Origin of the sequence: Hyphomonas sp. (genome assembly GCF_041398465.1) — a bacterium.
Lineage (GTDB): Bacteria > Pseudomonadota > Alphaproteobacteria > Caulobacterales > Hyphomonadaceae > Hyphomonas.
In genome coordinates this window covers 111,166-167,573 of the sequence record NZ_JAWKUS010000004.1, presented here as the reverse complement: position 1 = coordinate 167,573, position 56,408 = coordinate 111,166, and the positions used below count along the sequence as shown (strand labels likewise).

General features: G+C 61.5%; 54 protein-coding genes (2 of these 54 only partly in view). 20 read left to right on the top strand and 34 right to left on the bottom strand.

Annotated elements, in window-relative coordinates:
* The 3 genes from R3C98_RS13730 to R3C98_RS13720 form a co-directional block, all read right to left on the bottom strand.
* Positions 1–1,093, bottom strand: partial view of an EAL domain-containing protein gene (locus tag R3C98_RS13730; RefSeq protein ID WP_371314635.1) — the 5' portion only. 137 nt of this gene lie to the left of the window's left edge; 1,093 of the gene's 1,230 nt are visible here — the first part of the coding sequence; the start codon lies at positions 1,091–1,093; the stop codon falls past the left edge of the window.
* Positions 1,094–1,425: 332 nt separating this feature from the next.
* Positions 1,426–2,160, bottom strand: coding sequence for a hypothetical protein (locus R3C98_RS13725; RefSeq protein WP_371314634.1), 735 nt, complete (start codon positions 2,158–2,160; stop codon positions 1,426–1,428).
* A 16-nt stretch (positions 2,161–2,176) separates the two neighbouring features.
* The gene (locus R3C98_RS13720) at positions 2,177–3,010 is read right to left on the bottom strand and encodes a fumarylacetoacetate hydrolase family protein (protein ID WP_371314633.1); all 834 of its coding nucleotides are present in this window, start codon (positions 3,008–3,010) and stop codon (positions 2,177–2,179) included.
* Between the two features lie 123 nt (positions 3,011–3,133).
* Here R3C98_RS13720 and R3C98_RS13715 point away from each other — a divergent pair, with 123 nt between their 5' ends.
* The 4 genes from R3C98_RS13715 to R3C98_RS13700 all read left to right on the top strand — a co-directional run bounded on the left by R3C98_RS13715 (position 3,134) and on the right by R3C98_RS13700 (position 6,528).
* Complete coding sequence (locus R3C98_RS13715) at positions 3,134–4,801, top strand: DUF262 domain-containing protein (protein WP_371314632.1); 1,668 nt, start codon at positions 3,134–3,136, stop codon at positions 4,799–4,801.
* 98 nt (positions 4,802–4,899) lie between these two features.
* On the top strand, positions 4,900–5,664 hold the full coding sequence (locus tag R3C98_RS13710; RefSeq protein ID WP_371314631.1) for an SDR family NAD(P)-dependent oxidoreductase: 765 nt from the start codon (positions 4,900–4,902) through the stop codon (positions 5,662–5,664).
* Positions 5,665–5,671: 7 nt separating this feature from the next.
* Entirely contained in the window at positions 5,672–6,043 is a 372-nt protein-coding gene (locus R3C98_RS13705) for a tRNA-binding protein (protein WP_371314630.1), read from the top strand.
* Positions 6,040–6,528: a PaaI family thioesterase gene (locus tag R3C98_RS13700; RefSeq protein WP_371314629.1), complete on the top strand. Its 489-nt coding sequence runs from the start codon at positions 6,040–6,042 to the stop codon at positions 6,526–6,528. Before R3C98_RS13705 ends, R3C98_RS13700 begins: the two co-directional genes overlap by 4 nt.
* Here R3C98_RS13700 and queA read toward each other — a convergent pair.
* The 6 genes from queA to ssb all read right to left on the bottom strand — a co-directional run bounded on the left by queA (position 6,517) and on the right by ssb (position 13,458).
* A complete protein-coding gene (gene queA, locus R3C98_RS13695) occupies positions 6,517–7,572 on the bottom strand; it encodes a tRNA preQ1(34) S-adenosylmethionine ribosyltransferase-isomerase QueA (RefSeq protein WP_371314628.1) in 1,056 nt (351 codons plus the stop codon). The genes R3C98_RS13700 and queA overlap by 12 nt on opposite strands.
* 45 nt (positions 7,573–7,617) lie before the next feature.
* Positions 7,618–8,535: a peptidylprolyl isomerase gene (locus R3C98_RS13690; protein ID WP_371314627.1), complete on the bottom strand. Its 918-nt coding sequence runs from the start codon at positions 8,533–8,535 to the stop codon at positions 7,618–7,620.
* A 110-nt stretch (positions 8,536–8,645) separates the two neighbouring features.
* Positions 8,646–9,143 carry a pantetheine-phosphate adenylyltransferase gene (gene coaD / locus R3C98_RS13685; RefSeq protein WP_371314626.1) on the bottom strand — a complete coding sequence of 166 codons (498 nt, stop codon included), beginning with the start codon at positions 9,141–9,143 and terminating at the stop codon, positions 8,646–8,648.
* A 41-nt stretch (positions 9,144–9,184) separates the two neighbouring features.
* A complete protein-coding gene (gene gyrA, locus R3C98_RS13680; protein WP_371314625.1) occupies positions 9,185–11,977 on the bottom strand; it encodes a DNA gyrase subunit A in 2,793 nt (930 codons plus the stop codon).
* 147 nt (positions 11,978–12,124) lie between these two features.
* Positions 12,125–12,931 (bottom strand): OXA-1090 family carbapenem-hydrolyzing class D beta-lactamase, encoded by an 807-nt coding sequence (blaOXA, locus tag R3C98_RS13675; protein WP_371314624.1) that lies wholly within the window; start codon positions 12,929–12,931, stop codon positions 12,125–12,127.
* A gap of 44 nt (positions 12,932–12,975) precedes the next feature.
* Positions 12,976–13,458, bottom strand: coding sequence for a single-stranded DNA-binding protein (gene ssb / locus R3C98_RS13670; RefSeq protein ID WP_371314623.1), 483 nt, complete (start codon positions 13,456–13,458; stop codon positions 12,976–12,978).
* 261 nt (positions 13,459–13,719) lie between these two features.
* Here ssb and uvrA point away from each other — a divergent pair, with 261 nt between their 5' ends.
* Positions 13,720–16,746, top strand: a complete 3,027-nt coding sequence (uvrA, locus tag R3C98_RS13665) for an excinuclease ABC subunit UvrA (RefSeq protein ID WP_371314622.1) — start codon at positions 13,720–13,722, stop codon at positions 16,744–16,746.
* A gap of 18 nt (positions 16,747–16,764) precedes the next feature.
* On the opposite strand, the gene R3C98_RS13660 is transcribed toward uvrA, so the two are convergent.
* Together R3C98_RS13660 and R3C98_RS13655 are read right to left on the bottom strand one after the other, a co-directional pair.
* Entirely contained in the window at positions 16,765–17,739 is a 975-nt protein-coding gene (locus R3C98_RS13660) for a hypothetical protein (protein ID WP_371314621.1), read from the bottom strand.
* Between the two features lie 54 nt (positions 17,740–17,793).
* Positions 17,794–18,612: a hypothetical protein gene (locus R3C98_RS13655; RefSeq protein ID WP_371314620.1), complete on the bottom strand. Its 819-nt coding sequence runs from the start codon at positions 18,610–18,612 to the stop codon at positions 17,794–17,796.
* A gap of 78 nt (positions 18,613–18,690) precedes the next feature.
* Between R3C98_RS13655 and trmFO the strand changes: the two genes are divergently transcribed.
* Complete coding sequence (gene trmFO / locus R3C98_RS13650; protein ID WP_371314619.1) at positions 18,691–20,091, top strand: methylenetetrahydrofolate--tRNA-(uracil(54)-C(5))-methyltransferase (FADH(2)-oxidizing) TrmFO; 1,401 nt, start codon at positions 18,691–18,693, stop codon at positions 20,089–20,091.
* Here trmFO and R3C98_RS13645 read toward each other — a convergent pair.
* Entirely contained in the window at positions 20,088–20,738 is a 651-nt protein-coding gene (locus tag R3C98_RS13645; protein ID WP_371314618.1) for a squalene/phytoene synthase family protein, read from the bottom strand. The two genes, trmFO and R3C98_RS13645, sit on opposite strands and share 4 nt — an antisense overlap.
* A 64-nt stretch (positions 20,739–20,802) precedes the next feature.
* Between R3C98_RS13645 and R3C98_RS13640 the strand changes: the two genes are divergently transcribed.
* The 3 genes from R3C98_RS13640 to R3C98_RS13630 all read left to right on the top strand — a co-directional run bounded on the left by R3C98_RS13640 (position 20,803) and on the right by R3C98_RS13630 (position 23,852).
* Positions 20,803–21,411 carry a superoxide dismutase gene (locus tag R3C98_RS13640; protein WP_371314617.1) on the top strand — a complete coding sequence of 203 codons (609 nt, stop codon included), beginning with the start codon at positions 20,803–20,805 and terminating at the stop codon, positions 21,409–21,411.
* 42 nt (positions 21,412–21,453) lie between these two features.
* Entirely contained in the window at positions 21,454–22,116 is a 663-nt protein-coding gene (locus R3C98_RS13635; protein WP_371314616.1) for a zinc ribbon domain-containing protein, read from the top strand.
* Between the two features lie 182 nt (positions 22,117–22,298).
* Positions 22,299–23,852 (top strand): DEAD/DEAH box helicase, encoded by a 1,554-nt coding sequence (locus tag R3C98_RS13630; protein ID WP_371314615.1) that lies wholly within the window; start codon positions 22,299–22,301, stop codon positions 23,850–23,852.
* A 74-nt stretch (positions 23,853–23,926) separates the two neighbouring features.
* Here the strand turns inward: R3C98_RS13630 and R3C98_RS13625 are convergent, their stop codons facing one another.
* Positions 23,927–25,363, bottom strand: coding sequence for a coniferyl aldehyde dehydrogenase (locus R3C98_RS13625; RefSeq protein WP_371314614.1), 1,437 nt, complete (start codon positions 25,361–25,363; stop codon positions 23,927–23,929).
* 160 nt (positions 25,364–25,523) lie between these two features.
* Between R3C98_RS13625 and R3C98_RS13620 the strand changes: the two genes are divergently transcribed.
* The 3 genes from R3C98_RS13620 to R3C98_RS13610 all read left to right on the top strand — a co-directional run bounded on the left by R3C98_RS13620 (position 25,524) and on the right by R3C98_RS13610 (position 27,392).
* Positions 25,524–26,318: an enoyl-CoA hydratase/isomerase gene (locus R3C98_RS13620; RefSeq protein WP_371314613.1), complete on the top strand. Its 795-nt coding sequence runs from the start codon at positions 25,524–25,526 to the stop codon at positions 26,316–26,318.
* An 85-nt stretch (positions 26,319–26,403) separates the two neighbouring features.
* Complete coding sequence (locus R3C98_RS13615; RefSeq protein ID WP_371314612.1) at positions 26,404–26,892, top strand: DUF3291 domain-containing protein; 489 nt, start codon at positions 26,404–26,406, stop codon at positions 26,890–26,892.
* Complete coding sequence (locus R3C98_RS13610) at positions 26,889–27,392, top strand: phosphoglycerate mutase family protein (protein ID WP_371314611.1); 504 nt, start codon at positions 26,889–26,891, stop codon at positions 27,390–27,392. Before R3C98_RS13615 ends, R3C98_RS13610 begins: the two co-directional genes overlap by 4 nt.
* 109 nt (positions 27,393–27,501) lie before the next feature.
* On the opposite strand, the gene R3C98_RS13605 is transcribed toward R3C98_RS13610, so the two are convergent.
* Genes R3C98_RS13605 through R3C98_RS13585 form a run of 5 tightly spaced genes read right to left on the bottom strand, consistent with a single transcriptional unit; the run spans position 27,502 to position 30,516 of the window.
* Positions 27,502–27,855, bottom strand: a complete 354-nt coding sequence (locus R3C98_RS13605) for a TfoX/Sxy family protein (RefSeq protein ID WP_371314610.1) — start codon at positions 27,853–27,855, stop codon at positions 27,502–27,504.
* Positions 27,855–28,118 (bottom strand): DUF3253 domain-containing protein, encoded by a 264-nt coding sequence (locus R3C98_RS13600; protein WP_371314609.1) that lies wholly within the window; start codon positions 28,116–28,118, stop codon positions 27,855–27,857. The genes R3C98_RS13605 and R3C98_RS13600 overlap by 1 nt, the downstream gene beginning before the upstream one ends.
* On the bottom strand, positions 28,115–28,579 hold the full coding sequence (locus tag R3C98_RS13595) for an NUDIX hydrolase (RefSeq protein ID WP_371314608.1): 465 nt from the start codon (positions 28,577–28,579) through the stop codon (positions 28,115–28,117). The genes R3C98_RS13600 and R3C98_RS13595 overlap by 4 nt, the downstream gene beginning before the upstream one ends.
* A gap of 9 nt (positions 28,580–28,588) precedes the next feature.
* Entirely contained in the window at positions 28,589–29,278 is a 690-nt protein-coding gene (locus R3C98_RS13590; RefSeq protein WP_371314607.1) for a hypothetical protein, read from the bottom strand.
* Positions 29,272–30,516, bottom strand: a complete 1,245-nt coding sequence (locus R3C98_RS13585) for a serine hydrolase domain-containing protein (protein ID WP_371314606.1) — start codon at positions 30,514–30,516, stop codon at positions 29,272–29,274. Before R3C98_RS13585 ends, R3C98_RS13590 begins: the two co-directional genes overlap by 7 nt.
* Positions 30,517–30,696: 180 nt before the next feature.
* Here R3C98_RS13585 and R3C98_RS13580 point away from each other — a divergent pair, with 180 nt between their 5' ends.
* Complete coding sequence (locus R3C98_RS13580; protein ID WP_371314605.1) at positions 30,697–31,794, top strand: acyltransferase family protein; 1,098 nt, start codon at positions 30,697–30,699, stop codon at positions 31,792–31,794.
* 13 nt (positions 31,795–31,807) lie between these two features.
* Here the strand turns inward: R3C98_RS13580 and R3C98_RS13575 are convergent, their stop codons facing one another.
* On the bottom strand, positions 31,808–32,968 hold the full coding sequence (locus R3C98_RS13575) for an acyl-CoA dehydrogenase family protein (protein WP_371314604.1): 1,161 nt from the start codon (positions 32,966–32,968) through the stop codon (positions 31,808–31,810).
* Between the two features lie 102 nt (positions 32,969–33,070).
* Here R3C98_RS13575 and R3C98_RS13570 point away from each other — a divergent pair, with 102 nt between their 5' ends.
* The 3 genes from R3C98_RS13570 to R3C98_RS13560 all read left to right on the top strand — a co-directional run bounded on the left by R3C98_RS13570 (position 33,071) and on the right by R3C98_RS13560 (position 35,349).
* Positions 33,071–33,523, top strand: coding sequence for a PaaI family thioesterase (locus tag R3C98_RS13570; protein WP_371314880.1), 453 nt, complete (start codon positions 33,071–33,073; stop codon positions 33,521–33,523).
* Positions 33,520–34,308, top strand: coding sequence for an SDR family NAD(P)-dependent oxidoreductase (locus tag R3C98_RS13565; RefSeq protein WP_371314603.1), 789 nt, complete (start codon positions 33,520–33,522; stop codon positions 34,306–34,308). The genes R3C98_RS13570 and R3C98_RS13565 overlap by 4 nt, the downstream gene beginning before the upstream one ends.
* An 84-nt stretch (positions 34,309–34,392) precedes the next feature.
* Positions 34,393–35,349, top strand: coding sequence for an IS481 family transposase (locus R3C98_RS13560; protein WP_371312574.1), 957 nt, complete (start codon positions 34,393–34,395; stop codon positions 35,347–35,349).
* 12 nt (positions 35,350–35,361) lie between these two features.
* Here the strand turns inward: R3C98_RS13560 and R3C98_RS13555 are convergent, their stop codons facing one another.
* Positions 35,362–38,034 carry a M1 family aminopeptidase gene (locus tag R3C98_RS13555; RefSeq protein ID WP_371314602.1) on the bottom strand — a complete coding sequence of 891 codons (2,673 nt, stop codon included), beginning with the start codon at positions 38,032–38,034 and terminating at the stop codon, positions 35,362–35,364.
* Positions 38,035–38,086: 52 nt separating this feature from the next.
* Between R3C98_RS13555 and R3C98_RS13550 the strand changes: the two genes are divergently transcribed.
* Positions 38,087–39,085 (top strand): MsnO8 family LLM class oxidoreductase, encoded by a 999-nt coding sequence (locus R3C98_RS13550; protein WP_371314601.1) that lies wholly within the window; start codon positions 38,087–38,089, stop codon positions 39,083–39,085.
* Here the strand turns inward: R3C98_RS13550 and R3C98_RS13545 are convergent.
* The 3 genes from R3C98_RS13545 to R3C98_RS13535 form a co-directional block, all read right to left on the bottom strand.
* Positions 39,082–39,696, bottom strand: coding sequence for a glutathione S-transferase family protein (locus R3C98_RS13545; protein ID WP_371314600.1), 615 nt, complete (start codon positions 39,694–39,696; stop codon positions 39,082–39,084). The genes R3C98_RS13550 and R3C98_RS13545 overlap by 4 nt on opposite strands.
* A 22-nt stretch (positions 39,697–39,718) precedes the next feature.
* Positions 39,719–41,725, bottom strand: a complete 2,007-nt coding sequence (locus tag R3C98_RS13540) for a TonB-dependent receptor (RefSeq protein WP_371314599.1) — start codon at positions 41,723–41,725, stop codon at positions 39,719–39,721.
* A 274-nt stretch (positions 41,726–41,999) separates the two neighbouring features.
* Positions 42,000–43,298 carry a NupC/NupG family nucleoside CNT transporter gene (locus R3C98_RS13535; protein ID WP_233348719.1) on the bottom strand — a complete coding sequence of 433 codons (1,299 nt, stop codon included), beginning with the start codon at positions 43,296–43,298 and terminating at the stop codon, positions 42,000–42,002.
* Positions 43,299–43,560: 262 nt separating this feature from the next.
* On the opposite strand from R3C98_RS13535, the gene R3C98_RS13530 reads away from it, so the two are divergent.
* Complete coding sequence (locus R3C98_RS13530; protein WP_371314598.1) at positions 43,561–45,072, top strand: serine hydrolase; 1,512 nt, start codon at positions 43,561–43,563, stop codon at positions 45,070–45,072.
* A gap of 33 nt (positions 45,073–45,105) precedes the next feature.
* Here R3C98_RS13530 and R3C98_RS13525 read toward each other — a convergent pair whose 3' ends face one another.
* Positions 45,106–45,474 (bottom strand): VOC family protein, encoded by a 369-nt coding sequence (locus R3C98_RS13525; RefSeq protein WP_371314597.1) that lies wholly within the window; start codon positions 45,472–45,474, stop codon positions 45,106–45,108.
* Positions 45,475–45,611: 137 nt separating this feature from the next.
* Here R3C98_RS13525 and R3C98_RS13520 point away from each other — a divergent pair, with 137 nt between their 5' ends.
* The gene (locus R3C98_RS13520) at positions 45,612–46,535 is read left to right on the top strand and encodes an SDR family NAD(P)-dependent oxidoreductase (RefSeq protein ID WP_371314596.1); all 924 of its coding nucleotides are present in this window, start codon (positions 45,612–45,614) and stop codon (positions 46,533–46,535) included.
* Between the two features lie 67 nt (positions 46,536–46,602).
* Positions 46,603–47,010, top strand: coding sequence for a Kazal-type serine protease inhibitor (locus R3C98_RS13515; protein ID WP_371314595.1), 408 nt, complete (start codon positions 46,603–46,605; stop codon positions 47,008–47,010).
* Positions 47,011–47,090: 80 nt separating this feature from the next.
* Here R3C98_RS13515 and R3C98_RS13510 read toward each other — a convergent pair whose 3' ends face one another.
* From R3C98_RS13510 to secY, 10 genes are all read right to left on the bottom strand, one after another.
* A complete protein-coding gene (locus R3C98_RS13510; protein ID WP_371314594.1) occupies positions 47,091–47,684 on the bottom strand; it encodes an HD domain-containing protein in 594 nt (197 codons plus the stop codon).
* A gap of 73 nt (positions 47,685–47,757) precedes the next feature.
* A complete protein-coding gene (locus R3C98_RS13505) occupies positions 47,758–49,338 on the bottom strand; it encodes an amino acid permease (RefSeq protein WP_371314593.1) in 1,581 nt (526 codons plus the stop codon).
* A 117-nt stretch (positions 49,339–49,455) separates the two neighbouring features.
* Positions 49,456–50,517 carry a hypothetical protein gene (locus R3C98_RS13500; RefSeq protein WP_371314592.1) on the bottom strand — a complete coding sequence of 354 codons (1,062 nt, stop codon included), beginning with the start codon at positions 50,515–50,517 and terminating at the stop codon, positions 49,456–49,458.
* Positions 50,518–50,800: 283 nt separating this feature from the next.
* The gene (locus tag R3C98_RS13495) at positions 50,801–52,012 is read right to left on the bottom strand and encodes an RtcB family protein (protein WP_371314591.1); all 1,212 of its coding nucleotides are present in this window, start codon (positions 52,010–52,012) and stop codon (positions 50,801–50,803) included.
* Positions 52,013–52,372: 360 nt separating this feature from the next.
* Positions 52,373–52,792, bottom strand: a complete 420-nt coding sequence (gene rplQ, locus R3C98_RS13490; protein ID WP_371314590.1) for a 50S ribosomal protein L17 — start codon at positions 52,790–52,792, stop codon at positions 52,373–52,375.
* A gap of 49 nt (positions 52,793–52,841) precedes the next feature.
* On the bottom strand, positions 52,842–53,879 hold the full coding sequence (locus tag R3C98_RS13485) for a DNA-directed RNA polymerase subunit alpha (protein ID WP_371314589.1): 1,038 nt from the start codon (positions 53,877–53,879) through the stop codon (positions 52,842–52,844).
* A gap of 63 nt (positions 53,880–53,942) precedes the next feature.
* Entirely contained in the window at positions 53,943–54,332 is a 390-nt protein-coding gene (gene rpsK, locus R3C98_RS13480; protein WP_321488746.1) for a 30S ribosomal protein S11, read from the bottom strand.
* A gap of 13 nt (positions 54,333–54,345) precedes the next feature.
* Complete coding sequence (gene rpsM / locus R3C98_RS13475; RefSeq protein ID WP_371314588.1) at positions 54,346–54,714, bottom strand: 30S ribosomal protein S13; 369 nt, start codon at positions 54,712–54,714, stop codon at positions 54,346–54,348.
* A gap of 148 nt (positions 54,715–54,862) precedes the next feature.
* Positions 54,863–55,432 (bottom strand): adenylate kinase, encoded by a 570-nt coding sequence (locus tag R3C98_RS13470; RefSeq protein WP_371314587.1) that lies wholly within the window; start codon positions 55,430–55,432, stop codon positions 54,863–54,865.
* On the bottom strand, positions 55,429–56,408 hold the 3' portion of the coding sequence (secY, locus tag R3C98_RS13465) for a preprotein translocase subunit SecY (protein ID WP_371314586.1). 379 nt of this gene lie beyond the right edge of the window; 980 of the gene's 1,359 nt are visible here — the last part of the coding sequence; its start codon lies beyond the right edge, outside the window — the gene reads right to left on this strand; it ends in the stop codon at positions 55,429–55,431. Before secY ends, R3C98_RS13470 begins: the two co-directional genes overlap by 4 nt.

Genomic DNA, 56,408 nt, shown 5'->3' with positions numbered 1-56,408 from the left:
CGCTCGCCTCGTCTTCCATCTTCTCGGCCACCATGGTGATGCCATAGCGGGAGAACACGGCGGAAACTTCCTCGCCATCGACCCGGCGATTGATCGAGGACACCGGACGCGGGCCTGCCGGATCGCGCAGCTGGTCGATCAGGGCAGCGCCATTCATTTTCACGAAGCGCACACCGGCGGACTGGAGCCGCGGCAGGTCGAGGCCGAGGTCAGGGGCGTGGTCAATCGAGAAGCGGAAGCCAAGCTCGGTCAGCTTGTCCATATTGTCCCGCATCTGGCGCGACCGGGTTTCGAACCGGTCGGCCCGGATCTCGAATATGACGGCGCCGGAGAGATCCCGGTTTTCCGTCATGAATTCAAGGAACATCGGGAAGAAGGTCGAATCTTCGAGTGAGCTTGCCGCGATGTTGCAGAAGACGCCGACGCGGCGATCACGCTCTGCCAGGCGGCGGACGATCTGCACGCAGCGGAACAGGGTGAAATTGTCGATCTGCCCCATCAGGTTCGCGCGTCGGCCAGCGTCCAGGAACTCCGCCGGCAGGATCAGCGAGCCATCCGGACGGCGCAGTCGCGTAAAGCCTTCATAGAAGGAGACGCGGCGCTGCGGCAGCGAGACGATGGGCTGCAGGTGCAGGTCGACCCGGCCATCCTTCAGCGCATCCCTCACATCGCGGAGAATCGCATCTTCCTGCGGGGCGACGATCTTGTTGGTGGAGGTTTCGGCGAGACGGGTCTCGAAACTGTGGGACAGCCGGTCGATCAGGCTTTCCAGCTGCTTCATTTCCGAGACGAGCGCATCGCGCCGCTCCGTCAGCTCATGCTTGACCGTTTCCTCGACCACGTCGGTGCGCGCCTCGATCACGTCCATCCGGCGTTCGGCGTCGCGATTCTCTTTCTCGATGGCCTGCATGCGTGCATCGATCTCACGTTTCGAGCTGCCATTGGAGGCAAGAACGTGGATCTGGCTGAGGACTGCCGTGGTCAGGACACCCGCGCCAATCGAGAGTGGCAGGCCGAGCTGCAGCAGGGTTGCGCTGGCATATCCAGCCGCGCCGCCAGCTGCGATGTACAGCAGGAACAAGAAAAACGTCATCAGCTCAGCACCCGAAACAATTCGTCAATCTTAACAGATATGACCCATAAGTTAACGAATTGCTTGGATGTGGCGCAATTTGGGAAGTCCCGCAATCCCACCTCACATTGTTGCGGAGAGGTCACATCGGTTGCGCGTGTCATAATCGGATACAATCCGTAACTGGACAGCCCGGCACACGACCGATAGCCAGAAGGTACAGACCCGGCGCACCGGTCCGCGGCCATCTTATTGGCCGGAGCGGGGGCAGTCTCGGGGGAGACACGGGTCGCGCAGAAATGCGCGACCCGGTCCTTTATCTGGGCTCCGCTTCATCAAGGCTCTGCCGCTGGCTACGGCTCAGCACTCGCCCCCTGTACAAGATACTGGACCTTCCCGAGTGGCCATTGAGGTCCGGCGTCTTCTCCGCACGCCAGCGTAAATGCTTCGATCTCATTGAATTTCACGGCGAGGTTCATGCCGCAGGGCTGCAGCACGGCGCGCTTGCCGCCATAATCGACCCAATACCCGGCCCGTCCGTCAGCGCCTTCAAGCTTGGTGACGACCAGGTCCCCGGTATTGAAAACCTCGGTCTTGGCATCGCCTTCACCGGGCAGAACGCCGAGCAGCGCGGCGCCGAACCCGCCCTTCGGAGAGGTTTCCACAAAAATCTGCGCGTCCGACATTTCATAGGCCTTGTTGAGCGCCGCCACGACATCCCGCAGCCCGGACGGGCCACCGACGGCAAGCGGCGTCTCCCGTCCCGCCGTCCATCCCGCATTGCGCGCCTCATCCAGCCCTTCGAGGTCTGCCGCCTGCAATGAGAACAGCAGCGCCGCGTCGAGGCTGGCCAGCGTTTTCCCGTCGAATGCCGCGCGAAGCCCGGCAGGCGTACCGAACAGCACCCGTTTGCCGCCCGCGACCACAAGCACGCAGGGCGCAGTTTCAGTCGCAGCCGCGCAAGGCAGAAGGGCAAAATCGGCGCTGCGGATATCGTCTGGCGAAACAGACCTGTCCGCGCCCTGCCCGCCGCCGCAAGCTGTCAGGATGACCGAAAAAAGGATCGCAAGAAGGCTGGCGCGCTGCACGGCAAAACCTCCCGGATCAGCCGATGATCGTGGCCCCCGGCTCTGTCACGATTTGCTGCTCGATGTAACCCAGTGCATCGATCTCGACCCGCACACGGTCTCCGGCCTTGAGCCATTTCGGCGGATCGAAGCCCGCGCCGACGCCGGCAGGGGTTCCGGTAAATATCAGGTCGCCCGGCTCCAGTGTGAAAGCGGCTGTCAGGTGCGCAATCTGTGCGGGAATGTCGTGAACCATGTCCCGGACGTGTCCCGACTGGCGCTGCTCGCCATTGACGAACGTGCGCACTTCAAGCGCAGAGAGGTCGTCGATCTCATCCAGTGTGACAATGGCCGGACCGACCGGGGCATGCGTATCGAACCCCTTGCCCATGATCATGGTCTGGCTGGCCCGCTGCCAGTCGCGCACCGAATAGTCACACCCAATGGTGACGCCCGCGACGATTTCGAACGCGCGTTCCCGTGGCACATGACGTCCGCGCTTGCCGATGACGACGACCAGTTCGCCTTCATAATCAAGCTGTTCCGAGACTTTCGGAAGATTTACATCTGCATACGGATCGTTGATGGCTGTCGCCTGTTTGTTGAACCATTTCTGGACTTCGGGCTTTTTCGTATCGACGAAACTGACGCTCTCTGCTGCATGGGCCGCATAGTTCACGCCGATGCCAAGAATTTTTCCGGGCCGGGCGACCGGTGACAGGATTTCGATCTCCGACAGGGGAATTGGGGCACCATCTGCCTCGCCTGACAGGGCTTCGGAAAGCGCCGTCCCCCGAATGGGGGTTACAGATTGCCCAGAAAGTATTCCATATCTGATGGAACTTTGATGGCGGAACCTGATCAGTTGCATATCGTTACCCTCTCGTCACACTTCAGCCAGAAACACACTTCACGCGGTTCATCTCGCGTTGTGGCGTGGGTTGGCAAGAGCTAGTCAGAAGACAGAGACAGGGGCTCCAGAATGGACAACGGCATGGATCAGAGTATCGACCTTGGCGTCAGGGCGCAGGAAAGCTCCGTCAGGATGATTTTTGCACCGGGCGAACAACTCCAGATGCCGCCCTACCAGCGCAGCTATTCCTGGGAAGCGCGCGAAGCAAACGAGCTGCTCGGCGACCTCATCGATTCGGTGGAAACCGGCACGCCGCACTTCGTCGGTGCAATCGTTTTGATCAATGGCGCCGAGAGTGGCGTGCTGGAGATTGTCGACGGCCAGCAGCGGCTGACGACGTTGACGATCCTGCTCGCTGTCCTGCGCGACCTCGAACCGGACAAAGCCCGTGCAGCCATGCTGCATGCCCTGATCGCCGACGATGCCCGCCCGATGCTGGGCGAAGGCGCCAATTGGCGGCTGACGCTGAACCATATGGACGGGCCCTTTTTCCGCGATGCCATCCAGACACCGGGCGCGACGCGGAACCTGGACAAGGAACCTGGCGAGAGCGAAAGCCAGCAGCGCATGGTGCGCAATGCTGCGGGCTTCATGAAACGCCTGAGCACCATGAGCGAAGAGGACCGGCGCGAACTGGCCGACATCGTGATGAACCGCTGCGCCCTGGTGAGAGTTGTCGTGGGCGAAAAGGAACAGGGATTCAAAGTGTTCCGCGTGCTCAACACGCGCGGCAAAGAACCCGATGCGCACGACATCATCAAGACCGAACTGTTCCAGCGCGCCCGTTTCACCGACAAGGAAGCCAGCACTTATGCAGAGCGCTGGTCGGAGCATGAGGCTGCCCTTGGCGGATCGGCTTTCGACGACCTGCTACGCCAGATCCGCGCCATCTATGACAAGTCGGGCCGGGGTGAACTGATCTCGGCCTTCCCGAAGGCCGTGCTGTCCAAGGTGGATCCGCGAACATTCCTGGACGATGTCCTGCCGCGCTATGTCGAGGCCTACCGCCTGATCACGACGGGTGAAGTGCAGGACGGGGCGAACGCGAAGATCATCAGCGACAAGCTGAACCAGATGCGCGCCCTCGACCAGAGCAGCTGGCGGGCACCAGCCCTCAAATTCCTCGTCGAACGCGGTGCGGAAGACCCGAAAGCGCCGGAATTCTTCACCCAGCTGGAGCGCCTCGCCTTCATCATCATGCTGGTGGTGACCGACCGTGACCAGCGCAACAAGCGTTTCAACAAGGTGATGGATGCGATCACCAATGACCGGGTGCTGTTCGCAAAGAACGGCCCATTGTCGGTCGACCGGTCCGACGCAAAAAAGGCCCGGGAGCGCATGCTGGGCCGGTTTGCGACATTCGCTCAAAGGCGGGCCATGGCACTGCGGCTGAACGCGGCGCTCGAACATGGCGTGACCATCCCGCCGGAATCCGACGCCACTGTGGAGCACGTGCTGCCACGCAATATCCATGAGGACAGCCACTGGCTGACCGTCTGGCCAGACCCCGCCAAGCGGCGCGAACAATGCGACACGCTCGGCAATTTCGTCCTGTTGACCCACAAGGTGAACCAGAAGGCCGACCGGCAAGACTATCGCGCCAAGAAGGAAGTCTACTTCAATGGCGGCGGCGGGATGGACTTCGCCCTCACCCGCGACCTGCAGGAACAGCATGCCTGGACAGCGGACGTGGTGCGCAAGCGGACCGAAATGCTGGTCGAGATCCTCTGTCAGGTCTGGGACATCTGAGCCGCACGCTCCAGATTGCTTTCCCTAAGGTCCCCCTAGCGGGCGCACGCCGGACGGCCTAGCCTGCGTTCAGACAAAAAAACGCAGGGAGCCCCGCCATGAGCTTGTTCGACCTTACCGGCAAAGTCGCCGTCATCACCGGATCTTCCCGCGGGATTGGCAAGGCCATCGCCGAAGCCATGGCAGATGCCGGCGCGAAAGTGACGATCTCATCCCGCAAGCCGGGCCCCTGCCAGGAAGTTGCCGCAGAGATCAATGAAAAACATGGCGAGGGCACAGCCATCGCGGTGCCGGCCAACATCTCGTCCAAGGAAGAGCTGCAGGCCATGGTGGACGCCACCAACAAGGCCTTCGGCAAGATCGACATTGTCTGCTGCAACGCAGCCGCCAACCCCTATTACGGGCCCATGGAAGGCATTTCGGACGAGCAGTTCGAGAAGGTGCTGCAGAACAACATCATCTCGAACCACTGGCTGATCCAGATGTGCATGCCGCAAATGCGCGAGCGCAAGGACGGCGCAATCATTCTCGTCTCGTCCATCGGCGGCCTGCGCGGATCACCGATCATCGGCGCCTACAACATCTCCAAGGCGGCGGACTTCCAGCTCGCCCGCAACCTCGCGGTCGAATACGGCAAGGACAATATCCGCGTAAACTGCATTGCGCCGGGCCTGATCCGCACCGATTTCGCCCGCGCCCTGTGGGAGAACCCGGATAATCTGAAACGCTCCCTCGGCGGCACGCCAATGGCGCGGATCGGCGAACCGGAAGAAATCGCCGGGGCAGCCGTCTACCTCGCCTCCAAGGCCGGCGCCTACATGACCGGCCAGATGATGGTGGTCGATGGCGGGGCAACCTGCTGAGCCCGAAATGCACCTGATCGATATGCCCGAGAACGCACCTGCGGACGAAATCACCTTTGACGATTTTCGCAAGGTGGACATCCGCATCGGCACCGTGCTGGAGGCCGCACCGCTTGAAGGTGCGCGCAAGCCAGCCATCCGTATGGTGATCGATTTCGGACCAGGCGTCGGTGTAAAGAAAAGCTCGGCGCAGGTCACCGTGCATTATTCGCCGGACCAACTGGTCGGCAAACAGGTCGCCGGGGTCGTCAATTTCCCGCCGCGCCAGATCGGCAAGTTCATGTCCGAAGTGCTGACGCTCGGATTTGCCGACACTGAAGGCGCCATCGTCATGTTCTCACCCGACAAACCCGTCCCCAATGGAGCACGACTCGCATGAGCCGGACCGAACTTTCCGAACAGCAGAAAGCCTTTTTCAAGCGGCTGAGAAGCGGCGAATGGGAGTTGCCGCCGGGCATCCGAAACATGGGCATCCGGCCGGACCTCTGGCTGAAGGAAGTCAGCTATGGCCGCACGCTGTATGAGTGGCCGAACGAAGGCGACCGCGACATCAATGATGGCCGCGTCTTCGGTGGCTGGGTGGCTGGGTTTTCCGATCACATCGTGTCGATGACCATGGCCAGCGCGCTGGAAGACGGCGAATGGTTCACCACGATGGAACTGCAGACGCGCATCCTGCGCCCGGTGCCGCATGGCCTGATCACGATCGAAGGCCGCCTCGTCAGCCGCGGGCGGACCACTGGCCTTGTCGAAGCCGACTGGCGTGACGAGAAAGGCCGACACCTCGCCCGCATCACGGCGGCCAAAGCCATCCGTGAAATGACGGAACTCCGCCCGGATGTCGCTTCGCAATTAGGGAAGTAACAGACAGGCATCGCCATAGGAATAGAAGCGGTAGTCGTTCGCGATGGCGTGGGCATAGGCCGCGCGCATCACGTCGGTGCCCATCAGGGCCGAGACCAGCATGAACAGGCTGGAGCCCGGCAGGTGGAAGTTGGTCACCAGCGCATCGGTGCCCCGCACCGCATCGCCCGGCTTCAGGAAGATGTCCGTCGGGCCGGTGGCCGGGTGTAGCACACCCTCCGTATCCACACAGCTTTCCAGTGTACGCATGGCCGTGGTACCCACCGGCACGACGCGATGGCCTGAGGCGCGCGCCGCATTCAGGCGCGCCGCCGTTTCCGGCGTCAGGCGGCGCCATTCCTGGTGCAGGCGGTTCTCTTCCAGCTGCTTTTCTTCCAGCGGCTTGAACGTGCCGAGGCCGACATGCAGGCGCACTTTCTCACGGATCAATCCGGCGGCGGCGCACTCCGCCAGAAGACGCGGCGTGAAGTGCAGGCCCGCCGTCGGCGCAGCGACGGAGGCGGCATCCTCGCCCGCAAATTCGGTCTGGTAGGTTTCCCGGTCTTTCGCATCGGCCGGGCGGCGGCGCGCGATATAAGGCGGCAAGGGCATGGCGCCGTGCAGGTCCAGCGCTTCGGTCAGCGCGTCGCCCTCAAGGGAGAAGCGGAGCCCGATTTCGCCGCCCTCATGATGGCCTGTGATCTCTGCCGTGAAGCCTTCGGCGAAGACAATCGTGTCGCCGTCCTTCAGCCGCCTGCCCGGCCGCGCCAGCGCCCGCCAGTTACGGCCATCCACCCGCTCGGTGAGGTTCACGTCGCAGGCAACGTCCTGCCCCGTCTCGTCCCGCGCCGGGCGCACGCCTTTCAGCGCGGCAGGGAGCACACGCGTGTCGTTGAAGACCAGCACGTCCCCGGCATTCAGGTATCGCGGCAGATCCCGCACGCCCGCATCTTCCAGCCGGCCATCGCCATGCACGACCAGCAGGCGCGCAGAATCCTGCGGCTCCGCCGGGCGAAGTGCGATCAGCCTTTCGGGCAGGTCAAACTGGAATTGTGTCAGGTCCATGGGGCGCCCCATGTCGCAGAAACAGGCCGGGCGCGCAACAAGCCCTTACTTGTCGACGACAGCCGGAACCGACGGCAAGGAGCAGACATCGATATCGTCCTTGTCGGCCATCTCCGCGAGGAAGATCGGACCGTCCGTGCGTTCGACCCAGACTTCCGGGCGTTCTGCTTCCGGCAGGTCTGCGGCGACCTTGGCCGACGTCAGGATGTCCGGATTGTCGACATAGCCATCGCGGGCTTCCAGACCGTGCTTGATGGCCTTCACCACATCTTCGCCGGCAACCACGCGGCCCCATGCCGTGTATTTCCGGTCAAGGTGCTCGGCCTGGCCCCGCATCAGGAAGAATTGGGCATTGGCGGAATTCGGATCGTCAGTGCGGGCCGTCGAGGTGATACCCTTGCAATGCGGGATGTAGCTTTCAACCATGCCGTCGACAGACATCTCCGCGAAGAAGCTCGCCTGTGTGCCAATCGGAAAGCCCTTGATGTAGCCGAACTTCGCGGTGTCTTCCGGGCCGATCGTCGCTTCAAGAGGCATCGCGGCCGGATCGCGGCGGAATGTGAACTCGCCCTCAATGTCAGGCAAACCGGAATCCCGGCCCTTCAAGGCAAAGATATCACCGCCCTGCGCCATGAAATCGTCGATCACGCGATGAAAGCCGGTGCCATCATAGTCTCCGGACCGGATGATGGCTGCGAACTGCTGATAGTGATGAGGCGCGACTTCGGGGAATGCCTCGATCAGGATCCGGCCCTTGGTCGTCTGGAAGATGAAGAGGTTCTCCGGATCCACCTGCCGCCAGTTTGCCGGGTCCGCTTTCGCATCGGCCACGGTGATTTCGGCCGGGGCTGCCGGTTCGTCCGCATCCTCGGCAAATGCCGTGAACGAAAGGGCGAGGGCCGAAGCCGCAAGGGCCATGGGCGCGAATTTCAGGTGGGCGAAATTGGGGGGGGCCAGCTTCATGGTACGCAACGTCTCCATCCGGGCGCACGGGTGGCGCCATGTGTTCCCCAATGTCAGGCATCACATGTCAGGATTCAACGGTCTGAGGCAGTAGATCCGTCGCGGGGGGATTACTTCCCGTACTTTTCCATCAGGGCGCGCTTCACGTCCGGTGTCAGGAACGGGGTGATATCGCCGCCGAGGCTGGCAATTTCTTTCACCAGACGGGAGGCCACAGCCTGGTGGCGCACATCCGCCATGAGGAAGACCGTCTCGATATCGGGATTGAGCTGTTCGTTCATCGCCGTCATCTGGAATTCGTATTCGAAGTCCTGCACGGCCCTGAGGCCCCGCACAATGATCTGCGCGCCGCAGGCTTCGGCGAATTTCATGAGCAGGCCGTGCATCGGCATGACCTTGATATCGGCGAGCCCCGGCCCATTCAGTTTCTCACATTCCGATCGCACCATCTCGACGCGTTCTTCCAGCGAAAACAACGGCTTCTTGGCCTCGTTGATGGCGACGCCGATGATCAGCGTGTCGACCAGCTTCCTTGCCCGGCCGATGATATCAACATGGCCGATGGTTGGGGGGTCAAAAGTTCCCGGATACAATCCTACGCGGTGCATGGCGGCCCTCCCCGGCCCAGTCGTTCGTGCAAATGCCGCGCTTATTCAGCGCCGCCGCCCTCTTCCATAGCGGTTTCAGCGTCTTCCACAAGGCGAGCAACGGACACAACGCGCTCTCCTTCCGCTGTCCGGAGGACCCAGACGCCGCCGGTCGAGCGACCGGCGATGCGGATCTGTTCAACCGGGGTGCGGATCAGCTGGCCAGCATCGGTGACGAGCATGACCTGGTCACCCTCATCGACCGGGAAGGACTGGGCCACTTTCTTGACCGGGCCCTTCTTCTTGTCCCGCCCCCAGATGTTCTGGGCGACGAGGCCTTTGCCACCGCGGCCGGTGACACGATAGTCATAGGCGGAGGAGCGCTTGCCCATACCGTCGTCTGCAATCGTCAGCACGAATTCCTCAGCGGCGCCGAGCTCAGCCAGGCGCTCGGTGGAGAGCGAGGCTTCTTCGGTGGTCTCCTCATCATCGTCGGAGACTTCCTCTTCCTCACCCGTCGCAGCGCGGCGCATGGCGGCCGCGTGCTTGAGGTAAGCGCGTGCTTCTTCGGACGTGACATCGACATGGCGCAGGATGCCCATCGAGATCACTTCATCGCCATCTGCCAGACGGATACCGCGCACACCGGTCGAATTGCGGCCGGCGAAGACACGCACATCCGTGACCTGGAAGCGGATACACTGGCCAAGCGCAGTGGTCAGCAGGATATCGTCCTTCTCGGAACAGATCTTCACGCTGACGATACCGTCGTCGGCATCCTCTTCCAGCTTCATGGCGATCTTGCCGTTGCGGTTCACGCGAATGAAGTCCGACAGCTTGTTGCGGCGGACCGTGCCCGTCTTGGTAGCGAACATGACGTCCAGCTCGTTGCGGGACTCTTCATCGTCCGGCAGAGGCATCACGCTTTCGATGCGCTCATCGGCCGCCAGCGGGAAGATGTTGACCAGCGCCTTGCCACGCGAGGTCGGTCCGCCAACCGGCAGGCGCCACACCTTCTCCTTGTAGACCATGCCGGCCGAGGAGAAGAACAGCATTTCCGTATGCGTCGTTGCCGAGAAGAGCTGGACGACGAAATCGTCTTCCTTCATCGACACGCCCGAGCGGCCCTTGCCGCCGCGATGCTGCGTCCGGTAGGTCGAAAGCGGGGTCCGCTTCACATAGCCGCCATGGGTGACGGTGACGACCATGTCCTCGACCTCGATTAGGTCTTCGTCTTCCATGTCGATACCGCCGGCCGTGAACTCGGAACGGCGCGGAATGGCGAACTTTTCCTTCACTTCCGTCAGCTCGCCCTTGACGATGTCGCGGATGCGCTGGCTGGACCGGAGAATGTCGAGATAGTCGGCAATTTTCTCCGACAAGCCCTTGGCTTCATTGCCAATTTCATCGCGTCCAAGACCGGTGAGACGGGACAGTTGCAGCGCCAGGATGGCGCGGGCCTGCTCGTCAGACAGGTAGATCGTGTCGCCGTCGCCCTTGCGCGTGCGCCGGTCCGCGATGAGGTCAAGCAGCGGCCCCATATCCATGATCGGCCATGCCTTTTCGAGCAGGGCGATACGGGCGGAGTTCGGATCAGGCGAGTAGCGGATGATGCGGATGACTTCGTCGATATTGGCCACAGCCATGGCAAGGCCGACGAGAACATGGGCCCGGTCGCGCGCCTTGTTCAGGTCATGCTTGGTGCGCCGGACAACGACTTCCTGACGGAAGGCGATGAAGCAATCGAGCACCTTGCGCAAATTCATAAGTTCCGGACGGCCGCCATTCAGCGCCAGCATGTTCACCGGGAACGAGTTCTGCATCTGGCTGAAGCGGTAGAGCTGGTTCAGCACCACTTCGGCGCTCGCATCCTTCTTCACCTCGATCACGACACGGATGCCGTGACGGTCGGATTCGTCGCGCAGGTCCGCGATGCCCTCGATCCGTTTCTCGCGCACCAGCTCAGCGATCTTGGTGATCATCGCTGCCTTGTTCACCTGGTAGGGAATTTCGGTGACGATAATGGCCTGGCGCCCGTTCCGGGCTTCCTCGATATCGGTCTTCGCACGAACGATCACACTGCCGCGGCCTGTCAGAAGCGCCTTTCGGGAGCCGGACATGCCCATAATCTGGCCGCCGGTCGGGAAATCCGGCCCAGGAACGATTTCACACAGGGCGTCATCGTCAATCGTCGGATCGTCGATCACGGCAATCGTTGCGTCGACCACCTCGCCCAGATTGTGCGGCGGGATGTTCGTTGCCATGCCGACCGCGATGCCGCCGCCGCCATTGACCAGAAGGTTCGGGAACTGGGCCGGAAGGACCATCGGCTCCTGTTGGGAGCCGTCATAGGTGTCCTGGAAGTCGACCGTATCCTTGTCGATGTCGGCGAGCAGATGCGTCGCCGCCTTCATCATCCGGGATTCGGTGTAACGCATGGCGGCCGGCGGATCGTTGTCGATCGAGCCGAAATTGCCTTGACCATCGACCAGAGGCAGCCCCATCGAGAACGGCTGGGCCATCCGCACGAGCGCATCATAGATGGCGCTGTCGCCGTGGGGGTGATAGTTACCCATCACGGCGCCGACGATGTTCGCCGATTTCTTGTAGGGCTTGTCCGGCGTATTTCCGTTGACCTGCATGGCATACAGGATGCGCCGGTGCACCGGCTTCAGGCCATCGCGTACGTCAGGCAGTGCCCGGCTGACGATGACACTCATCGCATAGTCGAGATAGGAGCTTCTCAGCTCGGATTCGATGGAAACGGGCTCAATGCCGTCCGGCAGGACGCCACCGCCATCACCGCCGTTCTCAGGGGTTTCCGGGTCTTCCGGAGGGGTCGTTTCGTCGCTCATGAGAAACTCGTGTCTGCTGCAGAGGGCGCGCGGGAATCGCGCATCAGAATACTGTTATTTGTCTAGCATTTCGGGGCGCCAAAACAAACCGGAAAGCCCCGAAAATTGCAGTGATTCAGGGGCAAAAAAACGGTTTTACTACAAGGCTCAGGGCACAGGCAGCGCGCCGATGTCCTCGAGCGCCTGCCGCACGGCCGCCGGACGCTTCGGAATGTCCGTTTCAGGCGTCACCACATCCAGGTTGAAGGCGAACACATAGGTGCCCGGCGCCTGACCGCCCAACTGTTCCAGCCAGCCGACATACCAGCCTATGTCCTGCTCATCTTCGCTGCTGTACCAGCCGGTCTTGGCGTGGAGACGCCAGTTTTCGCCCTCCTCCGCCAGCATGACGGGTAAAGCCAGCTCATAGGTCCGATCCGACAGGGGCAATTCATGCCGCACCAGACGCGTCAGGAAGGCCACCTGCTCGCGTACGGAGATGCGGAGCGGGCCACGCAGCCAATAGGACGTGATGTCCTCCGGTGCGCCTGTGTCGGCGTTGCCGTAGCCGAAAGCGGCCAGCCAGCCACGCAATGCCTCGCTGCCGATACGCGGCGTGATGGTCTGGTAGATCCAGACCGTCGAGTGGCGGAAGGCGTCCGCCAGGGTTTGGCTCTTGTTCCAGGCCGGCAGGAACCGTGTCTGCCCGTCCCACTCAAACCATTCGTCCGGGCCAGAGACCGCGCCGGTTTCAATGGCGATCAGCGTGTGCGGAATCTTGGATGTGGAAGCGGCGACAAAGCGCTCGTCCACCCGGCCACCGCCACTGGACCATGTCATTCCATCCTCCAGGCGGACAATCAGCAGGGCAGAGTGAGACGGATCCGCCCCGGCACTTTCTACAGAAGTTTCAACGCCTTGCTCAAGATTCCCGGACGCAGCCGTTGCGCATGCCGCAACGGCCAGAACTGCCATTGCTAGCAGCTGCCGAAACAACGCCCCGACCATTGCGGGCTGCCTTAGAACGGGATCTCGTCGTCGAGGTCGTGGCTGGCAAAGCTCTCTTGCGGGCCACTCATCTGGCGCGCGCCGCCACCACCCTGGGAGTAGCCGCCGAAATCGCCACCAGCAGATCTGCCACCGCCTTCACCGCGGCTGTCGAGCATGGTCAGCGTGGAATTGAAGCCGCGCAGCACGACTTCAGTCGTGTAGCGATCCTGCCCATCCTTGTCCTGCCATTTGCGGGTTTCAAGCTGGCCTTCGATGTACAGCTTCGAGCCCTTCTTCACGTAATTCTGAACCACGCGGACAAGGCCCTCGCTGAACACGGCGATGCGGTGCCATTCGGTCCTTTCGCGGCGCTCGCCCGTGTTCTTGTCCTTCCAGGTTTCAGACGTCGCGAGCGAGAAGCTGGCCACCTGTCCGCCATTCTGGAACTGGCGGACCTCAGGATCCTGGCCAACATTCCCTACGAGGATGACTTTGTTCACTGATCCTGCCATGGTTGAAACTCCGCTCCGATCTGATCCGTTTCGTATTCGATTCGACTCTTTTACCCCGATGGAGCCTTCCTGTCGCCTGCCGGGAAGCGGCAGCGGCCGGTCTGTCCACAAGAGATGACTGCTGACACATTTTTGCAGCAGCAAACCAATGTTCACATTTTGTTCTTGTCGTCAAGCTGGACTCGCGACACACATAAGCACTAGCACCAATCCAATTCCCGTTTTGCAGACGTAACGAGCAAACAGCCCGAAAGTCCTGTCATGGCCGAGTCCCCCTTCATCCGCGTTCGCGGCGCCAAGGAACACAATCTCAAGAACATTGACGTGGACATTCCGCGTGGCGAACTCGTCGTGATGACCGGCCTCTCCGGCTCGGGCAAATCCTCGCTGGCGTTCGACACGATTTATGCTGAAGGCCAGCGCCGCTATGTCGAGAGCCTTTCGGCCTATGCGCGCCAGTTCCTCGAACTGATGCAGAAGCCGGACGTGGAGAGCATCGAAGGCCTCTCGCCCGCCATCTCCATCGAGCAGAAGACAACCAGCCGGAACCCGCGTTCCACCGTGGGCACGGTGACCGAGATCTACGATTATATGCGCCTCCTCTGGGCGCGCGTGGGCGTGCCGTATTCGCCCGCCACCGGCTTGCCGATCGAGAGCCAGACGGTCAGCCAGATGGTCGATCGCACGCTGGAGTTGCCGGAAGGCTCCCGCCTCTACCTGCTGGCACCAATTGTTCGTGGCCGGAAGGGTGAATACCGCAAGGAATTCGCCGAACTCCTGAAAAATGGCTACCAGCGCGTGAAGGTCGATGGGGAGTTCTACGAACTCGAAAGCCCGCCCAAGCTCGACAAGAAGTTCAAGCACGACATCGACGTCGTGGTCGACCGGATCGTCGTTCGTGAAGGCATGGAACAACGCCTCGCGGAAAGCTTCGAGACGGCGCTGAACCTCGCCCAAGGCATCGCCATTGCCGAATTCGCGGACAAGACCGATGATGACGAAGAACCGCGGCGCATTACCTATTCGGCCAATTTTGCCTGCCCGGTCTCCGGCTTTACGATCCCGGAAATCGAACCGCGCCTTTTCTCTTTCAACAATCCGTTCGGCGCCTGCCCGACCTGCGACGGCCTTGGCGAACAGCTGAAAATCGATGCAGGCCTCGTCGTGCCGGACAAGGACCTCGACCTGATGAACGGCGCCATCGCGCCATGGTCCAAATCGACCTCACCCTACCAGACCCAGACGCTGCAGGCGCTCGCAGACCACTACGGCTTTGACCTCAAGAGCAAATGGAACAAGCTGTCCCAGAAGGTTCAGGACGTCATTCTCTTCGGCACGGGCGAGGAGGAGATCGACTTTGTCTATGATGACGGCATGCGCCGCTATGAAGTGACGAAGACTTTCGAAGGTGTCATTCCGAACCTTGAACGCCGCTACCGCGAAACCGACAGCCAGTGGGTGCGCGAGGAGATCGGCAAGTTCCAGGCCGCTGCGCCCTGCCCGGCCTGTGGCGGCAAACGCCTGAAGCCCGAAGCGCTCGCAGTGAAGATTGCCGGGCTGGATATTTCCGATGCCGGTCAGTTCTCGATCCGGGAAGCTGGTGAATGGTTCTCCGTCGCGCACAAGACGCTGACAAAGCAGCAGAACCAGATTGCCTCCCGCATCCTGAAAGAGATCAACGATCGCCTGGTCTTCCTCAACGATGTCGGTCTCGACTATCTCAGCCTGTCCCGCGCGTCCGGTACGCTGTCAGGTGGGGAAAGCCAGCGCATCCGTCTTGCCAGCCAGATCGGCTCCGGCCTGACCGGCGTTCTCTATGTTCTGGACGAGCCAAGCATCGGCCTGCACCAGCGCGATAATGAGCGCCTGCTGGAAACGTTGAAACGCCTGCGCGATCTCGGCAATTCCGTCATCGTGGTGGAGCACGACGAGGATGCGATCCTCACGGCAGATCATGTCATCGACATGGGCCCGCGCGCCGGGGTGCATGGTGGCGAAATCATCGCCGAAGGGACGCCTGCCGACATCCTGAAATCCAGGGACAGTCTGACGGCTGACTATCTGAACGGCACGCGCGAAATCGCGATCCCGAAGCGCCGCGTGGTCGAAAAGGCGAAGCGAAAGATCACGCTCAAAGGCGCGACGGGAAACAATCTGAAGAATGTCAGCGCGACGATCCCGCTCGGCAGCTTCACCTGCGTGACAGGCGTTTCCGGTGGCGGTAAGTCGACCCTCATTATCGAGACGCTGTACAAGGCCTTGGCGCGCAAGCTGAACGGAGCATCCAGCCCGCCGCTGCCCTATGAAAGCATTCAGGGCCTCGAACATCTCGACAAGGTGATCGACATCGACCAGAGCCCGATTGGCCGCACGCCGCGCTCCAACCCGGCGACCTATACCGGCGCCTTCGGCCCGATCCGCGACTGGTATGCCGGCCTGCCGGAAGCCAAGGCCCGCGGCTATGCGCCGGGCCGGTTCAGCTTCAACGTGAAGGGCGGCCGCTGCGAAGCCTGCGAAGGCGACGGCGTCATCAAGATCGAGATGCACTTCCTGCCAGACGTCTATGTCACTTGCGAGACTTGCAAGGGCCAGCGCTACAATCGCGAAACGCTCGAAGTAAAATTCAAGGGCAAGTCCATCGCCGATGTGCTGGACATGACCGTGGAAGACGGCGCGAAATTCTTCTCCGCCGTTCCTGCCATCGCCAACAAGCTGGAAACGCTGAACCGGGTGGGCCTTGGTTATATCAAGGTCGGCCAGCAGGCGACCACCCTGTCAGGCGGTGAAGCACAACGCGTGAAGCTCGCCAAGGAGCTTTCAAAGCGTGCGACCGGCCGTACGCTGTACATCCTGGATGAACCAACAACTGGCCTGCACTTCGAAGACGTACGCAAGCTGCTGGAAGTGCTGCATGAACTGGTCGATGGCGGGAACACCGTTCTGGTCATCGAGCACAATCTGGACGTCGTGAAGACGGCCGACTGGGTGCTGGACATCGGGCCGGAAGGTGGCGATGGCGGCGGCCAGTTGATCGCGGCCGGGACGCCGGAGGATATCGCCGCCTCGAAGGAAAGCTGGACCGGGCGGTTCCTGACCGAAACTTTCCGCCGCCAGGACGAACGCCGCGCCGCCCGCAACAAGCGGGCAAAGCCGGCAGCGGCTGAGAAGAAGAAAGCCAGCAAGACGGAGGCAAAGAAGCCTGCTTCTCAGGCCGCGGGAAAAAAGCCCACTGCGAAAAAAGCCCCCGCCAAGGCAAGCAAGACCAGGGCGGCAACCTCCGCCAAATAGGCTGAGGCATTGAGCTGGTTAGTCGAATTCGGAAACATTCAACGCGTCGTCCACGCCGCCACGCGGGTCGTGCCTTGCGGCAAAGGCAGCCGGGCCATGTACGATGTGCATCAGCAATCCTGACAGGAAGTAGCGGATGAAGGTGTACACTAGTAGGCCCGCGATGAGTGCAGGTGAGAAGAGGTTCTCCAAGTCAGAAATATCGTCGACCCAAACGACGGAACCCACCAAAATCGGCATCACCAGCATCTCGAGTATTGAGGCAGCAAAACCAACTACCAGGCCGCCGACGACAGCGAGGATCAGATAGGCGCCAAGGATCGGCCAGAACCGGCCCCGTGATGCGATCCACGCATCGCCGAACGCAATTTTTCCTTCCTTCAGGGTCATCGCGAAGACCGGTGCAAAACGCGTTGCGAAGAAGACATAGAACGGAAATGTCAGCAGGAAGAACACAGAAACGATTCCGGCGCGGCTGAGCATCGAGATGGTGAATTGCTCTTCGGTGATATCTCCGCGGTAAAAGTCCGTGATCAGGCCGAATACAGGCAACATGACGAGCATTGGCAGCAGGAAGATGACCGACGGCACGAGAAACCAGACAAGACCGGCACCGACCATTCGCATCTCGTCAGCCCCGAAGCGGAGGGAGAAATCCTGATCCCGGATGTATCGCCGCTGGGTCGCCGCCGTGAACATGGCCCAAACGACGATGCTGGCGATACCGCTCAGGATTGCCAGGGGGATCAAGCCACGCATCACATTGAAAATCGTGCCGAAGACGACGCCCGGGTCGTCGATGCCGGAGTTTTCCAGCTGCTCTATCGCCTCGATAAAGCGGAACAGCGTGTCTTTCATCAGCCAGACACCCAATGCCGACAGGGCAGTGCTGACCAGCGCAAATGCCAGGGCATATTTCCAGAGGAATGACCGCGCGTGGGCCGCGCGGAAGGCAAACATCAATGCCCCGTCGAATGTGAACCGGCTGGCCATGCTGCGTCCCTCCGCTCTGCCACGCAGGCGCGAAACTAAGCCGGTTCGGGGCGCTTAGGCAACGCTGGCGGGAGGGTGCACGGCCCGCAATGCTGCCACAGCGAGACCATGTCCAGCCAGAATGAATGGCACCTGCAGGAACAACCCGCTGACTCCCGTCGCAAAAACGGCAACCTCACCCTGCCCGGCAACGCTGATGATCACCAGGTTCGCGATATAGCCCACCAGGAAGGGCAGCACATGGGTGACCAGGCTCGCCGCGCCGAAGCGCAACACATCGCCTTTCGTCCAACGCCATGTGCGGAACACCATGACACGCCCCATTTGCACCGTCGCTGCCCCGGCGAGCAGCAAGCGCAGGGCGAGGAACGCCAGGCCGCCAAGTCCGGTCGCATAAACGATGGAAAGCGCCCAGCCATAGGGGGTCGACATCATGCCGGCCAGTGCAGCGGGGATCTGCTCATCTGCTCCTTCGGCGGCGAGATCTACAAGGCCCGACAGCTGCAGCATCACCACACCAAAGATGCCGACGAAGAAAAAGATGAAGAAGCTGATGAAGAAAAAGGCGAGATAGACGGCGAGGTTCATGTGCATCAGGGCCATGAACGCCCCTTTCGCCTCCGGGATCATCGCCCGGTAGATCATCAGCGACGCCTGCACCCCGGCAAGGAACAGGACGGCCAACGCCGCCAGCGTCAGCATCGTACCGCCAGCGCCCGTGGTCAGCGCCCATTTATAGAATCCACCCATCAATGCCAACAGGGCCAGCCATGGCAGGCCCGGCAGCGCAGCCTGCGCGGCGAGGCGCCAGGCCTGTACAATCAGGTCCGGTATGGAGGGCGAAGGTGCCGGGGATGCGGTATCAGAATCCATGCAGAATGCCTTACCGCCCCAAGCCTCAGCCGCAAACCCCGTCTTGACGGAACCTGCCGGCCTGCGCATGTCCCGGCAATGAGCATCAAACCTATCCATATCATCGGCGGCGGCATGGCCGGATCGGAAGCGACCTGGCAGGCAGCGAATGCCGGCGTGCCAGTGATCCTGCACGAAATGCGCGGCGTGAAGGGCACCGAAGCCCACCAGACCGACAAGCTGGCAGAGCTGGTCTGCTCCAACTCGTTCCGGTCCGACGATCATACCTCCAACGCCGTCGGCGTGTTGCACGAAGAGATGCGCCGCGCGAACGGCCTGATCATCTCCACCGCCGCCGAACACCAGGTACCGGCCGGCAGCGCGCTGGCGGTTGACCGGGAAGGTTTCGCAGAGGCGGTCACGGCAAAACTGGAAGCCCATCCGAACGTGACCATCGTGCGGGAAGAAATCGCCGGTATTCCGCCGGAAGATTGGGACAGTGTGATCGTGGCCACCGGCCCGCTCACCTCCATCCCGCTCGCGGAGGCGATCCACGCCCACACCGGCGAAGATGACCTTGCCTTCTTTGATGCCATCGCACCGATCGTCTATTTCGACTCCATCGACATGGATAAAGCCTGGCGCCAGAGCCGTTATGACAAGCCGGGGCCCGGCGGCGACACGGCGGCCTACATCAACTGTCCGCTGACGGAAGAGCAGTACAACGCCTTCATCGACGCGCTGATCGCCGGTGACAAGACTGAGTTCCGCGACTGGGAAAAGGACACGCCCTATTTCGAAGGCTGCCTGCCGATCGAAGTGATGGCAGAACGTGGCCGCGAGACGCTGCGCTTCGGCCCCATGAAACCGGTCGGCCTGACCAACCCGCACCAACCGGACGTAAAGGCCCACGCCATCGTCCAGCTACGCCAGGACAATGCCCTCGGCACGCTGTGGAACATGGTCGGCTTTCAGACCAAGCTGAAATACGGCGCCCAGACCGATATCTTCCGGATGATCCCCGGCCTCGAAAAGGCTGAGTTCGCACGACTTGGTGGCATTCACCGCAACACGTTCCTGAACTCACCAAAGCTGCTGGATGCCCAGCTGCGCATGAAGTCGATGCCGCGCCTGCGTTTTGCCGGTCAGGTGACGGGTGTGGAAGGCTATGTCGAGAGCGCAGCCATGGGCCTGCTGGCCGGACGGTTCGCCGCGGCCGAGCGCCTTGGCCGCACGTTGGATGCGCCGCCGCCAACCACGGCGCTCGGCGCGCTCATCACGCACATCACTGGCGGCCACCTCGAAGGCAAGCAGACCTTCCAGCCGATGAACGTCAATTTCGGCCTCTTCCCGGATATCGAGGACTTCCCCAAGAAGGACGAAAACGGCAAACGCCTGCGCGGCAAGGCCAAGGGCCGCGCCAAGAAAGGCGCCCAGGCTGCGCGCGCGCTACAGGACATCGATGCGTGGCTGGCCGCGCAGGCCGCGGAAACCGTCTAGACCTGACCCGTCCGGATGGCTTTCAGGATGCTGAGGCGCTTGGTGACGGCGTCCGGCTCCCCCTTTTCGCTGTAGTGCTTGCGCAGGCGATAGTGGGCGACGGCCGGACGGATGGATTTCGGCACAGGCTTCACATGAGGCCCGAAGGCTTTTGTCTCTGACCGGCGGAGCGCTGCGTAGGCTGGCGCGACTTCGCCGATTTCCTCGGCCCAGTCATGATGGCTGGTCAGCATGCTCGCGGCGATCAGGGCGAGCCAGGCTTCCGGTTCCCTGCTGCGGTCTTCCGCAACGAAGGCGGCCTCATAACCATCGACCAGTCTTTGCATCGCGGCAGGCTTCAGCTGGCCGGAGGCAACCTCTTCGGCAATGGCGAGGCAGACATCATGCTCGCGCGGGGGCTTGCCCGCTTCCAGCTCATTCAGCGCTTCGCGCCACCACTGGAACCGGATCAGTCCCAGCGTCTCCTCCGAAACCGCCAATCGCACGCGGGCCAGCTCATAGGCGAGCGCATAGAGCGCCGTCAGGGCCTTTCGCTGAGCAGAAGGCGCGTAGCGGCTGGAGATCCAGCGATCCTCATCAACCTTGCGGACCCGCTTGTCGATTGCGGCCCACTGTGTTTTGGAAAGGGGGGTAGTCTTGTTCGGCATGGAACCCATATGTCGGATGACGCGCTTCTCTACCAGATACATACCTGCAAGAAAGGAATTCCAGATGGCATTCACACTTCCCGATCTTCCCTATGGGCGTGACGCACTGGCCCCGCACATTTCCGAACAGACATTGAATTTCCATTATGGCAAGCACCATCAGGCCTATGTCACAAACCTGAACGGCCTGATCGAAGGCACCGACCTCGAAAGCAAGTCGCTCGAGGAAATCGTCAAGATCTCTGCAGCGGATGCGTTGAAAGCCGGCATGTTCAACAATGCCGCGCAGGTGTGGAACCACACCTTCTACTGGCACTCGATGAAGCCGGGCGGCGGCGGCAAGCCGCATGGCAAGGCAGCTGAACTGATCGACCGTGACCTCGGCGGCTATGATGAATTCGCCAAAGCGTTCAAGGCTGCTGGCGGCACGCAGTTCGGTTCCGGCTGGGCCTGGCTGGTCCTGAAGGATGGCAAGCTGGCCATCACCAAGACACCGAACGCCGAGACCCCGCTGACCGAAGAAGGCACCACCCCGCTGATGACTATGGATGTGTGGGAACACGCCTACTATCTCGACTACCAGAACTCCCGCCCTGGCTACATGGACACGTTCCTGAACAGCCTGGTGAACTGGGACTTCGTGAACCAGAACCTCGCTGACGCGGGTGCATAATTGAGGTAGGGTCCCTGCGGTGAATGTCGTGGGGACCCGACCATGTTCTGTACGCAGTGCGGCCGAGAGTTCGGCGAGACTGATAATTTCTGCGCCGGATGCGGCGCCCCGCGCAGCAGCGCAAATTCACCGCCCCTTCAGGAAACAGACCCGTCCGTCGACTGGCGTGCGTCAACCGATTCGCGCCTGATCATGAATCATCCCGAGGTCCGAGCCCGGGTCGAGAAAGTCACGGGCGCCAATCCGCAAGGCATGACGGCGGAACGCTTCTATGAACTTGCCCGCCCCGTCATGATGATCACAGGCGCCGGCCCGGCTCCGCCACTGAAGCTGCTGAAGGATGTGGCCTTGCCGCTCTACGCGAAGTTCGGCGTCAAATCCCATACCGAGCTGTCACAGGGATTCCGCAATGGATTCGGCGAAACGCTGGCCGCCGTCCTCTGCTCTCTCGCCAGCCGCAGCCAGCCTGTCGAGAACATCGCCGATGCCACCGACGGCTGTGTGATCACCTCGAAGATGGCGTCTTCCATCTGGTCATGGGAAGGCACCATGATCGTCACGCTTGAAACCCGGCCAGAGGGAACGCTGGTTAAGGGTGCGATCACGGTGCCGGGGCAAACTTCAGACTGGGGCAAGGCGAAGCGGGTCCTGCAGGACCTGATCGACGATGTCGGCAAATACCGGGACACGCCTGCCGGAAGCTGACTCCGGGCCCTGAACGCAGCCCCTTCACCTGACGCCCGAAATACACTATGTGCAGCGCACAAGACGCTCCGGGCATGGAAAGCGCCCGGTCCGTGGAACGCACATGGGTGTGCGGAAAGCGGAATGTTGGCGGCCATACGGGCCGCACCGGGTAACAACTTCCATCTCAGGAACGACAGACTTTGACTGAAACAACTTTTGCTGACCTCGGGCTTGGCCCGAACATTCTCAAGGCTTTGGACGAAGCGGGTTACAAGACCCCGACGCCGATCCAGGCCGAAGCCATTCCGAACGTTATCGCTGGCCGCGACGTCACTGGTATCGCCCAGACCGGTACAGGCAAGACGGCTGCCTTCGTGCTGCCGATGATCCACCGCCTGGCCCGCGGCCGTGCGCGCGCGCGCATGCCACGCTGCCTGATCCTCTGCCCGACGCGCGAACTCGCGGCGCAGGTTGCCGAGAACTTCGAAAAATATGGCAAGTATTTGAAGCTCACCATGGCGCTGCTCATCGGCGGGGTCAGCTTCAAGGAACAGGAAGGCCTGCTTCAGCGTGGGGTCGATGTCCTGATCGCGACGCCGGGCCGCCTGCTCGACCAGTTCGACCGCGGCAAGCTGCTGCTGATGGGCGTGGAATATTTCATCATCGATGAAGCCGACCGCATGCTCGACATGGGCTTCATCCCGGACATCGAGAAGATCTGCACCAAGCTGCCGCCGCGCCGCCAGACCCTGCTCTTCTCCGCAACCTTCCCGTCCGACATCCAGCGCCTTGCCAAAACCTTCCAGAAGGATCCGATCAAGATCGAAGTCGCCCGCCCGACCGATGCGGCGACAACGATCACGCAGCATGTCGTCCATCTGCCGACCGACAGCGCGAAGGCAAAGCGTACGGCCCTGCGCCGCGTGATCGAAGCCTGTGATGTGAAAAACGGCATCGTCTTCTGCAACCGCAAGGTCGAGGTGGACATTGTTGCCGCTTCACTCAGCAAGCATGGCCATGACGCCGCACCGATCCATGGCGACCTGCCGCAATCGGTGCGTTCCGAGACCCTGCAGAAATTCCGCGATGGCGACCTGAAGCTGCTGGTGGCGTCCGACGTCGCAGCCCGCGGCCTCGACATTCCGGATGTCGGCCACGTGTTCAATTACGCACCGCCGCCGAAGGATGAAGACTACATCCACCGCATTGGCCGGACGGGTCGTGCCGGGCGTACCGGTGAAAGCTATACGATCGTTTCTCCGGTCGACGAGAAATCCTGGGGCTTCGTCCTCAAGATGATCGACAAGGATGTCGAAGAGTTCATGCCGGAAGGCCTGCTCGAAGAGATCGAAAACCTGCCGCCGGAAGAAAAATCCGGACGCGGACGGCGTGGCAGCCGTGACCGCGACAGCAGCCGCAGCCGTGGCGGGCGTGGCGATCGCTCACGCGGTGGGCGCAGCCGTGGCCGCCGTGAAGAGGCCGAAACCGAAACGGCGGAAGCCGTCGCCGAGGTGACGGAAGTCGCGCCCCAGGAAGAAACTCCGGCAGCGCCTGAAACAGAGGAACAAGCCGAAAAGCCGAAAGCCGAGAAGCCGAAAAGAGAGCGTGCCGAGCGCGCAGAACGGTCTGAGCGCAAGGAAAAGCCGAAGCGTGAACGCGATCGCAAGCGCAAGGATGACGACCTCATCCTGGAACCGGCACCGGAAAACGTCAAAGGCTTCGGCAATGACATCCCGGCCTTCCTGAAACGCTGATCAGTATCAGCCCCAAAATAAAAGCCCCTTATCCTGCAGGACAAGGGGCTTTTTCTTTTTGCCGGACCGGGCGGTTAGCGCTTCAAGCTACCCTGGACTTGCTTGCGGAATTTCTCGCCATAGGGCGGGCGGATCATGGAAATCATCTCGCTGCCCGTCTGTGTAAAGACGGATTTCTTGTGGCTGAATTCCATGAAGCCCTCCCGGCCATGATAGGAGCCCATGCCTGACGGCCCGACGCCGCCAAAGGGCAGGTCTTCCTGGCCGACATGCATGATCACATCGTTCACCGTCACACCACCGGATGTGGTGTTGTTGAGCACCATGTCCTTTTCCGCAGCGTCTTCACCGAAATAGTAGAGACCCAGCGGACGGTCATGGGCGTTGATGTAGGCGATCGTGTCCTTGGTGTCGGAATAGGATTTGATCGGCAGGATCGGACCAAAGATTTCGTCCTGCATCACTTTCAGATCGTCGGACGGATCGACGATAATGTGCGGTGGGATCTTGTGGTGCGGCTGCTGGGAGAAGTTCTCCCCGGTCGGATTGATCTCGATGACCTCAGCACCTTTCGACTTCGCTTCGTCGATATAGCCCATGATCCGGTCATAGTGGCGCTGATTCACGATGGATGTGTAGTCGTCATTATCCTTCAGGCCACTTGGGTACATCGTCTCGATGGCCTTGGTCGCGGCGGCGACAAAGTCGGACGTCTTTTCCTTCGGCACAAAGGCATAGTCCGGCGCGAGGCAGATCTGGCCTGCGTTCAACGCCTTGCCCGCCATGATGCGGGTCGCCGCCTTCTGCAGGTCAGCCGACCGGCCCAGCACGACCGGGCTCTTTCCACCAAGCTCCAGCGTCAGCGGAACGAGGTTGTCCGCCGCAGCGCGCATGACGTGGTGAGCGATGGACGTCGCACCGGTGAACAGGATGTGGTCGAAGGCGAGCTTGGTGAACTCGGCGCCGATCTCCGGCCCGCCGGTGATCACGGCGACTTCTTCCGCGTCATAGTACTGTTCGATCGCCTTCTTCATCACTTCAGACGTGATCTCGGTGAATTCGGACGGCTTGATCATGCAGCGGTTCCCCGCCGCGAAGACGCCGGCGAGCGGCGTGAAGGTCAGGTTGACCGGGAAGTTCCACGGGCTGATGACGCCGATAACGCCTTTCGGCTGGTACTGGATCTGCGCCTTCGCGCCGAGCAGGCCGAGCGGGAATTCCGGCCTGCGCTTTTCCGGGCGCATCCATTTGGCAACATGCTTCTTCGCATGTTTCAGCGCGCCGATAGAGCCGGCGATGTCGGTGAAACCCGACTGGTCCTTCGAGCGGTGGCCAAAGTCCTGGCACATCGCATCGACCAGTTCGTCATTATAGGTGATCAGCAGGTCTATGGCCTTGTCGATCCATTCGATCCGCTTGGCGACCGACGGGATGCCGTCGCGAATATGGGCAGCCTTTTGCCGCGCGAGAATGCCAGACATGCCGGCGGTGGGGGCGCTATCGAGGGCCATGGATCCGATCTCCCTGCTTATCGGTTGTTCTGAACAGTGTAGCGCACGTTCAGGGCTTAACAATGGGAGATTGAGCTTGCCGCCGGGTGAGGCGTTCACAAGCCGCGCGGGGCGGCTAGATTGCCGTCAGATCACCAGACACGCCAAAGGGAGGGCGACCATGAGCTACGAGCTGATTTCCTATGAATTGAAGGGCAATATCGCGGTCATCGCCTTCAACGATCCGAAAACGATGAATGCCTGCGGTGTCGATACTGCTCAGGAGATGCTGCACGCCCTCGAAAAGGCGGCTGATGAAGCCCGCTGCACCGTCATCACGGGCAATGGCCGGGGCTTTTGCTCAGGCGCCAATCTCGGCAAGGTCTCGGGCCCGTCCCTCAGCCATCCTGGCTCCAAGCCGGATGCCGGCCGTCCGCTGGATACTCACTACAATCCGATGGTTATCGCCATCCGCGAGCACCCCCATCCGGTGATCACCGCGATCAACGGCGCGGCTGCCGGTGTCGGCTGCTCGATCGGCCTGATGGGCGACCTGATCGTGGCCGCGAAAAGCGCCTATTTCATGCAGGCCTTCCGCCGCATCGGTCTGGTGCCGGATGGCGGCTCGACCTGGCTTCTGGCCCGCAATGTCGGCCGTGTCCGCGCCATGGAGATGGCTCTGCTCGGCGAAAAACTCCCTGCAGACAAGGCACTGGAGTGGGGCATGATCAACAAAGTGGTCGAGGATGACCAGTTGATGGCAGCCGCCATGGAATGGGCGGAAACGTTGTCGACAGGCCCGACCGTGGCCCTGGCCGGCATGCGCAAGCTGATCTGGGATGCCACCGAAACCGGGATGGGCGATGCCCTGCACGCAGAGCGCATGGCACAGCGCACCGCGGGCCGGACGGCGGACTTCGCGGAGGGCGTGAAGGCCTTCCTCGAAAAGCGCCCGGCCGAATTCCACGGAAAGTAACCTAAGATTTATACTCTCTACCGACCGGCCTTTAAGAATGGGGTAATTCCTTCTCGGTATTTCCTTCCCATTCAGGAGGCTGGGGATGGATTATCGCCTTGTTCATTTCAACTGCGCGCGCCCAATTGGGGCGTTCAGTCTGGAAAATGAGTTTATTCGAGTTTTTGTAAGCATCATGCCGCGTGTTTTTGCGGATGCCGCTGATTTTGAAGGCCTGCATTTCCACCGCCACGGCGTGCGCCGTCCTGACGGTGTGTGGATGCCTTTGGACGGAATTTTTCCATATCCGGAAGGCATGGGGGCACCGGATGTGTCGACAATGGGGGGCTGGGCTTCGCTTGAGCGCCTTCGGGAATTCTCGTATTCCGGACGGACTCACCCGCCGAGCATGCGGCGCCTGGCGGCGGAAATCGACCGTTCTGCCGGCCCGAGCTTCGTGATGTGGTGGGCGCCGAAGGAAGAGAGAGTGACCCTGGAGGACGGATGGCAAAAGCTGCAGCACCTGAGAGAACACGGCTCCACGCCGGAGGCCTTCTCCCTCGACGAACCGATGGATCGTCCCATCGCCGCATGAGCCTGACGCGCCGCGGCGCCATTGCCGCGCTTTCCTTCCTGGCCCTCGGCGCATGTGCCAGCGCGCCTGCTGTTCCAGACACGACCATCTACCTTGTCCGTCACGCGGAAAAACAGGCCGGTGATAATCCGGACCTGACCATCGTGGGTCGTGCCCGCGCCGAGATCCTGTCGCAGCGACTACAGGATGTGAGCCTGACTGATATCTGGTCAACCGACACGAAACGCACAATCGAGACCGCCAAACCGGCCTCGAAACGCACCGGCCTTCCCATCCAGATCTATGATGCCGACCGCCAGGCCGCCTTCGCAACCCGGCTGAAATCCACCCCCGGCACGATTCTGGTCGTCGGCCATTCCAATACGATACCAGATCTTGTGGGCCTGCTTGGCGGCAAGCCCGGCGCCCCGATCGTGGAGGCCACAGAGTATGACAGGCTCTACGTCGTGACGGTGACCAAGGGCCGGGCGAAGAGCGAACTGCGCCGCTACGGAGAATAGTTTTTACTACCGTAAAGAGAATTCCGGTGTTGGATAAGTCGCCCTTCAGACCGTTTAAATCCAATGTAAAGACCGTGTAAACGCCGTGTATAGCGGCGTCTGACGGGCCCTATTTGCGCTTTTTCGCTTTTGCGGCCAGTGCCACGGCGAACGCCTTGCGGCCCCATTCGCTGGCGAGGTCTGCCTCGTCCATCGCGTCCGGCGGCAAGCTGACATAGCCCATGTCCGTCTGCTTGCCGTCGCTCGGCCGGGTCCAGATGAAGGGCTCGCAGCCTTCTGCTTCCAGTTCCGCGCGCAGAGCCGCATCGGTCTTCAGATAGATGACGTCATCCGCCAGCAGCGCGAACATCAGCCCGTCCTTGAAGACACCCGCGCCGCCGAACATGCGCCGGACGCTGACCGGCCCCATCGGCGCGAACAGCTCCATCACGAATTCATGGAACGGGTCTGGCGGCTTTGCCATCAGGACGCCGCGGGGCGCCCGAGCCGGTAGACGCCCTTGAAGGCTTCCGGGTCCTCCACCGGCTTGCCCTTCCGGTAGATCAGGACCGTGCCTTCCTTGTGCAGGCGGATCGCCTCGGCCCGCACATCCTTCAGGACGCGCTGGAAATTCTTGTCGCTGACGGCCCGGGCCGCCTGCTCCGCACTGATCGACTTGCCGGGACCGGCCGTCTCGGTCAGCTCGAGGATCGCTTCGCGGACAGGGTTGGTGGATGGCTCGCTCATGTCTGGGGCGTTTCCTTCAGTTGATCGACAAGATCGGCGAAGTTCTCCGGAAACACGGGATCCTGCAAGGCTCGGATATCATCGGATGTGAGCCAGGAAACCTGTTCAATCATTTCCTGCTCCACCGGCTCCCAGCCGGACCGGTCCACATCGCGAGACGCCACACGCAGACAGAAGTAACGTTCGTCCGCCTCCACACGGTTCCCGAATGGGCCGGTGAACACCACATAGCGGCGGTGCACTTCGGCAGAGAGTTCACCCGTGAAGCCTGTCTCTTCCGCCAGTTCCCGCCGGGCGGCCTCCTCATAGGATTCGCCCTCATCCACCGCACCGCCGGGCGTCGCCCAGAAAGTCCGATCCGGAAAGCGGAACCGGAACAGCAGCGCCCAGCCCGCCTGATCAAGAATGATGAGCCGGGCGCTGGGCCGTTGTTGCGGCGGGGGAACATCAGGCAACGTCACGATGGGGCGCTAAGGTTGCATCACGCCCGCCCACACGTCACGCCCCAATTCAGGCAGGGTCGCCCGCAGGGAGTTCAGCCGATCTGAATCGGCTTTTGAAGTCGATGGTAATTGCGACACTGTCAGAGCAATTTCGTCGATGTGGCCGGCAAGTTCGTCAAACGGCGCATCGAATACCAAGCAGCCAGAATTATAAACCCACCCCCTGTCTGCCAAGAATGACAGAACTTTCTGGTCAGCCTCCGAACGAGGCCCGTCCAAAAGCGTCAAACCAGACATAGCCGCTGTACTTTCCGCTCTCCAGTCTTCAACAAGCTGCGCCGCCGCGGACAGGGCGTCCACCGCCTCGCCCGGAAGATTTCTGCTGACTGCCGCTTCGGCGATAGCCGTGTACGCCAGATACGAACGGAACTCCGGACGGGTGATATTCGGGCCATTCCCTGCGCGACCCGCCCCGCAACCGTAAAAGCACTTATCCCCGTCTGGGCCGGAAAGCGCCATGTAGCGGTCAGAAAAGTCGCGAAGCGCTGCACGCTCGTCATCAACATCCTGATACGGACGCCCGATGAAGTCCTGATACATCTCCCCGGCGGAGGAGTGCACATGCTTGTAGCTTGCCCAATACTGCGCTTGCGCCGAGCCTGCCGCGAGAAGCACCAGGAAAAAGACCGTAAAAAGCTGCCTGAAGAGGATCACCAATCAACCGCCGCGTAAGCCAGTTGCTGGAACTGGGGCCGCATCGGATAGGACGAGGAGGGCATCAGCTGGGTCATCTGGATACCGATGAGTTCCTCTTCCGGATCAATCCAGAAGAAGGTGGAGGCAAGGCCGCCCCAGCTGAACGTGCCTTCGCTGCCCGGCTGCTGCGTATCCACAACATCGGTGACGACCGAGCCGCCGAGGCCAAAGCCCGTGCCGCCGGTGATCACTTCGCTGAACAGGGACCGGCCCATTTCCCGGATCGTCTGCCCGCCGGGCAGATGGTTCTGGCGCATGAATTCCCAGGTCTTGGGGCTGATGATGCGGGCGCCGTCCAGCGTGCCGCCGCGCAGCAGCATGAGACAGAACCGGTGGTAGTCGCGCACCGTGGAGACGAGGCCGCCGCCGCCATTCAGCAGTTTCGGACGCTTCGAATAGAGTTTCGAGGAGGCACCCGCACCGTCTGACTGTTTCACTTCGCCCGTGATCGGGTGGCGCTCATAACAGGCCATCAGCCGGTCGATCTTGTCTTCCGGTACCCAGAATTCCGTATCGACCATGCCGAGCGGACCAGTGATCCGCTCCCGGAAGAATTCGTCCAGCTCCATTCCGGAGGCGATTTCGACGATGGCGCCCAGCACGTCGGTGGAGTGGCTGTACCACCACTCGTCGCCCGGCGAGCATTCCAGCGGCAGTTTTGCGAGGCGGCGCGCCATGTCCTGCAGCGTCTCGTCCGGCCGGCCGATCTTTTCCTTCCGGTAAAGCGCGTCGACTTCCGACTGCATCATGAAGCCATAGGTGAGGCCGGATGTGTGGGTGAACAGGTCCAGCACTTTCATCGGCCGGTCAGGCTTGCGTGTCTTGTAGTCTTCGCGGCTGCCGCTGTCGAAAACTTCGACATCGGCAAATTCGGGAATGTAGCGGGCGACGTCATGTTCGAGACGCAGCTTGCCTTCCTCGAACAGCATCATCGCGGCCAGCGAGGTGATCGGCTTGGTCATCGAATAGATGCGGAAGATCGTTTCCGGGCCGATGGGCTTGCCGCCATTGAATTCGGTCGTGCCACGATAATCTTCCAGCGCGATCTCGCCATTGCGGGAAACCAGTGTCGCCATGCAGGGCAGCTTGCCGGTGTCGAGATAGTTCTTCTCGAAGAAGTCCGGAACCGCCGCGAGGCGATCCGCATTAAGTCCAACATCGGACGCCGTGGCCGGTTGAATATCGCCTACGTCTGCCATTTCATTTCCCTTGTCTGTTTTCCCGTTATTGTGACGCTCCGGGGGCAAGACGCAACCCGCTTGTGAGCCCCTCCATGGCACAGGGCTTGCACCGGAACGGGGCGTCAGCAAGGATATTTCTGGTCCGGCTGCGCTGAAATGCCAGCGCCGGTCTCCTTTTGTAGAATGCGGGAGGGATGTTTGGCATCCTCGAACAAGGCTCAACTTAACCAGCTGCAGGTGCTTCGGGCTTATGCCGCGATGATTGTGGCGCTGGCTCACATATTCCACGAGCTCGATCCCGTATTCGGCACGCACATGTTCGAAAATGTCTGGTACGATCTCAGGTCGGGCGTCGACCTGTTCTTCGTGCTCAGCGGTTTCATCATTGTCTTTGTGACGGGCAGGCATTTCGGGAATGCTTCCTACCGGCCCAATTTCTTCTACCGCCGCATAACCCGGATCGTGCCCATCTACTGGGTGTACACCAGCCTGATGCTGGCCATCGTGCTCGCAGCCCCGTCTCTGGCCGCGTCGGTGAAAACGTCACCCGAACATACGATCGCGTCCTACCTGTTCATACCCTGGCCGAACCCGGACGGCGCACTCGGCCCCCTGCTCGGGGTCGGCTGGACCTTGCTGTATGAGATGATGTTCTACGTCACCTTCACCTTCGTGATCGGCCTGAAAATGTGGCGGGCGATTGGCGCGCTGGCGGTGGTGTTCATCGGTCTTGTCGTGGCGCGGGCGCTGTTCCACACGCAGATGCCGTTTTATCTCGACTACTGGTCGAACCCCATGATCCTCGAATTCCTGGCCGGCGCGGTGATCGCAGGCCTGTACCTGCAGTTCCGCACCCGGTTCCACTGGGCCTTGGGCCTCGGCCTCACCCTGTTCGCTTTCGCCTGGTATGCCATAGGTTGGCATATGCCGGCCTTTGCCGGACAGGAGCGGGTTGTCTTGCTGGGTATCCCTTCGGCCCTGATCATCTTTGCCCTGACCTTTGGTACGAAGGGTCTGCCGGCCGGTCTGAAATGGCCGCACTGGCTGGTGGTCGTCGGCAACAGCTCCTACAGCCTCTATCTCTCCCATTTCTTCACCATCGGCGCCAGCGTGGCGATCCTGGAAAAGCTTGGTCTGATCCAACGCCTACCAGCCGTGTCCTGGATCCTGCCAATTCTGGCAGTCTGCGTTATTGTCGGACTTGTGTCCTACTTGCTGATCGAAAAGCCTGTCATGGAATTCGCCCGCCGGCAGGAACCGAAGCTCCGGAAACGGCCGGTCGCCGGCGGGGTCTGAAAATCCAATTTGCCTAGAGCTTGCCGGTCTTGGCGGCGCGGGCCAGCTCGCGGGCGATAATGATCTGCTGGATCTGGCTGGTGCCTTCATAGAGGCGGAAGATACGCACGTCGCGGTAGAAGCGCTCGATGCCATAGTCGGAGACGTAGCCGGCACCGCCGAACACCTGCACCGCGCGATCAGCCACGCGGCCGCACGCCTCGGTGGCGAACAGCTTCGTCGACGAGGCGAGCAGGGTCACGTCTTCGCCTGCATCGCGGCGGCGGGCCGCATCCATGATCATGCACTCGGCGGCATAGGTCTCCGCCTGGCTGTCGGCGATCATCGCCTGGATCATCTGGTGCTCCATGATCGGCTTGCCGAACTGCTTGCGCTCCAGCGCGTAGTTCACCATTTCGCGGATGAGGCGCTTGGAGACGCCGGTCGCCACAGCCGAGATGTGCAGGCGGCCCTTATCGAGCACGCTCATCGCGACCTTGAAGCCCTCGCCTTCCTTGCCGATCATGTTGGACGCCGGCACGCGGGCATCCTCGAAGATCACGTCGCAGATATGGGCGCCCTGCTGGCCCATCTTCTTCTCCGGCACACCGACGGAAACGCCGGGCGTGTTGCGCTCGACCACAAAGGCCGAAACGCCCTTGGCGCCGGGCGTGTCAGGATCGGTGCGAGCCATGGCGGTGAAAATATCCGCCTTGTTGGCATTGGTGATGAAGCGCTTGGTGCCGTTGAAGACGTAGTGATCCCCATCACGGATGGCTTTCGTCTTGAGGCCCGCGGCGTCGGAGCCAGCTTCGGGCTCGGTCAGCGCAAAGGAGGCGATCAGGTCGCCTGAAGCGACCCCCGGCAGCCACCGCTGCTTCTGCTCCTCGGTGCCGAACAGGACGAGGGCCTGCGACCCGATGCCGATATTGGTGCCCGCAACGGAACGGAAGGCCGGCGAGGTCTGGCCGAGTTCCATGGCCACCAGCGCTTCTGTCTCCATGTCCAGCTGCAGGCCGCCGTATTCCTCCGGCACGGCGATACCGAACAGGCCGAGCGACTTCATCTCGTCCACGATCGACTGCGGGACTTCGTCATTCTCTGCGACTTCGGCTTCGGCGGGCACGCACTTTTCGGTCACGAAGCGGCGCACTTGCTCGATGAGGGCGTCGCGGATCTCGGCGTCGAAGGCCATGGTCTGCTTCCTTTTCAATTCATTCTGACTGTTTGCCCGCACAATCTATTCCCCAACGGCACGCTTGTCGAAGGGTAACCGTGCGGTATCGTGCCGCCCGTAATGCTGGGAGGCGATGTGACCAAAACAATCGAGAAATCAGGCGAGTTTTCAGGCTGGCTCACATGGACGGATGATCCATTTGAACACGAGACGGCCGGGCCGTTCTATTTCAAGGTTGATGAAAATGGTCCAGTCGCCGCATTCCGGGTGAAACGCAAACATATGAACGCAAACGGCGTCGTGCATGGCGGCTGCCTGATGAGTTTTGCCGATTTCGCGCTGTTCGCCATCGGGCATGGCACGACGGATGGATTCACCGGCGTCACGGTCGCCTTCACGTCGGAGTTCATTGACGCGGTCCTGGAGAATGAACGGCTGGAAGCGCGCGGAGACGTTTTGCGCGACGGCGGTTCGCTGAGCTTCATCCGAGGAATCATCACCGGAGAAGATGGACGCCCCGTCCTGAACTTCTCCGGGACAATCAAGAAAAGAAGAGAGAGGAAACCCCTATGAGCCAGCCGCCCTATGAAGCGCTTTCGCGGTCTATCAAAGGCAAGACCGCCCTTATCACCGGCGCCGCCAGCGGCATGGGCCGGGCGACCGCACACCTTTTTGCCCGCGAAGGTGCAAACGTTGCCGTCACGGACCTGAAGCAGGACGCCGTCGATGCCGTGGTTGACGAGATCAAGGCCGCTGGCATCGACCATGTCGAAGGCTGGGCGATGGATGTGTCCGACAAGGACACGATCAAGCGCGTGATCGACGAGGCGGCGGCCCATTTCGGCGGGCTGGAAATCCTGGTCAACAATGCCGGCTTCGCCATGTTCGCCGATGTCGCCGAGGAATCCTATGAGGACTCCTGGGGCCCGACCCTGAATGTCATGCTGACCAGCCACCAGCGCGCCATTCGCGCCGCGCTGCCCTATATGCGCAAGGCAGGCTATGGCCGGATCGTGAATGTCGCGTCTACGGAAGGTCTTGGCGCGACGCCGGGCAACTCACCCTATGTCGCTGCCAAGCATGGCGTCATCGGTCTGACCCGCGGCCTCGCGGTCGACCTTGGCCGCGAAGGCATCACAGTGAACTGCATCTGCCCCGGCCCGATCCGCACCGGCATTACCGCTGGCATTCCGGACGAGCATAAGGAAATTTACGCCAAGCGCCGCGTGCCGCTGCGCCGCTACGGCATTCCGGAAGAGGTGGCCAACATGACCCTGTCCTGTGTCCTGCCGGCCGCCAGCTTCATGACAGGCGTTTTCATCCCGGTCGATGGCGGCCTGACGATTAAAAACGCCTAGGTGTGATCTTTCAATAGGTTGTCCATTCGGGCCTGACCGAGGAGATTGAGGTTGCGAGACTTCAACTCCAGGAAAGGACACCGAATGGACATCCACGAGAATGCCCGCACCACACCTCATAGTCGAGCCGAGATTGTCCGGCGTGTGATCGAGGAAGGAGAAAGCCGAAGCCGCGTCGCCCAGGCCTTTGGCGTCTGTTGCAAGACGGTCAGCAAGTGGGTGAACCGCTTCCTTGCTGAGGGCCCCGACGGCCTCAGGGAGCGTTCCTCGCGTCCGCACCGGCTGTATCGCCCTACGCCCGGCGCGACCGTGGAGAGGATCCTCAAGCTGCGTCGTCAACGCTTGCCGGGACATGAGATCGCCCACCGATGCAAGGTCTCGCCAGCCACAGTCAGTCGGATCCTCCGCGCTGCAAGGCTCAGCCGGGCGAGGGATCTCGATCCGCCTGAACCGTCCCGCCGCTACGAGCACCCAAATCCCGGCGACATGATCCACATCGACATAAAGAAACTCGGCCGCTTCGGGCGCCCCGGGCATCGCATCACCGGAAGCCGCAAGAGCAAGTCTCTCCATCGTGGTGTCGGCTGGGAGTACGTCCATGTCGCCGTGGACGATGCCTCCCGCGTCGCCTTCAACCAGATCCATCCTGACGAAAAAGCCCCCAGTGCCGTCGATCACCTGAAGGCCTGCGTGGCTTACTATAATCGCCTCGGCATTACCGTCCGGCGTGTGATGACAGACAATGGGGCATGTTATCGGTCTGACGCCTTCAGGAATACCTGTCGTGAGCTCGGCCTCAGACATGTCCGCACCAAACCCTACACGCCCCGGACGAACGGAAAAGCCGAACGCTTCATCCAGACCGCCCTCAGGGAATGGGCCTACGCAAAATCCTACGACACATCAGACCACAGAGCCGCATGCCTCGATGACTGGACGCATCGATACAACTTCCATCGACCGCATGGCGGGATTAAAAATCAAACACCCATCAGTCGACTCGGTCTCTCCGAGGACAACCTGTTGAGAGTCCACACCTAGGCCATTCGCCGATCAAGGCGCGGCGAAGGCAGCCTCAAGGTCTGCCTGCGTCGCGGCCTTCTGGGCCATGCAGAGATTGATCTTCTCCTGTGCCAGCGAAAGTTCGCGTGCATGCCCCTCGGCAAGATCGCCGTATTCCTCGAACAGGGCGTTCAGCGCATCGAGCCCGTCGGTATCGCAGAAATACGCTGCCAGCCGCGGGGTACGGCGTTGCCACTGGGTCGGGATGGCTTTCACGAAGGCAGGGAAATTGGCCTCAAGGAAGGCCCACATCGCATCGCGCGTTTCCGGGGCCCGCATTTGCAACAGTGCCATCGTGTAGGTTTCGCGCGGCCCCAGCTCTGCTGAGGCGATCAGGCCTCGCGTGCGGGCCGCCTGATCCGGATCGGTCACATTGCCGAGTGCCAACGCAACCGATTGGCCGAATGCCGGATCATCGATTTCGTCATAGGCCTTCAGCACACGGTCATAAGCCGCCTGCCCGCCTTCATCGAGCAGGACCAACAATCCTGACGCGTAGAGGTCGCTGGAGAGATTCACATCCGCATCCGGATCGCTGAGCCATTGGTCCATTTCAGCGGCCAGTTCTGCCCGCACGTCTTCACGTTTCAGAATGGTGGCATCGAACTTGGTCAGGTTGGCACTCAATTCAGCATCCTTGTCGCCCGCCATCATGCGCACACGAAGGCGATCTGAAGCCACCTCGGCATCGGCGACCAGCCCAGCGGCATCCGCGCCTTCCAGCCGGTCCATCAGGTCCGAATAGACATTCAGCACCGCTGACGCGACGGCCGCGTCGTCATGTTGCGCACCGGCCGCGAGCAGGCGGCGGAGCGTGGCGGCATCCATCTCTCCGGCGGCCAGGTCGGCTTCTCCGCTATCTATGGCCGTCAGCGCTTCCGTCGCGGTCATCTCCGGCAGGGCAGCGATCAGCTTGTCCCAACCGGCCGCGGCCATATTGAACCGATAATAACCGGTGCCATTTGCATTCGGGTGATAAGCGTCCGGGCAGTGCGCCCCGTTCAGGGGCAGGACCTGACGGCGGGCTTTCATCAGTGTGCACGACCGTCCGGTCTCGCCGCCCTCACGCCAGGAAACACAAACCGGGATCACCCAACGACGGTCCGGATCGGCATCTGAGCCAAGCGGCCGATAGCGGCTCTGCTGCAGGACAACTTTCGCACCGCTGCTCGTACATTGAAGCTCGGTCTCCAGCAGCGGCACACCATTCTGCGTCACAAAGCTCTTCAGTGAACGGCCGATATCGGGATTGCCGGTCGTATGCCCGATCGCCCGGAAGAACTGTTCGCTATCGGCGGCCTTGTCGGCATATTCGGCGATGTACCTGCCAAGTGCCGGGCGGAACTGGTCGGGCCCGAACCAGGCATCCACCATGGACAGGACGGCCTGCCCCTTGTTGTAGGTGATCGAGTCGTAGGCATTGCGGATATCCGCATTTTCCGTGATCGGCTGGGCCACGGCGCGGGCACTGGACAGGCTGTCCAGTTCCATCGCTGCAATGGCGTCGACCACCGCCTGGATATTGTGTCCGCCGTCTGGCTCCAGGAACCCCAGCACGGCAGGCTCGGCCCAGCTGGCGATGCCTTCCTTCAGCCAGAGATCGTCCCACCATGGCGGGGTAACCAGATCACCGAACCACATATGCGACAACTCATGCGCATGAATGCCTTTCATCGACCGCAGGAAACCTGCCCCGGCCTTGTCGTTCGCAAGGATCACGCTTTCCCGGTAGGTGATCGCAGCGGCGAGCTCGGTGGCGCCCGACGGCCATTGCGGCGCGGCGATGATGTCCAGCTTCTCATAAGGATAGGGTTGTTCCAGCGCCTCTTCGAAGAATTCGACCACGGCGGGCGTATAGGAAAGGATCGCCTCCAGCTCGTCGCCCTTGCCAGCCCGGGCGTAGCCGCTGAGCGGGATCGGCCAGTCGCGCCAGGCATTGACCGGGATCGTACCGGCGGACACCTTCTCGAAATTGCCCACCGCGACCGACAGGAGATAGGTCGACAACGGACGGGTACGCAGGAAGGTCACCCGGTCATAACCGGGCCGGGCCGGAACACGGGAGGCAATCGGTGTGTTGCCGATGGCCAGCATGTCGTCCGGCACGGTCAGCGTAATATCGAACGGGGCCTTGAAACCCGGCTCGTCGAAGCTTGGCAGGAAGCGTCGCGCCTGAATGCTTTCGGACTTGGCGAGCGCATAGGCTTCGCCTTTCTCGTCGACCCGGAACAGGCCTGCGAGGTTCACATCGAAGGCGGCTGTATAATCGAAGGCGAGTGTGATGTGGCCCGCATGCACTCGGTTCGGAAAACCTACCCAGACAACGCCAGTCGGATCGACTTCCGTCCAGCTGGCCGGGCGGGTCTCTCCGCCTGCCGTAACCTGGACCGAGGAGACATCGAGGTCCGCCCCGTGCATCCAGATGCCGGCGGCGGAGGTCATCAGGTTCACATCGATCTGGACATGGCCCGAAAAGGTCGTCTCCCGCGGATCGACCGTCATATCCACCCGATAGGCCTTCGGCTGGGCCACACCGGACAGCTGGCCGGATGGCGCCGCCGCTCTCAACTGATCCATCGGCACGGCCCGGACTTGCGGACCAAACGATGAGGCCTGCGCGCAGGCTGCCAGCATGAGAATAAGGGACGCCGCCAAGATACGCATGAATCGTTTCCTCGTCTTGTTTTGACCCCATGCATAGCGCATCACGGGGGCCATGAAACCAGTCCTGTCGATACTTGATCCATCCCCCCTGTTCGAGGGTCAGACCGCCGCAGAGGCCTTTGCGAACACACTGGCGCTGGCCGAATTGCTGGATGGCCGGGGATGGCGGTCTTTCTGGGTGCAGGAGCATCACAATGCGCGCAGTTTTGCCGGCGCCGCGCCGGAAGTGCTGATCGCCGTGCTGACCCAACGCACACAGCACCTGAAACTCGGCTCGGGCGGTGTGATGCTGCCGAACTATTCGCCGCTGAAGGTGGCCGAGCAGTTCTGCGCGCTGGAGGCGCTGGCGCCGGGGCGGATCGAACTGGGTGTCGGCCGGGCAACCGGGGCGGACCCGCGCACATCTGCTGCCCTGCTCGGCCCGGGCGCGCAGGCCTTCCCGACCATGCTGCGCATGTTGATGGACTGGATGCTGGATGCGAGCGGAGAGACGCCCCTGCCGGAGGGGCATCGCGCGACGGGCATCCATGTTGGTCCGCGGGGCCAGCGCCCCGATATGTGGATGCTGTCTTCCTCACCGGACTCGGCCGCCTTTGCCGGGGCGATGGGCCTGAAGCTTGCCTTTGCGGATTTCCTGGCGCCGGGCGGGGCGGGCGCAGCGCTCACCGCTTACAGGGAAACGTTCCAGCCGTCGCCTTTCGCGTCCGAACCCTACGCTGCCGTCGGCCTTGTGGCGCTCGCCGCCGAGACCGAAGAGCAAGCCCGCCGCTTGTCGAAGCCGGCCATCGCGTGGAACCTCGCCCGCAGCACAGGCGACTTCCGCGCTTTCGTTCCGTCAACGGAAGCTGATGCCGTAATCGCCGCCGCTTCACCCGAAGCGCTAGCGGCGGCCGAAGGACGCGGTGTCATCGGTGCCGCGGAGGACGTCGCCGGACACCTCACCGCTTTTGCTGGCGAGCATGGCGCGGACGAGCTGTTCATCCTGACGCTGGCGGAGCACAACGAAGACCGTATCCGCTCCTACCAGCTGATCGCCGAGGCGATGGCCTAGCCCGCGAAACCGCGCGCCTTCATGGCCTCATACCAGCGGCCAAGATTGGCATGCTCCTTGTGCGGCGCATACTTCATCACGCCGCAGAAACCGCAGGCGATGAAGAGCGTGATGTCCGCGATGGAGAAGCGGCCGGCGGCAAGGAATTCATTATCGGCAAGATGAGCGTCGAACCGCTCAGCCATTTTCTTCGCGGCCTTCTCACCCTTTGCAGCAGCCTCGGCGCTTTGCGGCACTTCCAGCGGCGCCATCATGGGATGGGCATTGCGGAACCAGGTGGCGAACTGGATGAAGAACATCAGTTCCACGCGCCGGTCCCACATCTCGATCAGGGCCTTCTCCTTCGGGTCGGCACCCATCAGGTTCGGTTCCGGGAAGATGCCTTCGAAATAGGTGCAGATCGCGCGGCTCTCAGTGATCTTCGTTCCGTCATCCAGGATCAGGGCGGGCACCTGCGAAAAGGGGGAGACTTCACGGTATTCCGCCGTCTTGTGCTCCTGCTTCATGATCGAGACTTCCTCGATCTCAACCGCATCCAATTTGCCCTTGGCGCGCAGGAAATAGACCACGCGATCCGGGTTCGGCGCCATCGGGCTGTGATAGAGCTTCATGGGTGTCCTCCTGATTATCTCTCTAGAATGTCCGGCTGATCCCGACAGTGGCATTTACCGGCTCTCCGGGGAAGTACCGCGGATTGCCGAAAGAAACATCCGCCCGGTCGGCATAGCGCTCGTCCGTCAGGTTGCGGATATTGATCCAGACCGTGTGCGTATCCGTCCACGCCCAGGCTGCGCGGGCGCCGAGCAATGTGTGGCCGGGATAGGTGTTCTGGTTGCCGGGGTCGGTGAAGTATTCGCCCACATGTTCGACATTCAGCGACAGGGCGAGGCGGTCCGTCGCCTGCCAGTTCAGGCGCGCATTGGCGAGCCATTCCGGTGCGGTGTCGATCTCGTTGCCATCGAGAATGCTGCTGGAGGCAGACGCCACGATCCGGTCGAACGTGTAGGTCTGATCCGACCACGACACATTGCCCGACAGGGACAGCGTATCGGTGAACTCATAAGCCGCGGAGACTTCGACGCCTTTGTGTTCCGTTGAACCGTCGGTGACGTTCAGGCCGTCGGAGTCGCGGAAGAAGTAATTCTCCTTGTCCATCCAGTAGGCCGCGACATCGAAGACCAGCCGCCCGTCGAGCGCCGCGCCGCGCGCGCCGACTTCGACACTGTCCAGCGTTTCGGTGTCGTTCTGCCCGACGACTTGCAGGTTCTGCAGGCGGTAGAGATCCGACACCTGCGGCGCGCGCGCGCCGCGGGCATAGTTGGCATAGAGATCGACCGCGTCTGAGACAGACCAGACGGCGCCGAGCTTCGGCGTCACGAACTCAAAAGAGTCCGACCGGTCGGCGGGCACGTTGAACCGGCCATTGATGCCGGCGGGCGCCTTGGTCGAATAGTCATAGTCATGGCTCTCACCGCGCAGGCCCGCGAGGATGCGGAAGTCCTCCGACACCGACCATTCAAGTTCGGTCCACACCGCGGCGACGGTTGTGTCGACATCATAGTCGTAGTGAACGCCTTGCGGGAAACGGGAGTCACCGGGGAAGAAGCCGAAAGGCTCCGGCTGGATCTCACGCAGGTATCCGCTCGCGGCATCAAGGTCCGTGCCAACGCGCCATGTAACCTGCTCGGAGAGCGGCTGTTCGTAACGCATCATGACGCCGCCGCCGGTGTGGCCATTCTTCTCCACGCCGCCATTGGGCAGGAAGTGCTGCGAGAAGATCATCGCCTGCGAATGCGCATAGGGCATCAGGACCAGCGTGCCGTCGAACAGGGGGCGTTCGAGACGTGCGCCGAGTCGGGCGGACCAGGCGTTGCGCCAGGCGTCCGGATCGGGGTTCGTCTTTGCGATGTCCTCGTCCTTGTAGGCATCGGTGCCGACGATATAGCCGCCGGATTCCTGTTCGAGGTTCTGGCCGGACAGCCAGACGGTTGCGTCCCATATGCCCGGATTGAACTTGCCGACGACGGAAAGTTTCTGCTGGCTGACGTCTGTGTTGTCGCGCCAGCCAGTGTCTTTCTGAAGGGAGAGATTGAACAGCCAGTGCTGGCCCTCATCCAGCTTCATGTCGGTACGCCAGCGCCCGAGCGTGCCGTAGGAGGCGCGGAACTCGCTGCCTTCGCCCGGTTCCGGCAGGATGACATTGATCAGTCCGTGTACGGCATTGGAACCGTACTTCGCACTGCCCGGCCCGCGAACGACTTCGATCGCATCGGCGATCTCGTGGTGCGGTTCGATCAGGGAATTGACGTTGCCGAAGGCAGGGGAGCGGGTGGGGACACCGTTCTCAAGGATCAGGAAGCTGCCCTGCCCTGCCCCGCCCGTCAGGACCGGCGATCGGATGGCGATCAGGTGTTCCTGCCCGGAATTCATCTGCACGTTCACGCCGGGCAACTGGTTCAGGATTTCGGCGGGATGGTCGGCAGCGGTGGCATCTATTTCGGAGGCGTCGACAGCGGAATAGCTTCCCGGATCAGTGGCGTCCCGGTCGCCCCAGACTTCAATCGGCGAAAGACGATCCACAGACCGCCAATACATGAAATTGCCGTCCTCATCGACGCAGTTGTCAGCCTGTGTCGACATAACCTTTTCAGTGCACGCTGGCGCGGACGTATCCAAGTTCTGTTCGGCAAACGCTGTTCCCGAAACAGTCAGGCAGCCGCCGCAAAGGCCTACCACCGCACCTGCCACGCGGACCCCTAGCCCCTTAACAGGCAATGCGGAACTCACGGCCAAAGGATTCCGATAATGCAACATGAACGCTTCCTCCCAAGCGGAAGCCTTGTGTTTCGTACGTGCCGCAGCGGCACGCAAGGGCCAGTCGGTCACGCCTGTGTGTCAGGCTTTTGTCAGCCGGTCAGCCAGCGTGCCCGGCGAACAGCTGGTAAGGCAGCGCGCCGACGACAGCGGCCGACAGGCAGGTCGCGAACGTGCCCGCCACCAGCGTGCGCCAGGACAGGGAGAGGAAGTCATCGCGGCGGCTCGGCTCGATGATCGACAGGCCGCCGATCAGGATGCCCATGGAGCCGAAATTCGCGAAACCGCAAACCGCGTGGGCGGTGATCATGCGGGTGCGCGGGTCCATCGCGTCCGGCGGTACTTCGGCCAGCTGCAGGAAGGCGACGAATTCGGTCAGCACCGTCTTCACGCCCATCAGGGAGCCAGACTTCGCAGCTTCCTCCATCGGCACGCCGACCATGTACATGAGCGGGGCGAAGATCCAGCCGAGGACACGCTCGATGGAAAGCGGTGCGCCCGCAACGTCTGGCAGGGCGCCGAGACCGGCATTGACCAGCCAGAGCAGCGCGAGTGCCGCGATCAGCATCGTGGCAATATTGAACACGATCTGCAGGCCATCGGTCGCGCCGCGCGAGAAGGCGTCCATGGTGGAGGCGTAGTTGAAGTCCGGCTCTTTCATCCGCTCGGTCGCGGGCGTGGTTTCCGGGATCATGGTGAGCGCCACGGCGACAGCGGCGGGTGCGGCCATGATGGAGGCCGTCAGCAGCTGGGCCAACGGGTTCGCCATCTTGCCTTCGAGGAACGAGCCGTACACGACGAGAACCGAGCCCGCGATGGTCGCAAAACCGGCTGTCATCATGATCAGCAGTTCCGAGCGCGTCATGCCCTTGATGTAAGGCCGGATCAGGACCGGTGCCTCGGTCATGCCCATGAAAACGTTGGCGGAGACGGCCAGCGACGTTGCCCCACCAAGACCCATGCCGCGCCGGAAGATAAAGGCGAATCCATTGGTGATCCATTTCAGGATGCCCCAGTGCCAGAGCATCGCCGACAGCGCGGCCACAACAATCACGATGGGCAGGATCTGGAAGAAGAAGAGCGGCGGGGGCGTGCCGTCCATCAGCTCGGCCCCGGCGACATTGTCCCCGACATAACCGAACACGAAGCCGGTGCCGGCGCGGGTCGCGGCCTGCAGGCCATCGACCACATCATTGGCCCGGAACAGGATGGAGCGGATGAACGGAATACCGAACAGGATCAGCGCGAAGACGAACTGCATGACCGTGGCACCGATCACGACTTTCCACGGAAACAGCTTGCGTTTTTCAGACCAGGCCCAGCAGAGGCCATAGATCATGGCAATGCCGAGAAGCGCGCGGGCATTGTCCCAGCCCCATTCGAAACCCATGATGTTCATCCCGGCCCTGTCTCCCTTCCCCGAAGAACTGAACCCTATGGATTAAACGCGCGCTCGCCGTAGGGGAAGCTTTGATGTGCGCGGCAGGTGCAATGGTTTGCTGGCGGCAGTCCTGCAGGCAGCGCGTTCGCCGATTATTTGCCGTGCTCAACCGCTGTTTGACGCCACCAGCCGCGATGGGTAGGTATCCGCCTCAGCATTCAGGCTCCTGGCGCCGACTCTTCAGAGACGGACTGACCGTTGCCGAGGAGAACAGACCCCAATGAAACTGCGTGCTCCTTTCATGGCCGCCATGATGGCCATGGGCGTTCCCGTACTGGCCTTTCTGATGGCCTGTTCGGCTCCAGCTCAAGAGACGTCTCAGCTGTCGCAACGGCTCGACGCATTTCTTTCCGCTGCCGAAACCAGTCATTTCTCAGGCGCCGTACTGGTCGCCAGAGGCGATGAGGTGCTGTTCTCCAAAGGGTATGGTTTTGCCGACTATGAGTCTGGCGTGAAGGTTACTCCGGAAACCGTGTTCAATATCGGCTCGGTAACCAAGCAGTTCACTGCGGCAGCAATCCTCAAACTCGTCGAACATGAACACCTCGACCTCAGCGATACGCTCGGCGCGCTGTTCGAAAACGTGCCTGAAGATAAGGCCGGGATCACGGTGCACCAGCTGCTGACCCATACGGCCGGCATTTCCCGTCAGGACCTCGGCTTTCGCTACGATCCAGCCAGCAAGGAAGACTTCCTGGCAGCCTTCTTTGCCTCAACCCTCGCGACCGATCCCGGCACACGCCACGAATATGCCAATACCGGCTATGTCCTGCTGGCAGCCATTGTAGAGCAGGTGTCCGGCCAGACCTTTGAAGCCTATCTCCAGCAGCACCTGCTGGAGCCTGCGGGCTTGAGCCAGACCGGCTATCTTCAACCGGACTGGCGCTCCGAGCGGATCGCGAACGGATACTATTTCGACCTGCCAACAGGCGCCTGGAAAAGCTGGGGCAATACATTCCAGCAATGGGGCGTCGGCCCGGTTACCTGGTTCGGCATCGGCAAAGGCGACCTTCACTCCACGACCGGCGATCTCTACAATTGGCACAAGGCCCTGCGCGACGGAACAGTTCTGGCCCCGGAAACCGTTGCCCTGCTCCAAACGCCCCACGTTCCGGAAAACGAGAAAGACACGACATTCTACGGCTATGGCTGGAGTATTCAGAGCACGAACGATGGCGGCCGCATTATCACGCACAATGGATCGAACGGCCTTTTCTTTGCTGACTTCATCCGTTTTGTGGACGAGGATCTGGTCGTCATCTTGCTGACAAATGTGTCCCAGCCGGAGTCTGCAGATTCGATTGCCTGGCATCTCGCCAGGATGGCCCGCGATGAGAGCTATGTGCCGCCGCCCATCGCGCCTTTGAGCTATGAACTCGTCTACCGTTTCATGGACGGCCACACGGCATCAGAGGCAGGCGGGTTGCCGTCATTCATGGAAACAGGGCTTGGCCGGCCGCTGGAAAACGCAGCCATCCTGAACCGCGTTGGTTTCCAGCTGCTGAGGGAAGACAAGTGCGATTGGTCGACGGCTCTGCTGCAGCTGAACACCGACCTGTTTCCCACCGACGGCAACCTCAGGGACAGTCTGGGAGAAGGCCTTCTGGCCTGCGGCCAGTCCGCCGAGGCGGCGGATGCCTTCAGAAAAGCTCTTGAACTCGCCCCGGAAGAAAATTGCTACTGGTGTCAAAACGCCAATGAGAAGCTCGGTCAGATTTTCGGCGCGCCGTGAAGTCTCCTCCCCGCTGGGAGGAGACGTGGCCGCCTAACCCAGCTTGCAGACGCAGATCTTGTTGCCGTCGGGGTCGCGGAAATAGGCGCCGTAGAAGGTCGGCTGGCGCTGGCCGGGTTCGCCTTCGCTGGGGGCGCCGAGTTCGAGGGCCTTGGCGTAGACCTTGTCGACCATTTCCTTGCTGTCGACGGCGAGCGCCGGCATCACGCCATTGCCGACCGTGGCCGGCTGGTCATCATAGGGCGGGCCGATCGCGATCATCGGTGCGCCGGGGCTGACGCCATAGAACTGGAGCTTCGGCGTGGCGAACACGCGGCGGCCGCCCATCACTTCCATGATGGCGTCGTAGAAGGCCACTGCCCTCTCCTTGTCGTTGGTTCCAAGGGTAATGTAAGCGAGCATGGCGCGTTCCTCCTGCGCAGGTTGTGATTGAACGCAATCACGCCGCGACAACACGCGCAAGGGCTGACGCAGGGTAGATGCTTGACGTTCACGTTAGCGTCTGGTCTGAAACCCCCAAACTTTTCAGGAGAAAGCCCATGTCTGACATCCGTTTTGACGGTCGCGTTGCCATTGTTACGGGTGCCGGCGGCGGTCTTGGCCGCTGCCACGCCCTCGAACTCGCCCGCCGCGGCGCAAAAGTGGTCATCAACGACCTCGGCGCGTCGATGGACGGCTCCGGCGGCAGCTCCGACGCCGCTGAAGCCGTGGTCAAGGAAATCGAAGCCATGGGCGGCGAAGCCATCTCCAATGGTTCGTCCGTCTCCGACGAGGCCGGCGTGAAGAAAATGATCGATGACACGATGGCCAAATGGGGGCGCATCGACATCATCATCGCCAATGCAGGCATCCTTCGTGACAAGTCGTTCTCCAAAATGACGACCCAGGACATCGATCTGGTTCTGGCTGTTCACCTGCGCGGCACCTTCCTGCCGGTTCACGCCGCATGGGACATCATGAAGGCGCAGAACTATGGCCGTATCGTCGTGACCACCTCCTCCACCGGTCTCTACGGCAATTTCGGCCAGGCCAACTACGGCGCTGGCAAGCTGGGCGTGGTCGGCATGATGAACACGCTGAAAATCGAAGGCGCCAAGAACGACATCAAGATCAACGCTGTCTGCCCGGTCGCCGCAACCCGCATGACCGAAGGCCTGATGCCGCCGGAAGCCCTTGAGCAGCTGAAGCCGGAATACGTCACGCCGGGCGTGATGAACCTGGTGAAAGACGACGCCCCGACCGGCTTGATCCTGTCGGCCGGCGCCGGTGCCTTCTCGATGGCCCGCATCGTCGAAACCCGCGGCGCTTATGTCGGTCAGGGCGAAGAACTGACCGCTGAAGCCGTGGCCGCCAAGTGGGACGAGATCACCGACACCAGCAAGACGCTGCCGGCCTTCACCTCGGGCGGCCAGCACGGCGCGAACATGTTCTCGCTCGTCGCTGAAGGCAAAGGCCAAGGCTAACCGCCCGGCGTCAGACTTGCCAAAAATGACGGCGAGGCGCAGGCTATTCTCCCGAAAGGAGAATCCCATGCGCCTCGCCGTTCTTTTGTTTTCCCCAATATTATTAGCCGGTTGCGCCTGGTTTCTCGAACCTGGCGTCGTTCCGGACCGGGCCGTTCCTGCCGATGAAGTGGCCGCGCCTGTTGAGGCGCCCGCAGAAACACCGGTCGATACGCCGGTCAACGGCGAAGGCGCCATGTGCGGGGGCATCGCCGCCTTCCAGTGCGATGACGGCCTGACCTGCATCTATGAAGACGGCGCCTGCCAGTCGATCGCGGATGCCTCCGGTGTCTGCCGGAAAACAGGCCCGATCTGCACCAAGGAATACCGCCCGGTGTGTGGTTGCGACGGCAAGACCTATGGCAATCGCTGCGAAGCCTATGCCGAAGGCGTCAGCGTCGCCTATCCCGGCAAATGCGACGTGAAGGAAAGCTGATCGGCTTGATACAGCAGACCGCATAAAGAAAGGCCCGTATCCCACTGGATACGGGCCATTTTTTTCGGTTCGCCTGCGGACTACTCCGCCTTGCGCAGGTACATGGAATTCTTTGGCTTGGAGAAGACCCGCTCCACCATCGGCTCGAAGAATTCCAGCGGTTCGCTTTCATAGTCAGGGTCGAAAGCGGCCTGATCGTATTTGTGGCAGAACTCGGCGCAGCGCTGGTAGTGCGGGCTGTCCTTGAACTGCTCGCGCATGTTCTTGTCGAGGCCGAGATACTCGAAGAAATAATAGCCTTGGAACGCGCCGTGATTGGCGACCATCCAGAGGTTAGCTTCGGAGACGAACGGCTTCAGGATCGCGGCAGCCACGTCCGGATGGTTCATGCTGCCCAGCGTGTCGCCGATATCGTGCAGCAGGGCACAGACGACATATTCCTCGTCCCGCCCGTCGCGATGGGCGCGCGTCGCGGTCTGCAGGGAATGCTGAAGACGGTCGATCGGGAAGCCGCCGAAATCGCCATCCAGCAGGCGGAGATGGTCCAGCACGCGCTTGGCGAGCCCTTTGTTGAAGATGCGGGAATTCTCCGCGATGATATTCCAGTCTTCCTGGGTGCCTTCCAGCATTTCGCGGAATTTTGCGCGTTCGCCCACGGCGTGTCCGTCAGCCATCTCGTTTCCTCCCTTTTCTTTTTGTCTGGCGGCAGGATAGACCCGGCGCGAGAGAGTTCCAATACTTATCGGATCAGATCGGCGGGGCCGCAGAGGGTGGTACGTCGGAATCTTCCTCGTGCACCTCGATCAGGCCAAGGCCAACATGACTGCGCTTACGGCTGTAGAAGAAGTAGATCGCGAGGCCGAGGGCGCCCCAGACGGGCAAAACCATCTTCGCCACGAATGGCAGGTTCAGATAGAGACCGAGACAGCCAAATGCCGCGATCGGGGCGATGATCCAGACCAGCGGCGTGCGGAACGGGCGGAAACGGTCCGGATCCGTCCGTCGCAGCATCATCACCGCAATCGCCACCATGAAGAAGGCGAACAGCGTGCCGGAGTTTGAAATGTCCGCCAACTGGCCAACCGGGAAGAAGGCTGCCGCGATGGCGACACAGATACCGGTGAAAATGGTCATCTTCCACGGCGTCTTGAATTTGGGGTGCACGTCGGCGAGCCCTTCCGGCAGCAGGCCGTCGCGCGCCATGACGAAGAAGATACGCGTCTGACCGTAGATCATCATCAGGATCACCGACGGCAACGCGATTGAGGCCGCGAGGCCGACGAGGTTGCCAATCACCGGGAAGCCGATGGTTCGGAGTGTTTCGGCCAGCGCTTCGTCAGAACAGACGATTGGGGCGTCGCCCAGTGCCCTGAGTTCCGCGCAGCGCGCGGCGAAGCCCGCTCCATCCGGCGGAAGCACGGCACCCGCGGCGTCCCGCACAGGCTGGGCGCCAACGGTGCCGACAACACCGGCGGCGACGAGGAAATAGAACACGGTACAGATGGCGAGCGAGCCAAGCAGGCCGATAGGCACGTTGCGCTGCGGGTTCTTGGTCTCTTCTGCGGCAGTCGAAACCGCATCAAAGCCGACATAGGCGAAGAAGATGGTCGCCGCCGCCCCGACAACGCCGAGGCCGTCATGGCCTAGCAATCCGGTCGGCATCAGTGGTGTGAAATTCTCTCCCTTCAGAATTGGAAAGCTCAGCACGATGAAGGCGGTCAGAGCCGTGACCTTGATCGCCACCAGCACGGCATTCACCGAGGCGCTTTCGCTCGTGCCGATGACCAGCAGCCAGGTGACCACACCGGCCACGATGATGGCCGGCAGGTTCACCACGCCATGACTGAAATCGACGTGTGGGATGCCGCCTGCAAAGCCCCAGGCCGGGCCGCTACTGAGCGCCGCGGGTAACGTAAACCCGGTTAAGTTCTCCACGAGGCCCATGACATAGCCGGACCAGCCGACACATACGGCCGAGGCTGCGACCGCGTACTCCAGGATCAGCGCCCAGCCGACCATCCAGGCCAGAAGCTCCCCCATCACGGCATATGTGTAGGTGTAAGCCGAGCCCGACACCGGCACCATGGAGGCAAGCTCGGAATAGCAGAGCGCAGCGACGGCACAGACGAAGCCGGCGATGACGAAAGAGAACATCATGCCCGGCCCTGCCTTCTGGGCGGCGGCGGCGGTCAGCACGAAAATGCCCGTGCCGATCACGGCGCCGATGCCCAGCATGGTCAGCTGGAAGGCGCCAAGGGATCTGTGCAGGGACTTCTTTTCCGCTGTCGCAAGGATGGCGTCGAGCGGCTTGATACGGTCGAATATCATGGGGGGATGCTCCGATAGGCGGCGCTGAGCCTATCCGCAATTCCGGACTGTACAAGAGACTTCCATGAGAAGACGCCTCCCCGTTTCCGGAGAGGCGCCTCCCTTTGGGCGCCCTGATCAGTCCCAGAGCGAGCCCAGCATCAGCTGGTCACGCCAGGTCTCCCGCTCAGGCGCGTGAGCCGGTCCGCAACGGCGGCAGACATGCTCATGCAGGCGCCGGGCGAGGATCCAGCTGGACTCGCCAGTGCGCGCCCCTGCCCGTTCCACGGCATCGACAATGAACCGCAGGGTGTCTTCCCGCAGATCCGCATTGTCCTTGCCTCTCGCCTCGGCAAGCCGCCAGCCAGCCGTATCCCGGCGCAGAGCCAGGACGGCGCGTTCCACGCCATCACGCAGAACGTAAACCGCCATGTGCCCGGCCGCGATATCGCTGGTGAAGTCCCGCAGGCAATTGCGGAATTCCAGCGCGACCTGCTCCAGCATCTTCCTGTCCGTTACCCGGAAGAAAGCGGCTGGCAGGACCGGCGGGGACAGCAGCTTCCCGAACTCGTTCGGCTGCAGGTCTTCCGCCGCCATGTCGAACAGGCGTTCGGCCGAAACCGAGCGTTCCCACCGGCGGGCGATGCTACCCGCCTGTTCCTTGCCGCGGATGCGGACAGCCAGCCGGAATGCTTCGCCCAGGTCTTCGACCGCTCCCTGGCTGTCCGGAATGTGCCGAAGGATTTTCGGCACCCGGAGCGGCGCGGGAAGCTTGCGGATCAGATGAAGCTGGGGCGGACGGATCTCATCCGTATGCCGCAGCACCTGCGCTGTGTTCTCATCGGAGAACAAGGACAGGAACAGATCATAGTCTGCCGCCTCCCACAGGGTTTCCCCCAATCGGGCCAGCGCTTTCATCAAACCGCTGGCCGCCTGTCCGTGCATGAGGTGTTTTGCAACATCCCCATCCCGCCCATATTCCACCAGGTGCGCGATTTGATCCAGTTCGAGATCACGCGCCAGAAGGATCGCCGCCGCGTGACGGCGAGCGGATGGCAAGGCAAGAAAGCCCGCATGCGGTGCCGGCCATGCGATAGCGATGGCTTCAGCATGCGCCCCGGCAAGGAACCGGAGCAAGGGCGTCATCGCGCCGGTACGGCCATAGGACCGCGCATGGCGCCGGGTCATGGGATTGCCCATGATCCACCTCCTTCCAGATCGTCCGCATGCCAGGATGCCGGGCACGGACAGATTGAAGTCAGAAAAATTGTGAGGTCAGACGCCCACCGGCAAACGCGCGGGGGACGCTGGCTGCGCTCCCCATCGACTGAGGAGCAGGATTGTTGTTGTACAACCGTGCTTCATCTGTTTGGTCCGTTGGTTGGTTTGATCAGCCATCCGTATCCGGATGGCTGATCAAGAGGAAGGTGGCGTATAGAGTGAACCACCATTAACTGTCAAGGTCATATCGAAATTTGTCCGACTACCCTTTGACACAAACGACCTGTTTCAGCGTGTGAACGATCTCCACAAGGTCAGACTGGGCCGCCACGACGGCATCGATGTCCTTGTAGGCCATTGGCGTTTCGTCGATGACGCCAGCGTCCTTGCGGCATTCCACGCCTGCCGTTGCAGCGAGATGGTCGTCCACCGTGAAGGTGCGCTTGGCAGCAGCGCGCGACATGGTGCGCCCCGCTCCGTGCGAGCACGAGCAGAACGATTCAGCGTTGCCCTTCCCGCGCACGATGAAGGATTTCGCCCCCATCGAACCCGGGATGATGCCAAGCTCGCCCGCGCCGGCGCGCACCGCGCCCTTGCGGGTAACCCAGACATCGGCGCCGAAATGGTGTTCCCGCTCCACATAATTATGGTGGCAGTTCACAGCCATCTTGCCGAGCGTGAAAACAGGCAACTGGTCGCGCAGGGCGATCAGCACACGGTCCATCATCACTTCGCGATTGAGACGCGCATAGTCCTGCGCCCAGCCGACAGCCATCACATAGTCGTCGAACAATTCTTCCCCTTCCACGAAGAAGGCGAGATCCTTGTCCGGCACGTGATAGCCGAGCACTCGCTTCTCCAGCGCCGCACGGGCCTCCTGGATGAAGTAGGTGCCGAGGATGTTGCCCGTGCCCCGGGAGCCGGAATGGAGCATCACCCAGACGTGGTCCTCCTCGTCGAGACAGAGCTCGATGAAGTGGTTGCCACCGCCGAGCGTACCGAGCTGCGTCGCGAACTTCGTGCGCTGGATGCGCTTGTGTTTCGCGAGGATCAGCTCGAGCCGTTCGACGAGCCCCGACCGGCGCATGGCCGAAGCCGCACGCGCCGGGGTGTCCTTGTGATTGCCACCCGGCCCGTTACCCACCGGCACTTTCCGCTCGATCTCGCTGCGAACAGCTGAGAGGCTGTCCGGCAGCTCGTTCGCTGTCAGGCTGGTGCGCACCGCCATCATCCCGCAGCCGATATCGACACCGACCGCGGCTGGAATGATCGCGCCCTTCGTGGGAATAACGGATCCGACCGTCGCACCGCGCCCGAAGTGCACGTCAGGCATGACGGCAAGGTGCGAGTGCACGAACGGCAGCCCGGCGACATTCTCAAGCTGCTCACGCGCCGCGTCTTCCAGCGGCACGCCTTTCACCCAGGCCTTGATGCGGCCACCGGCGAAGGTTTCGAACACTTCAAACTTACTCATCTTCTCGCAGTCTGCTGCTCGCAGACTCCTCCTGACAAGCCCTCCGCGCGAATCCCTTTAGGTGAGAGAGAAAAGAAAACCCTCCGGGCGGAACGCGCGGAGGGCGGCATAAGACCATTCGGTCCCGGGCTGACGATCAGCCCTATCCAGCAACCTCCATGCGGACGACAGCGGTACCCTCGCTCAGGGCCGCGTCCTTCCTTGGCTGATTGGTGACTCGATACGACATCGGGCCGCTCCGTTGCTGAATGGAGGCGCCGTATGATGGATCAGGGAAAATGCGTCAACCGGAAAAAAGAAAAGCCCCGGAGGAAAGCTCCGGGGCTCTTTGATTTCCTTGCGGAAAATTCTTTGCGCGGATTATTCGCCGGCTTCGAGTTCAGCCTCATGGCGGGCCTTGTCGGCGGCGCCTTTGGCGGACTCGTCACGGTCGACCATCTCGAGGACAGCAACCGGTGCGTTGTCGCCATGGCGGAAGCCGGCTTTCAGCACGCGGGTATAGCCGCCATTGCGATCCTTGTAGCGGTCGCCGAAGACGTCGAACAGCTTGCGGACAGCGTCTTCGTTGCGGATCTTGGAGAGGGCCTGCCGGCGGGCAGCGAGATCGCCCTTCTTGGCCAGGCTCACCAGCTTGTCCATCAGCGGAGCCATTTCCTTCGCCTTGGGCAGGGTCGTAACGATCTGCTCATGCTCGATCAGGCTTGCGGCCATATTCGCGAACATCGCCTTGCGGTGCGAAGTCGTCTTGTTCAGTTTGCGGTATCCAAGGCGATGGCGCATGGTTTCAATCCTTACAGGAGGTGGTCAGGCCCCCGGCTGTTTTCGGGTCCTAGAGGTGGTCGTCGTATTTCTTGGCAAGGCCTTCGATGTCTTCCGGCGGCCAGTCCGGCACTTCCATGCCGAGGTGCAGGCCAAGACCAGCGAGGACTTCCTTGATTTCGTTCAGAGACTTGCGGCCGAAGTTCGGGGTGCGAAGCATTTCCGCTTCCGACTTCTGGATCAGGTCGCCGATGTAAACAATGTTGTCGTTCTTCAGGCAGTTTGCCGAACGCACGGAAAGCTCCAGCTCGTCCACCTTCTTGAGAAGGACCGGGTTGAAGCCGAGATCGGTTTCTTCGGTCTGCGTGCCGGCTTCCAGTGTCGGCTCTTCGAAGTTGATGAATAGCTGCAGCTGGTCCTGCAGGATGCGGGCGGCGTACGCGACAGAATCTTCCGGCGTGACCGAACCATCGGTTTCGATGTCGAGGGTCAGCTTGTCGAAGTCCAGCTTCGTGCCTTCGCGGGTGTCTTCCACCTGGTAACCAACGCGGCGGACCGGCGAATAGATGGCGTCGATCGGAATATAGCCGATCGGAGCGTCTTCCGGACGGTGTGCCTCGGCCGGGACATAGCCCTTGCCGGTGGCGACGGTGAATTCCATGCGGACTTCTGCGCCGTCATCGAGGGTACAGATCACGTGATCCGGGTTCAGGATCTTCGTGTCGCCCGAGGTCTCGATCTGGCCAGCTTTGACTTCGCCCGGGCCAGTCGCTTTCAGGACCATGCGCTTCGGCGTGTCGCTTTCCATGAAGATCGCGACCTGCTTCAGGTTCAGGACGATCGTGGTGACGTCTTCACGCACGCCCGGAATGGCGGAGAATTCGTGAACGACATTATCGATCTGGACGCCAATGATGGCAGCGCCTTGCAGCGAGGACAGCAGCACGCGGCGCAGGGCGTTGCCCAGCGTCGTACCATAGCCACGCTCCAGCGGCTCGATGACGAGCTTCGCCTTGCGCTTCGGGTCGTATCCAGCCTGAACCACCGGGCGGTTCGGGCGGATCAGTTCTTTCCAGTTGCGGTCGTTGACGGCGGTATTCTCAGACATGAGCGGTCCTCAGAAAGCGGAAGGCGGCGCGGGGAACGCGCCGCCGGGAGGTATTCTAGTCGTTTAGACGCGGCGGCGTTTCGGCGGACGGCAGCCATTGTGCGGGATCGGCGTGGTGTCGCTGATCGCCGTCACGGTCAGGCCAGCAGCCTGCAGGGCGCGCAGCGCGCTTTCACGGCCCGAACCCGGACCACGAACGAGCACTTCGACGGTCTGGAGACCATGCTCCATCGCCTTCTTCGCGGCGTCTTCAGCGGCCATCTGGGCAGCATAAGGGGTCGACTTGCGGGAACCCTTGAAGCCCATCGTGCCGGACGAAGACCAGGAAATGGTGTTTCCCTGCGCGTCGGTGATGGTAACCATCGTGTTGTTGAAGCTGGAGTTCACATGAACAACACCCGAGGTGATGTTCTTGCGTTCCTTGCGGCGGACGCGGGTCGCTTCACGAGCCATGACGAACTACCCCTTACTTCTTCTTGCCGGCGATCGGCTTGGCCGGGCCCTTGCGGGTACGGGCGTTGGTGTGCGTCCGCTGACCGCGAACCGGCAGCTTGCGGCGATGGCGCAGACCACGGTAGCAACCCAGGTCCATGAGGCGCTTGATGTTCATCGAAGTATCGCGGCGAAGGTCACCTTCGACCATGTAGTCGGCGTCGATGGTTTCGCGGATCTTGATGACTTCGGCGTCGGTCAGTTCGTTCACGCGGCGAGTCGCGTCGACGCCCACCTTCTCGCAGATTTCCTGTGCGAAGGCCGGACCGATGCCATGAATGTACCGCAGCGCAATGACGACGCGCTTATTGGTCGGGATGTTTACGCCTGCAATACGGGCCAAAGCCGGTTCTCCTCAAGCGGACTGTTCAAACATTAAAAGCGCGCCGAGCCGGAAAACGGTCCGCCTCGCGCGCCGGCGATTAAGCCTTAAGCTAAGAATGGAGGCTTATAACCGTGGAAATTAACGCGTCAACAGCGGAATCCCAGCTTTAGGCCGTCTCTTTCAGCGCCGCGTCGATCTGCTTCGCAACCTCGTCAATCGAGGCCATCCCGTCGACTTCCGTCAGGATGCTCCGCTCAGCGTAAATCGGCACCAGAGGCGCTGTATCTTCATAGTATTTCTCAAGACGTTTCGAGAAGGTTTCCGGATTGTCGTCCTTGCGTCCCTGCTCTTCAAAACGCTTGGTGACGCGTGCCAGAAGCTGCTCGTCATCAACGACCAGACGGATGACACGGTTCACTTCTGTCCCACGCGACTTCAGCAGCTCGTCCAAGGCTCCTGCCTGGCCGACTGTCCGCGGAAAGCCGTCGAAAATGAAGCCGGCGGCGCCCTGGTTGGCGGTGAGCTGTTCGTCGATCAGGGCGATCACGATCTCGTCGGAGACAAGGCCGCCTTCGTCCATGATTGTGGCCACGCGCTGGCCCAATTCAGAGCCCGATGCGCGAGCGGCACGGAGCATGTCACCGGTGGAGAGCTGGATGAAACCGCGCTCCTCAACCAGGCGCTTCGCCTGCGTGCCCTTCCCGGCCGCAGGCGGCCCGAACAGTATCAAATTCATTTCTTCCGGCCCCCGAGCTTCGACTTCTTGATCATGCCTTCATATTGATGCGCAATCAAATGCGACTGTATCTGCGTCACGGTGTCCATTGTCACCGAAACCACGATCAGCAGCGACGTGCCCCCGATGTAGAATGGGATCTCGGGGAAATAGCGCCGAAGCAGCTCAGGCAGAACACAGACAAAGGTCAAATACAGCGCACCGATAACGGTGAGGCGAGTCAGCACATAGTCGAAATAGGCCGCGGTGTTGGAGCCAGGACGGATGCCCGGGATAAAACCACCATATTTCCGGAGGTTATCGGCCGTTTCCTCGGGATTGAACATGATCGATGTGTAGAAGAACGTGAAGAAGATCACGAGCACACAATAGGAGATGATGTGCGTCCAGGTGCCCGCCGAGAAATTGGCAGCGAGCCAGGAAAGGATGCCGTTCACTTCCGTGTCCGTCGCCGCACCGGCTGCGTTGCCGCCCATGAAACCCACAACGGTGAGCGGCAGCATCAGCAGGGCCGAGGCAAAGATCGGGGGAATCACACCGGCGGTGTTGATCTTCAGCGGCAGGAAGCTCTTTTGCCCCTGCGCAAAACCATGGGCCTGCTGGCGCTTCGGATACTGAATCAGCAAACGGCGCTGCGAGCGCTCCATGAACACGATGAAGACGACAAGGGCGATCACCATGGCCGCGATCGCGATGACGAACACCACGTTGACCGAGGTCGCACGGGCCTGGCTGATCAGGTTGACGATCGCCTTGGGCAGCTCCGCAACGATACCGGCGAAGATGATCAGCGAGACCCCGTTGCCGATACCGCGCGCGGTGATCTGCTCACCCATCCACATCAGCAGCATGGTGCCGCCGGTCAGCGTCACAACTCCGGTCAGGATGAAGAACGGCCCGGCGATGCCATCGATGCGGACATGCGACAGGCCGGATGAGATGGCAAAGGATTGAACCAGAGCGAACGCCAGCGTCA

Coding starts and splice junctions, on each gene's coding strand:
- R3C98_RS13720 (WP_371314633.1), bottom strand. CDS start 3,010: ATGCAACTGATCAGGTTCCGCCATCAAAGTTCCATCAGATATGGAATA.
- R3C98_RS13715 (WP_371314632.1), top strand. CDS start 3,134: ATGGATCAGAGTATCGACCTTGGCGTCAGGGCGCAGGAAAGCTCCGTC.
- R3C98_RS13710 (WP_371314631.1), top strand. CDS start 4,900: ATGAGCTTGTTCGACCTTACCGGCAAAGTCGCCGTCATCACCGGATCT.
- R3C98_RS13705 (WP_371314630.1), top strand. CDS start 5,672: ATGCACCTGATCGATATGCCCGAGAACGCACCTGCGGACGAAATCACC.
- R3C98_RS13700 (WP_371314629.1), top strand. CDS start 6,040: ATGAGCCGGACCGAACTTTCCGAACAGCAGAAAGCCTTTTTCAAGCGG.
- queA (WP_371314628.1), bottom strand. CDS start 7,572: ATGGACCTGACACAATTCCAGTTTGACCTGCCCGAAAGGCTGATCGCA.
- R3C98_RS13690 (WP_371314627.1), bottom strand. CDS start 8,535: ATGAAGCTGGCCCCCCCCAATTTCGCCCACCTGAAATTCGCGCCCATG.
- coaD (WP_371314626.1), bottom strand. CDS start 9,143: ATGCACCGCGTAGGATTGTATCCGGGAACTTTTGACCCCCCAACCATC.
- gyrA (WP_371314625.1), bottom strand. CDS start 11,977: ATGAGCGACGAAACGACCCCTCCGGAAGACCCGGAAACCCCTGAGAAC.
- blaOXA (WP_371314624.1), bottom strand. CDS start 12,931: ATGGCAGTTCTGGCCGTTGCGGCATGCGCAACGGCTGCGTCCGGGAAT.
- ssb (WP_371314623.1), bottom strand. CDS start 13,458: ATGGCAGGATCAGTGAACAAAGTCATCCTCGTAGGGAATGTTGGCCAG.
- uvrA (WP_371314622.1), top strand. CDS start 13,720: ATGGCCGAGTCCCCCTTCATCCGCGTTCGCGGCGCCAAGGAACACAAT.
- R3C98_RS13660 (WP_371314621.1), bottom strand. CDS start 17,739: ATGGCCAGCCGGTTCACATTCGACGGGGCATTGATGTTTGCCTTCCGC.
- R3C98_RS13655 (WP_371314620.1), bottom strand. CDS start 18,612: ATGGATTCTGATACCGCATCCCCGGCACCTTCGCCCTCCATACCGGAC.
- trmFO (WP_371314619.1), top strand. CDS start 18,691: ATGAGCATCAAACCTATCCATATCATCGGCGGCGGCATGGCCGGATCG.
- R3C98_RS13645 (WP_371314618.1), bottom strand. CDS start 20,738: ATGCCGAACAAGACTACCCCCCTTTCCAAAACACAGTGGGCCGCAATC.
- R3C98_RS13640 (WP_371314617.1), top strand. CDS start 20,803: ATGGCATTCACACTTCCCGATCTTCCCTATGGGCGTGACGCACTGGCC.
- R3C98_RS13635 (WP_371314616.1), top strand. CDS start 21,454: ATGTTCTGTACGCAGTGCGGCCGAGAGTTCGGCGAGACTGATAATTTC.
- R3C98_RS13625 (WP_371314614.1), bottom strand. CDS start 25,363: ATGGCCCTCGATAGCGCCCCCACCGCCGGCATGTCTGGCATTCTCGCG.
- R3C98_RS13620 (WP_371314613.1), top strand. CDS start 25,524: ATGAGCTACGAGCTGATTTCCTATGAATTGAAGGGCAATATCGCGGTC.
- R3C98_RS13615 (WP_371314612.1), top strand. CDS start 26,404: ATGGATTATCGCCTTGTTCATTTCAACTGCGCGCGCCCAATTGGGGCG.
- R3C98_RS13610 (WP_371314611.1), top strand. CDS start 26,889: ATGAGCCTGACGCGCCGCGGCGCCATTGCCGCGCTTTCCTTCCTGGCC.
- R3C98_RS13605 (WP_371314610.1), bottom strand. CDS start 27,855: ATGGCAAAGCCGCCAGACCCGTTCCATGAATTCGTGATGGAGCTGTTC.
- R3C98_RS13600 (WP_371314609.1), bottom strand. CDS start 28,118: ATGAGCGAGCCATCCACCAACCCTGTCCGCGAAGCGATCCTCGAGCTG.
- R3C98_RS13585 (WP_371314606.1), bottom strand. CDS start 30,516: ATGGCAGACGTAGGCGATATTCAACCGGCCACGGCGTCCGATGTTGGA.
- R3C98_RS13575 (WP_371314604.1), bottom strand. CDS start 32,968: ATGGCCTTCGACGCCGAGATCCGCGACGCCCTCATCGAGCAAGTGCGC.
- R3C98_RS13570 (WP_371314880.1), top strand. CDS start 33,071: ATGCTGGGAGGCGATGTGACCAAAACAATCGAGAAATCAGGCGAGTTT.
- R3C98_RS13565 (WP_371314603.1), top strand. CDS start 33,520: ATGAGCCAGCCGCCCTATGAAGCGCTTTCGCGGTCTATCAAAGGCAAG.
- R3C98_RS13560 (WP_371312574.1), top strand. CDS start 34,393: ATGGACATCCACGAGAATGCCCGCACCACACCTCATAGTCGAGCCGAG.
- R3C98_RS13555 (WP_371314602.1), bottom strand. CDS start 38,034: ATGCGTATCTTGGCGGCGTCCCTTATTCTCATGCTGGCAGCCTGCGCG.
- R3C98_RS13550 (WP_371314601.1), top strand. CDS start 38,087: ATGAAACCAGTCCTGTCGATACTTGATCCATCCCCCCTGTTCGAGGGT.
- R3C98_RS13545 (WP_371314600.1), bottom strand. CDS start 39,696: ATGAAGCTCTATCACAGCCCGATGGCGCCGAACCCGGATCGCGTGGTC.
- R3C98_RS13540 (WP_371314599.1), bottom strand. CDS start 41,725: ATGTCGACACAGGCTGACAACTGCGTCGATGAGGACGGCAATTTCATG.
- R3C98_RS13535 (WP_233348719.1), bottom strand. CDS start 43,298: ATGAACATCATGGGTTTCGAATGGGGCTGGGACAATGCCCGCGCGCTT.
- R3C98_RS13530 (WP_371314598.1), top strand. CDS start 43,561: ATGAAACTGCGTGCTCCTTTCATGGCCGCCATGATGGCCATGGGCGTT.
- R3C98_RS13525 (WP_371314597.1), bottom strand. CDS start 45,474: ATGCTCGCTTACATTACCCTTGGAACCAACGACAAGGAGAGGGCAGTG.
- R3C98_RS13520 (WP_371314596.1), top strand. CDS start 45,612: ATGTCTGACATCCGTTTTGACGGTCGCGTTGCCATTGTTACGGGTGCC.
- R3C98_RS13515 (WP_371314595.1), top strand. CDS start 46,603: ATGCGCCTCGCCGTTCTTTTGTTTTCCCCAATATTATTAGCCGGTTGC.
- R3C98_RS13510 (WP_371314594.1), bottom strand. CDS start 47,684: ATGGCTGACGGACACGCCGTGGGCGAACGCGCAAAATTCCGCGAAATG.
- R3C98_RS13505 (WP_371314593.1), bottom strand. CDS start 49,338: ATGATATTCGACCGTATCAAGCCGCTCGACGCCATCCTTGCGACAGCG.
- R3C98_RS13500 (WP_371314592.1), bottom strand. CDS start 50,517: ATGGGCAATCCCATGACCCGGCGCCATGCGCGGTCCTATGGCCGTACC.
- R3C98_RS13495 (WP_371314591.1), bottom strand. CDS start 52,012: ATGAGTAAGTTTGAAGTGTTCGAAACCTTCGCCGGTGGCCGCATCAAG.
- rplQ (WP_371314590.1), bottom strand. CDS start 52,792: ATGCGCCATCGCCTTGGATACCGCAAACTGAACAAGACGACTTCGCAC.
- R3C98_RS13485 (WP_371314589.1), bottom strand. CDS start 53,879: ATGTCTGAGAATACCGCCGTCAACGACCGCAACTGGAAAGAACTGATC.
- rpsK (WP_321488746.1), bottom strand. CDS start 54,332: ATGGCTCGTGAAGCGACCCGCGTCCGCCGCAAGGAACGCAAGAACATC.
- R3C98_RS13470 (WP_371314587.1), bottom strand. CDS start 55,432: ATGAATTTGATACTGTTCGGGCCGCCTGCGGCCGGGAAGGGCACGCAG.